The organism is Ectothiorhodospira sp. 9100 (genome assembly GCF_022227565.1).
Taxonomy (GTDB): Bacteria; Pseudomonadota; Gammaproteobacteria; order Ectothiorhodospirales; family Ectothiorhodospiraceae; genus Ectothiorhodospira; species Ectothiorhodospira marina.
The window spans coordinates 113294-169444 of sequence record NZ_JAJNAN010000001.1 but is presented as its reverse complement, the minus strand read 5'-3'; the positions used below and the strand labels follow the sequence as shown (position 1 = coordinate 169444).

Sequence of the window (56151 nt, the reverse complement as noted above, 5' to 3'; positions counted from 1 at the left end):
CCTAACGTTATCTGGGACTCGGGCACCACTGCTGTGACTTCGGCAACCCTCTCCCCTCAGACATGTAGTAGCAAGGAGATTGAGGTCGCCAGGTTTGTAGATGAGACCTATGAGCAATTGGCCATGGAAACCGCCATGGGGGAGGGTGAACACCTCACGGCCGCGTTAGGGCTGATGAGCTGCGATGCCGTGGCCAGTCAAGGCGTGGTCACCCAATTGCGATCCGACCTGCAGCAAGCCAGCGCCAGTGTTGGTTACGCTGGTCAAGCTCACGCGGATCAAGCTTATCAGTACTACGACAGCTTGATCCAGGCTGCCGCCGACTGCGCCGGCTAAGATGGTTTCAGACTGGGGAGGAATGCTCCCCGGTCCCTCAGGTTTCCTCCCTTTGTAAGGACAAAACCATCCATGCGACGCCTCCTGGTGACGCTGTCGGTATTGCTGTGCCTCTTTTCGGGCGGTGCCTTGGCATCTAATGTTGAGCTGGCCGAGCATCCACGGTGGCTATCCCTTTTGCACTTTGACCGTGACGGTTTGTTTAGCGAACCGCGCAGCGCGGTACTAGACGATGATTTTTTCCTGGCCGCGAACGGTAGGCATGACCCCGAGGCTGAAATGACTGCGACTCTGACCGGGCTGCGAGCGCCGCCCGTGGAAGGGAAGCCTCATGCACGTTGTCGTTTCCCAGCTCGCGCTTTGTGGCTGACCCGCATGACAGGGGAGAGATGGCCTCAGGCGGAGTGTCCAGAGTGGGAGGAATGGCAGCAGGAGTATGCCGGTGCGCAGGTGGGGGTGATGTTTGCTTCTGGCTACCTGGGCAACCCCGCTTCATTCTTCGGGCATCTGATGCTGCACTTGGAGCAGGGTAATCCAGATCTAGGTGCGACGCTGACACGGCTGTTGGATACCAGCCTTAATTTTGGCGCAGATGTGCCGGAAGATGAAGGACTGGTGACCTATATGGCCAAGGGCCTGCTGGGTGGCTATGAGGCCAGATACTCGCGCGCGCCTTTCTACCGTAATACTGCGCTCTACTCCGAACGTGAGATGCGTGACCTCTGGCACTACCGACTGGCCTTGCCCACCGCCGAACTCGAGCTATTGGTGGCGCATCTCTTTGAAGTCATAGGTCAGGATTTCGAATATCTTTTCCTTACAGAGAACTGTGCCTCACGCATTGCTCGTACTCTTGAGCTTGTGGTGGACGATGATCTCACGCCGGGTTATGCGCCCTGGGTGGCACCCGAAACCCTGGTGCGGGCGATTGCCGAGGCCGAGATAGCGGGACGCCCGCTGCTGGGAAGCATTCAATACGTGCCATCGCGACGGCTGCAGACCGAATGGCGCTACCAGGCACTCACTGTTGACGAACAGGCCACCGCCCGGGCGGTATGGCCCCAGGTGGATACCCTCGATCTGCGGTCCAAGTCTTATCTACAGCTGCCACCTGCCCGCCAGGCGGCCATACTGGATACCCTGCTAGGTCATGCGGCTTTTCTGAAGCAGACCGGCGATGATCCGGGTATGGCCGAGCTCAATCGGCAATTGCTCCAGGCCAGACTGCAGTTACCAGTTGGGAGTGATCCCCTGGAACATGATGATCCAGTGCCGCTGCACGAGGCCACGCCACCGGCGCTGGTACGCGTGGAGGGGATCTACAACGATGAAATGGGCGGCTTCGCCCGTCTGACGCTGCGTCCCCTCCAGTATGACCTTCTGGACAGCAACGCCACACGCATGCCCTATGCGGCCCTGGAGATCGGCCGCACCGAGTTCGATATCGGCCATGATGGTAGGCACTTGCGCAGGCTGGAGTTCTTTAACATCACTAACCTGCATGCGCGCAGCATCCGGTTGCCAGCTCTGCCCAGCGTGGTATGGCACGCTTCTAGCGGACTCGAGCGCACTCGTCTCGACTGCAACGGCTGCTTGGACGCACACGTGATGCTGTCGGCCGGCAAGTCCTACCGACTTGGCCGCCATCTGCCCTTTGCCATGGCAGGTGGAAAGCTGCGCAGCGAGCGTCATCAGTCCGGTTTTCTCGTGCCAATGGCCCATTTGGGTTTACTCAGCGACTGGACGACCAGCCAGCGCAGTCTGATCCAGGTCTTTCATGCCGAAGGCTTCAAGGGGGAGGGGGGGCGACGCACGCACTGGCTGTTCAACCATCGTATGGCGCTGGGTGAGGCCCTGGATCTGCGCGCGGGAGTGGAAGGGGATGGCGATGCCTGCGAGGTGAGCATAGGGTTTTCCCGTTATTTCTAATTTCGTGAGTATTCCCCTTTGTTGGGCCAGGTTCCGGACAATCCAAGATTCAAGGCTCACCATCATGACCTTATCGTCGAGTTGGCGGATGCCTTGATGGCCTTTTCTTGTCGGACGGTGGCGGATGGTTGGTGATATGCCTCATTTTCTCTTGTAGTTGAGGCTGACTACATGAGCATGGTTTGGACCCGCGCAACGGTCCCCTGCGACATCGCCCTACTTGGGCTCAATGCCGCGATCCGCTGCATCGATTATGTTAGCGAACAGGACGAATGGCCTCGGCTGCAATCCCTGTGCGATCGATTACGCTTAATCGCTCAGCAGTGGGGCCAGGAATTTGTGATCGCTATGCATGAGGGTCAAGAAGTTCACCCTGGCGGAATCATTGAGGCGATCGAAGCAATCCTTCGAGAGCGCCGACCGCTCCCCTGATGTGCAGTGTCTATGATTCTCCACAGGCGATGAACAGGCATCGCTTAGAATATTGAGAATTGTTTCAGTGTCGGCTTAACGTCCCACTGGGGTCGTCATCCACTATCAATGAATGCCTGCTCCGGGCCGACAACAGACACTGCACGACCAACGGCCACTCCACGATCTTTCTGGCCGATGCTGCTGTGTTGGCAGGATTCACTTGGCAAGGCGCGCCCATGCCGCGTCCCCGGACACGCTCGCCACCGTGGGTCTGGTGCATCGCATCGCGCAGATCCGACGTGACCTGAAGCAGGTATTGGAGGTCCTTGACCGGCAGGGAGTGCAATGGAGAGGAAATATCCGACGAAAAATTTATCCCTTGGCTTGATCGACCCAGAACTCCAGACCCTGCACGTTCAATTCCACATCCATCCCCAGCAGTTCCCTGATGCGGGGTTCCGGCAGGTCGCAGCCGTGGGCGCGCAGGCGCTTCACCAGCAGGGTCATCATCCCTTCGACCAGGGCCTCGTGCCGTCCTTCGCCGGCATCGCCATGTTCGCGGGCCATGTCCACGTAGGCATCGATCAGCTCGTGCTGCTCTGCCTGCAGTCGCGCCAGGTCGCCCACTCGCCCGTAATGGGTGAGGTACATGTACTCCAGCCCCTGATCCACCAGGCGATCCACCGAGGCGTGCAGGGCGTCGGGATCAAACTGCACCGGTGTGGTGGTGGGCAGGGCGAAGGCGCCTCGGTTGGTGTCGAACTCACGATAGGACAGCCCGAAGGTGTCCCCGCTGAAGACCCCATGACCCATCTCGTCCACCACACTGAAGTGGTGCTTTGCGTGCCCGGGTGTGTCCAGGAAGGTGAGGGTGCGGCCATTGAGTGAGACCGTATCGCCGTCCGCCGCCTGGATGACCCGCTCCTCCGGGATGGGCAGGATCTCGCCGAACATCCGTGCCATGGCCTCTTCACCATAGACTGCCGCGGCCCCGGCGATGAGCTTGGAGGGGTCGATCATGTGCCGGGCACCCCGCGGGTGGATCACCAGCCTGGCCTGGGGCAGGTGCCTCATGAGTGCCCCGGCGCCGCCGGCGTGATCCAGGTGGACATGGGTGGGGATGACATAGTCCACCTGGTCCTGATCGATGCCCTGATGCTCAAGAACCTCCAGTAGCCCGGGAACGGACAGGGCGGTGCCGGTCTCCACAAAGGCGGCCCGATCACCTTCCTGGATGAGATAGCAGGCGGCCAGACCGGGGCGCTGGATCTGTGCGTCGATCAGGGTGATGCCGTGGCCCAGATCCTGGTATGTGGCTTCTGCGGGCATGAAAAAACCTCCTGGTGTTGTCGTGTGTGAGTGCCTGCGGGCGTGCGCCGACAGAGACAGGCGCGGATTCAGATCATGAAACGGTCCATGAACTCGTGCACCGGCGTGTCGACCAGACGGTTCGCATCTTTGCACAAGGCCAGGATCTCCAGGGCTCGACCCTTGGGGAAACGGCTGCGCAGTGCGCCCTCGAACTTGCGTTCAAGCTCGGGCAGGCCTTCGTCGCGACGCCGCCGGTGACCGATGGGGTATTCAACTTCCACCTTGTCAGTGTGCGTGCCGTCCTTGAAGAAGACCTGCACCGCGTTGGCAATGGAGCGCTTGTCCGGATCATGGTATTCCCTGGAATAGCGTGCGTCTTCCACCACCTGCATCTTTTCCCGCAGGGCATCGATGCGCGCATCGGCGGCGATGTCGTCTTCATAGTGGCGGGCGGTCAGTTCTCCGAAGATCAGGGGGATGGCCACCATGTACTGCAGGCAGTGGTCCCGGTCGGCAGGATTGTACAGGGGGCCTTGCTTGCTGATGATGCGGATGGCGGAGTCCTGGGTGGTGAGTTCCACCCGATCGATCTCGTCCAGGCGGTCCTTCACCTGGTCGTGAAGGGCCAGGGCGGCCTCAACTGCCGTCTGGGCGTGGAACTCGGCGGGAAAGCTGATCTTGAACAGGATCTGTTCCATCACGTAGCTGCCATAGGGCCGCTGAAAACGGAAGGGCTGACCCTTGAAGAGGACATCGTAAAAGCCCCAGCGAGGCGCACTGAGCACGCTGGGCAGGCCCATCTCCCCCTTCATCACCATCATGGCCAGGCGCACGGCGCGCCCACAGGCATCGCCCGCGGCCCAGGACTTGCGCGAGCCGGCGTTGGGGGCATGGCGATAGGTGCGCAGGGCCTGACCATCCACGAAGGCTTGGGAGACGGCATCGACCACCTGATCGTGTCGGGCACCGAGCAGATGGGCACTGACGGCAGCGGAGGCGACCTTGACCAGTACCACATGATCCAGTCCCACCTGGTTGAAGCTGTTCTCCAGGGCCAGCACCCCCTGGATCTCATGGGCCTTGACCATGGCCTGGATGACTCGATCCATGGTGAGGGGAGGGTGCCCGTTGGCCACGGCCTGTCGGCTCAGGTGATCGGCCACGGCAAGGATGGCACCCAGGTTGTCCGAGGGGTGCCCCCACTCCGCGGCCAGCCATGTGTCGTTGAAATCCAGCCAACGCACCATGGCGCCGATGTTGAAGGCCCCCTGGATGGGGTCCAGTTGGAACGAGGTGCCCGGGATGCGGATGCCGTTGGGCACGAGGGTGCCCGGGACAACCGGGCCCAGGTGCTTGGTGCATTCGGGATACTGCAGGGCCAGCAGGGCGCAGGCCAGGGAGTCCATCAGACAGTGGCGTGCGGTATCCAGGGCCTCGGTGGATGTGATGGGGTCGCCGCAGACATAATCGGCGATGGCAGTCAGTTCGGGATCAGGATCGGGGCGAACATTGGTATCGGCGGTGGTTGCGGTCATGGGTCATTCCCCCTGGTTTGGGTGGTATGTGTCCGCCGGTGCCCTCACCCCAACCCCTCTCCCCAGAACAGAGGGGAGAGGGGCCAAAGTCTTTCCCTTCTCCTCTCTGTTCTGGGGAGAGGGGTTAAAGTCTCTCCCTTCTCCCCAGAGGGGAGAAGGGGCGGGGATGAGGGGAGAGATCAGCCCCGCTGGTTCATCGGTACCCAGGCCTGATTTTCCGGACCGATGTAGTTGGCACTGGGACGGATGATCTTGCCGTCCTGGCGCTGTTCGATCACGTGGGCCGCCCAGCCGGCGGTGCGGGCGATCACGAAGATCGGGGTGAACAGCGGTGTGGGAATCCCCATCATGTTGTAGGAGACCGCAGAGAACCAGTCCAGGTTCGGGAACATCTTCTTGGCATCCCACATGACCGTCTCCAGACGCTCGGCCACTTCGTACATGCGCATGTCACCCTGCTGCTCGGACAGGCGGCGGGCCACTTCCTTGATGACCTTGTTGCGCGGATCAGAAATGGTGTAAACGGGATGACCAAAGCCAATCACGATTTCCTTGCGGGCCATGCGCTCAAGGATGTCTGCCTCGGCCTCATCGGCATTGTGATAGCGCTGCTGGATGTCGCAGGCCGCCTCGTTGGCACCCCCATGCTTGGGGCCGCGCAGGGCGCCAATGGCACCGGTCAGGGCCGAGTAGATGTCGGAATTGGTGCCCGCCACCACGCGGGAGGTGAAGGTGGAGGCGTTGAACTCGTGTTCCGCATAAAGGTTCAGGGAGGTGTGCATCGCCCGCACCCACTCCTCGGAAGGTTTGCGACCGTGCATCAGGTGCAGGAAGTGCCCGCCCATGCTGTCGTCGTCGGTTTCCACATCGATGCGGCGACCGTGGTGTGCAAAGTGGTACCAGTACAACAGGGCTGAACTCAGGCAGGCCAGCAGGCGGTCGGCAATCAGACGGGCGCCGGCCACGTTCATGTCTTCCTTTTCCATCTCCAGGGTGCCCAGCATGGAGACGGCAGTGCGCATCACGTCCATGGGATGGGCAGAAGGTGGGATCTGCTCCAGGGTGGTGCGCAGGGCAGCGGGCAGACCGCGCATGGAGCGCAGCAGCGCTTTGTAGCGCTCCAGTTCGGCGCGGTTGGGCAGAGTGCCATGGACGAGCAGGTAGGCAATCTCCTCGAACTCCGCCTCATCGGCAAAGTCCAGGATGTCGTAGCCACGGTAGTGCAGGTCGTTACCCGTGCGGCCCACGGTGCAGATGGCGGTGTTGCCAGCAACGGTGCCCGAGAGGGCAACGGACTTTTTCGGCTTGGGCTTGTTCTCGGTTTCACTCATTTCGCGGTTCTCCGTCTCGTCTTCTTAGCCGCCTTTGCGGTATAGCTGGTCCAGTTTCTCTTCGTAGGCGTGATAGCCCAGATGTTCGTAAAGCTCCGCTCGGGTCTGCATGGTATGCAGGGCGGCCTCCTGCGTGCCATCCTGGCGAATGGTCTCATAGACGTTGAGCGCCGCCTTGTTCATGGCACGGAAGGCCGACAGTGGGTAAAGCACCAGGCCCACGCCCACACCCTTGAGTTGTTCAGTGGTGAACAGGGGGGTGCTGCCGAATTCGGTGATATTGGCCAGCACGGGCACGTCAACCGCATCCACGAATTGTTGATACTCCTCCAGGGTCGTCATGGCCTCGGGGAAGATCATGTCGGCGCCAGCTTCCACGCAGGCTCTGGCCCGGTCAATGGCCGACTCAATGCCTTCCACGGCCAGGGCGTCGGTTCGCGCCATGATAACGAAATCCTGGGCGCGCGCGTCGGCGGCGGCCTTGATGCGATCAACCATCTCCTCCTGCGTGACGATGGCCTTGCCGGGGCGGTGGCCGCAGCGCTTGGATTGCACCTGGTCTTCGATGTGGCAGCCGGCGGCACCCGCGCGGATCAATTCCTTCACGGTGCGGGCAATGTTGAAAGCGCTGGAGCCGAACCCGGTGTCGGCGTCCACCAGCAGCGGCACGTCGGTGACATAGGTGATGCGGCGCACATCTTCCAGAACGTCGTGCAGAGTGCTGATGCCAAGATCTGGCAGGGCCAGGGAGCCGGCGGCCACGCCGCCTCCAGAGAGATACAGGGCCTTGTAGCCCACGTGTTCGGCCATCATGGCGTGATAGGCATTGATGGCGCCCACCACCTGCAAGGGTTGTTCTTCCTGGACGGCGGCACGCAGGCGCGCCCCGGGCGTGGATGGATCGCTCATGTGAACTCCTGAAAAACCAAAGGAATGAAAAACGGAAGGTAGGCGTGAAGACCTGCTTTGGCAGGGGGCTATCCAGTGGCTCCCAGGTTTTGACCCTGTCGGCGGGTCAACGACGCCTGGGCATCGAACAGCATCTCCACGTTCACCCGTGAACTGCGAATATGGCGGCGCATGATCAGTTCGGCCATCTCCGGATCCCGATCGGCAATCGCCTCGACGATATGACGATGCTCCCGAAAGGCAATCCTTGCCCGGGAACTGGCCATGCCGAACTGGTACCGATACATGCGCATCAGGTGGTATAGCTCATTGCATAGAAACTGGATCAAACGGGCATTACCGCTGGCCTGGATGATCCGATAATGAAAATCCAGATCGCCTTCCTTCTGAAAATAGGCGATGCCGTCCTTCACGTCGGCCCGTTGCTCATGCTGCTTGAGCAGCTGACGCAGGCTGTCGATCTCCGTGGCGGGCATACGCTCCGCCGCGAGCCGGGCGGCCATACCTTCCAGCGCCTCCCTGAGCAAGTAGAGTTCCAGCAGATCCTCCTGGCTGAGGGAGACCACACGCGCGCCCACGTTGGCTCGCCGTTCCACCAGGTGGCAGGCCTCGAGGCGCCCCATGGCATCCCGCAGTGGACCGCGGCTGATACCGTATTCAGTGGCCAGTTCCGGCTCGCTGATCTTGCTCCCAGCGGGGATCTGGCCTTCCACAATGGCCTTGCGCAAGCGGGAGAAGACCCGATCGGCAATGGTCACGCCCTGTTCGCCTGGCTGCTCGGTATACGGTGGCATGGGTGGATCCGGATTGTTAACAATATTAGGTTAACAGCATGGAAAGCAGGGGTAAAGGGAAAGGTTTGCTGACAATTTGCCTTCCCCCCTCACCCCAACCCCTCTCCCCTGAGGGGAGAGGGGCGCGGAGGGCAGTGGGCATACCGGTTACCCCTTTTTTCCCTCCGCATACCCGATGCCCGTCAGGTTCTCCCGGATTTCATCCAGGATGGCCGGATCATCAATGGTGGCCGGGGCCTGGAAGGGCTCATTATCGGCGATCTTGCGCATGATGGCGCGCAGGATCTTGCCCGAGCGGGTCTTGGGCAGGCGCTTGACCACCGCCACCAGCTTGAAAGCCGCCACGGGGCCGATCTGGTCGCGCACCTGAGCCACCAACTCCTTGCGCAGACTTTCTTCATCCTGCTCCACACCGCTCTTCATGACCACCAGGCCCATGGGTAGCGACCCCTTGAGGGTGTCCTGCACGCCGATCACGGCGCACTCCGCCACCGCCGGGTGCGAGGCCAGCACCTCTTCCATGGCGCCGGTGGATAGCCGGTGGCCCGCCACGTTGATCGTATCGTCGATACGGCCCATCACGTACAGGAAACCTTCCTCGTCCAGGTAACCCGAATCGCCGGTCAGATAGTATCCGGGCTGGGCACTGAGATAGGCTTCCTGAAAACGCTGATCATTTTGCCACAGGGTGGGCAGGCAGGCTGGTGGCAGTGGCAGCTTGATCATGATGCGACCCATCTGACCGGCAGGCACGGGCTCGCCATGGTCATCCAGGATCTGCACATTGTAGCCGGGCACGGGCTTGCCGGCAGTGCCGGGTCGGATGGGGAACTGTTCAATACCCAGGTAGTTGGCGGCGATGGGCCAGCCAGTTTCCGTTTGCCACCAGTGGTCGATCACCGGACGCTCCAGGATCTCCTGAGCCCAGCCCAGGGTGTCGGGGTCGCACCGCTCGCCGGCCAGGAACAGGGCCCGGAACTTGCTCATATCATAGCGCTTAAGATGCTCGGCCTTGCTGTCTTCCTTCTTGATGGCCCGGAATGCCGTCGGTGCGGTAAACATGACCGACACCTGGTATTCCTCAATCACCCGCCAGAAGGCCCCGGGGTCCGGGGTGCCCACGGGCTTGCCTTCATAAACCACCGTGGTGCACCCATAGAGCAGTGGGGCATAGACGATATAGGAGTGGCCCACCACCCAGCCTACATCGGAGGCCGCCCAGAAGACCTCGCCGGGTTCCATGCCGTAGATATTCTTCATGCTCCAGTTCAGGGCCACGGCGTGGCCGCCATTGTCCCGCACCACGCCCTTGGGTTTGCCGGTGGTACCGGACGTATAAAGGATGTAGAGGGGGTCGGTGGCCTTGACCGGAACACAGGGGTGGGGTTCCACGTCATCGATGGATTCATTCCACTCCACGTCACGCCCCGCCGTCATCTCACCCGGTCCCTGAGGGCGTTGCAGAACCACGCAGTGGTCCGGCTTGTGTTCGGCCATCTCGAAGGCCTTGTCCAGCAGCGGCTTGTAGGGCACGACCCGGTTGGGTTCAATGCCGCAGGACGCCGCCACCAGCACCTTGGGCTTGGCATCGTTGATGCGCGTGGCCAGTTCGTTGGAAGAAAAACCGCCAAAGACCACTGAATGGATGGCCCCCAGGCGCGCGCAGGCCAGCATGGCCACCAGGGCCTCGGGAATCATGGGCATGTAGATGATGACCCGATCCCCCTTCTCCACACCCAGGCGGGCCAGGCCACCGGCAAACAGGGACACCTGTTGCTGCAGTTGGGCATAGGTGATGGTCTGTTTGTTCTGGGTGACGGGACTGTCGTAGATGATGGCAGCCTGCTTGCCCCGGCCGCTTTCCACGTGGCGATCCACCGCGTTGTAGCAGGTGTTCAGTTCACCGCCCGCAAACCAGTGGTAGAACGGTGCACGGCTGTCATCCAGCACCCTGTCATACGGTTTGTACCAGTCGATCCCCTCGGCGGCTTCACCCCAGAAACCCTCCGGATCATTGACCGAGCGGTTATAAACCTCTGCGTAACCCATGACTCGCTCCTGCTGTGTTAGTCCCCGTCAGGGGTGTGACGGCCACATTCTGGTGGGTGGCCTTTCAATATTGAGCCCGTGACGGGCCTGGTTCGTATATCGTCAAGGCAAGACCTTAGAGGATTTGACGGATGTGTCAACAATCTTGAGGCGTGTGCAGGAATGAGAAGGGATATGCGGGGAGGATCCCCAGCCAAAAAGGGGGGTATGTGTCGACCATCTGTGGCGGCGGCCATGAGGCGGGCGTGTCTCGAAGGCTGGGGGGTATCGGCTCAGAATCGCGGCAGATCCGGGAAGGGCAGTTGCCCCCGATGCACATGCATGGCACCGAATTCGGCACAACGGTGCAGGGTGGGCACGGCCTTGCCGGGGTTGAGCAGACCCTGGGGGTCAAAGGCGGCCTTCACGGCATGGAACTGGGTGAGTTCCGCGGGCTGGAACTGCACGCACATCTGATTGATCTTCTCGATGCCCACCCCGTGCTCGCCGGTGATGGTGCCGCCCACCTCCACGCACAGCTCCAGGATCTGGCCACCCAGTTCTTCGGCTTTGTCCAGCTCTCCTGGCCGGTTGGCGTCAAACAGGATCAGCGGGTGCAGGTTGCCGTCGCCGGCATGGAACACGTTGGCCACCCTGAGCCCGTAGGCCCGTGACAACTCGGCAATCCCGCCCAGTACCTTGCCCAGTTGGCGACGAGGAATGGTGCCATCCATGCAGTAGTAGTCTGGCGAGATGCGTCCCACGGCAGGGAACGCCGCCTTGCGCCCGGCCCAGAAACGCATGCGTTCGGCCTCATCGGTGGCGGTGCGCACCTCGGTGGCCCCGGCCCCCAGCAGCAGCTCGCGCACCTCATGCACCTGCTCCGAGACCTCAGCCTCGGTGCCATCCAGCTCACACAGCAGGATGGCCGCTGCGTCCACCGGGTAGCCGGCATGGACGAAATCCTCGGCGGCACGGATGGCATCGTTGTCCATCATCTCCAGCCCCCCGGGGATGATCCCCTGGCCGATGAGGGCGGCCACGGCTTCGCCAGCCACCTGAGGGTTGTCGAAGGCGGCCATGAGTACCTGGGCACGCTCAGGCTTGGGCAGCAGGCGCACGGTGACCTCGACGATGATGCCCAGCATGCCTTCGGACCCGTGGATCAGGGCCAACAGGTCGTACCCCGGGTTGTCCAGGGCCTCGGAGCCCAGGGTCACCAGGTCGCCATGGATGGTGAGCATCTTCACGGCCACCACATTGTGAACGGTGAGGCCATACTTGAGGCAGTGTACCCCGCCCGAGTTCTCAGCCACGTTGCCGCCGATGGAGCAGGCGATCTGCGAGGAGGGATCGGGGGCGTAGTAGAGCCCGTGGGGGGCGGCGGCCTCGGAGATGGCCAGGTTGCGCACCCCGGGCTGTACCCGGGCGAGTCGCTTGACCGGGTCCAGATGGATGATCTCGTTGAAGCGCGCCAGGCTCATCAGTACGCCATTGGGAAAGGGCAGGGCGCCGCCGGAGAGCCCGGTTCCAGCGCCGCGGGCGGTGATGGGGATGCCACGTTCCCGGCAGATGGCCAGCGCCTCGCGCGCCTGACTCAGGTCATGGGGAATGATCACGGCCAGGGGCAGTCGCCGATAGGCGGAGAGGCCATCGCACTCGTAGGGCCGCAGGTCCTCCTCTTCATGAAGCACGGCGTCTGCCGGAAGAGCCTGCTCAAGCGCCTTGATGAGATCCGCCTTCGCTTGTGGGCTGACGGTAGGGTGAGGATCGGGGTAGAGCGGATCCTTGGGAGTCTTGGGTTGAGCGGACATGAAACCCTCCTCACGAAGACATTGCATGGAGTGTCCTACCCCCGGCCCGCGCGGTCAATCGCCAAGGGACCCTGTGCTACCATCCCCTCAGTTTTCATCCACCTTTTTCCTGATCCTGGATACGGACGCATGCTCGATCCCAAGACCCTCAGAAATGACCTGGATACCATCGCCGCCCGCCTGGCGCGCCGGGGCTTTACGCTGGATACCGATGCCTTCAATCGCATGGAGACCGCCCGCAAGGAATTGCAGGTGCGCACTCAGGAATTGCAGAGTGAGCGCAACACCCGCTCCAAGGCCATCGGTCAGGCCAAGGCGCGGGGCGAGGACATCGAGCCCCTGAAGGCGGAGGTGTCGCGTCTGGGGGATGAACTCAAGGACTGCGAGAATCGCCTGGGTGAATTGCAGCAGGAATTGTCGGATTTCCTGATGGGCATCCCCAACCTGCCCCATGAGAGTGTGCCCCAGGGGGATGATGAGGATCATAACGAGGAGGTGCGTCGCTGGGGCGAGCCGCGTCAGCTGGCTTTCGAACCCAAGGATCACGTGGATCTGGGCGCGCCTCATGGGTGGATGGACTTTGACAGTGCGGTGCGTATCAGCGGCAGTCGCTTCGCGGTGATGCGCGGTGCCATGGCACGTCTGCACCGGGCCCTGATCCAGTTCATGCTGGATGTGCATACCCGGGAGCATGGCTATCAGGAGGTCTATGTGCCTTACCTGGTGAATGCCGATAGCCTGCGGGGCACGGGGCAGCTACCCAAATTCGAGGCGGATCTGTTCCGCATGGCTCAGGATCCGGGCTATTACCTGATCCCCACGGCGGAGGTGCCGGTGACCAATCTGGCGCGGGACAGCATCCTGGCGGCCAACGAGGTGCCGGCCCGTTTTGTGTGTCATACGCCGTGTTTCCGTTCGGAGGCGGGCTCTTATGGCAAGGACACCCGGGGTTTGATCCGCCAGCACCAGTTCGAGAAGGTGGAGATGGTGCAGCTGGTGCCGGCAGGCGATTCCTGGCGGGCTCTGGAGGAGCTGACCGGGCATGCGGAGTCCATCCTGCAACGTTTGGAGCTGCCTTACCGGGTGGTGACGCTGTGTACGGGGGACCTGGGTTTTTCGTCGGCCAAGACCTACGACCTGGAGGTGTGGCTGCCGGGGCAGAATGCCTATCGGGAGATCTCGTCCTGTTCCAATTTCGAGGATTTCCAGGCCCGCCGGATGATGGCCCGCTATCGCAATCCGGAGACGGGCAAGCCGGAGTTGTTGCATACACTGAATGGTTCGGGCCTGGCGGTGGGCCGCACCTTGGTGGCGGTGGTGGAGAATGGTCAGGATGCCGAGGGTCGCATTCATATCCCTGAGGCATTGCAGTCTTATATGGGAGGGGTGAGTGTGCTGGATCCAAAGGTGGGTGCCGGGTGATCCTGGGCGGATCGTCTTTGTTGGCACGCGGCGCCTGCGGCTGGCATCGGGTGTCTCCGATCGGCATCGGGGTGGACCTCTGGAGGGGCGGTGAGCCTGTCCGCGGGTGTGCGCCGCAGGGAAGCGGCGCTCAAGTCTACAGGGACGTATTCACGACGTCCCGCGGACAGACTCACCGCCCCTCCAGAGGTCAGACACCTCTGTTGCTTCGATGGGGGCCTTGTTTGTCATTGTGGGTCGTCCTGCAAGGCTCTCCCCGTGGGTTGTTGTGAATGGTGTCTCCGCGCACGGTTGAAGGCTGCTGGCTTGAATACTGATCGGCATTTAAAGGAGTAGGCGATGAAGCGTTTCTTACCGCGACATCGATTGATCCTGGTCGGATGGTCTGGCGTGCTTCTGGCGGCGCTTCTGGGTCTTGGGGCCGCGGCGGTGGCGAAGGATCAGCCCCCCATCGATGACACGCCACGCCTGATCGGTCTGCAGCATCCCCACTGGTTCGAGCTTTCCCTGCTGGATCTGCGGGAGGATCTGGAGAAGGTGCGGGAGCAGGGCAAGCGGGCCCTGGCGGTGTATATCGGCATGGACGACTGCCCTTACTGCGAGGCCCTGTTCAAGGTGAACTTCGCGGAGCCCGACATCCTCGACTACACGCGTCGGCACTTCAATGTGGTGGGGCTGGATGTGCTGGGCAGTCGGGAGATCACCACGCTTGAGGGTGAGTCCATGACGGAGCGGGAGTTTGCCGTGGGCAAGGGGTTGAATTTCACGCCCGCCTTCATCTTCTATGAGCCGGACGGCACGCCGGTATTTCGCCTGCGAGGCTATCACTCACCCTATCGTTTTCGTGCCGCCCTGGAGTATGTGGCTGATGGTCACTATGAGAATGAGACCTTCCGCGAGTATCTGGCGCGTGCGGACCCGCCACCCCGGTTTGATCCGGATGATCTGAATCATCAGGCGTTCTTCGCCCCCGAGCCCTTTGGGCTGGATCGCTCGCATATCCCCGCCGATCGTCCGCTGGTGGTGTTTTTTGAGCAGGGGGAATGTCATGCCTGCGACATCCTGCATACCGAGCCGCTGCGGGATGATCAGGTGCTGGAACTGCTGGATCTATTCCAGGTGGTGCAGCTGGATATGTGGTCGGAGGAGACGCCGGTTCTCACCCCGGATGGGCGATCGCTGACGGCACGGGAATGGGCGGAGGATCTGGGGCTGTTCTATGCCCCCACGCTGATCTTCTTCGACGAGGCGGGTGAGGAGGTCCTGCGAATCGACTCGGTGGTGCGGCTGCACCGGCTGCGTTCGGTGCTGGAGTATGTGCTCACCAGGGGATACGAGGACTCTCCCACCTACCAGCGCTGGCGTATGGATCAGGGGGGCTGATCAGTCCCAATCGTCCCGGTCCGCGGGTGGATCGATGCGAGGAGGGCCGGCGCGCTTCTGTGAGACCAGTTGAGCCACCAGGTGGGCGATGCCGATGATGAAGGCCACGGGGAAGAACAGGGCCAGCAGTGGCATGCCCCCGAGCATGAACAGAAAGCCTAGCGGGGAGATCTGGATCATCCAGGCGCCCAGGGCAATCAGCATCCAGCGACCGGCGAAGGTCCCGCAGTGGTCCCGGCACCAGGCCGCCCGGGCTTGCCGATCTTCCGGCGTGATACCAGGCATGTCCTTGAGGTGCCAGGGAGCGAGTAGATAGGCCAGGACGGTATGGTGGACCGGGGCATTCTTTGGGTCGGTCTGATTCATGCTTCTGCTCGCTAAGGGGGCCCAGTGGCGGGACAGTGTCGGAGCGATCAGGGTATCACGCAGGCGAGCCTCGACCCGACAGAGCCTCTATGGAAGCGCCGCACGGACCGCGTGCTAGTGGTCCGTGCGGTAGATGGCCGAGAGGGGGTTATCGACCCATGCCGGGCTGGTTCAGTCCGCCGGCGGGTGGTGGCTCAAGGCCCCTTCCCTGACCTGGGGGTTGCTGGCCCATCCCTCGACCCTGTCCCATGCCGGGCCGGCTCATACCCTCATCCTGTCCGCGGGTCCACTCCTGGGCGGTAGGCGAGTTATCAAGGATATCCCGTTGCCCGCGGTCCAGTGATCGGTATAGTGCCCGTGCGGCGTTTCGAGCTTCTCGGGCCTCTTCCAGCCGCACTTCTGCCATGGAAACGCGCGTCTTCATGCGATCCAGGAAATCGGTTTCCTGCATGGCCTCGCGACGCTGGGTCCGATCTTCAGGGGTTTGGCGGGGCCCCATGTGCTGGATGAATTCGTCCCACAGGGCCTGTTGTTCATTGTTCAGACGGAGGGATGCCTCCAGTTGCTCGATACCCCGCTGCCCCTGCGCCATGCCGGGTTGTTGCTGCATCCCGGCCTGAGCCAGGGTCGTCGAGGTGTCGGCCTGCAGCGGAGCGGCCATGCCCACCATCAGCAGTGCCGCGCCCACGCCCACATGCAAGGCCGTCAAGCGATTCTGATTCGTTCGTTTCATCATGCAACCTCCGAGAAAAGGTGTCTGTCCCCTTTTCGATAGCCACCGGGGAACACCTCCACACCATGGCCTTCGCCCCGGCCCGGGTCAACCTCAAATGGCCTGGTCCACCCGGGCTGAATCCCCCTTGTCCATGCGCTCGATGGCCTCGTTGCCCTGCTGGGCCAGGGCGTCCAGGCGGTCGATCTGTGCATCCAGCTTCGGCAGGGCCTCCTTGCGGTAACGAGAGACCTCATCGATGGCGCCCACCACATCTTCGAAGGCATCCTCCAGCTTCTCCATGTCCAGCATGGTGGAGGCCGCCCGGTTCTGGATTTCCACGCCCTGGGTGCGCAGCGCGTGGGCCGTGCCAGCGATCATATCCGAGGTGGTGGTATTGATGGCTTCCACCCGGTCCAGCACCAAACGCTGGTTGGCCAGGGCCATGGCCACCGTGACTGCCACATTCAAGGCGGACACGGTCACGTTGATGGCCCGGTCCACGCCACGCATCAGTTCCCGATTGTTGCGGATCACCACTTCCAGGGACAGGATGCCCTGCTGGCTCACCGCCAACTGCTGCTGCAGGTCGACAACGCGCTGGCGCAACGGGAATAGCAATTCCTCGTCCACGAACCGCTTGCGGCCATCACCCTCCGGAAGCTGCCGGGATTTTTCGCTGAGCCGCCGATCAATCAGCCGCCCCAGGGCGATCTGGCGCTTGAGTTGTTCCAGGCTCTGGCGCAGGGACTTTTGATCATCACTGAGGGTGAGATTGTCCCGATGCAGCATATCCTTGCCTGCTTCCAGGTCCTTGATGATGGCGTCCAGGGCCTCCTGGGCGGTTTCAAACTTGTTGAAATATCGTTGCAACGGCGTGCCCACACCGGGCAGCCGGGACAACATGCGCTTAAGGCCGGTGGCGGAGAGATTGTGGCGACGCGGATCCAGGTCTACCATCCGGTCGCGCAGATCCAGCAGCGACTTGGCTACCGGGCCACCCTCATCCCCCTGATGGGCCAGCTTGCGGATCGGGGCCTGGAGCATCTGGCTCCGATGAGCCGCCTGACGCTGGATATCCAGCCCCATTTCGTCCACCGCCTGACGGTGGCGATGATCCGGCGCCTCCTTGGGCTCGCCTCCAAGCACCTGCTCAAGGAAACGATCCGCCAGGGCATTCAGTTCCGGATCATCTGTTACCGTCGTGGGATCGGTTTCCTGCTTGACCTGGGATTCGATCTCCTCAGCGGCAGGCAGCGAGAGATTGAAGGAGGATGCGTCGGCGGTATCGTTTCGGCTGGCGTTCATCTCGGGCCTCGGGTCGGGACTACAGCATGGGGTTCCATGATACGTATGCAGGGAGCCACGTTCACTCACCCTGACGACCGTAATGGTGGGCCTTTTCCACGAACTGGCGCAGGTCTTCCAGGGCCTGGTTGGCCGCTACCGAGGCGCGGGGACGGTCGGTGCTCACAGCGGAAACGGCCACAGCGGCATCATCCAGGGCAGTGATGGCGGCCTCGTTGCGGGCTCCCAGGTCGCGCAGGCGCGTTTCGGTTTCCTCCACCAGTTCCAGGCGTCGTTCCAGGGCACGACGTTCCTCGTCGGTCATGCGGGCTTCCCGGTTCAGGCGGCCCCGGACATTTTCCACATCCACACCCCGCACGCCGCGGGCCACCGATGCCATGGAGTTCAGGTTATCGACTGCCGTCCAGGAGACTTCCCGAACCAGGTTGAGGGAGCGTTCGAAAGTGAGTTCACGTGCATCAAACTTGCCCTCCAGTACCTCGTTGACGTGGGTATAGCGGGTGTAGATTCGATCCACCTGGCTGGCGAGATCCGGCCGCCTTGCCTTGAGCAGATCACCCTTGGTCTGACACAGGGCGCGCACCAGTTCATCAGCGCCCACCGGCGGTTGCTCCGGGTCCAGGATGGCCAGCCCGGCCTCCCGTGCCTTGCGTTCCAGCGCCGCCCGCTCCCGGGCCGCTGCCGCCTCTCGCTCGGCCTCCCGGCGCCGCTCGGCACGCCACCTCAGCCAGCCTCGCAAGCCGCGCTCTGCGGGGATGGCCACGAAGATGGCCAGCAGTCCGGCCACCCAGCCGCCCAGGGTGGGCCCAAAGCCGCCAAACAGGGAGGTGGCCCAGAGGATGAAGGCGATGAAGGGGATGATCAGCCAGTAGCGCAACAGCACCTGCCAGCGTGTGGGTGGATCCACGGGCACGGCCAAGCGCGGCTCGATCATGCCAATGATCAGCCATGGCAGGCAGGAGAGAAAAAGCCCGTAGGCAAAACCCTGGAGGAATCCCATCATGACCCTAGTCTACTACCTTCCATACCCAGAACGGAGCCCCTCTAAAAGGTGACCAGAATAAGGGGACAGACCCCTTTTCCACATATAAGGGGTCTGTCCCCATTTTCCTCATTTTCCTACAGGATGGGTGAATGATGGTGGGGTGGGGTTTTGTTAGACTCGGCGCAGAGTCATACCCGACGCACTCCTGCGCCGGGGTTACGCAATAGGAGGGAAACCATGGGTTTTGCACCGTCCGACATGCAACTGACCAGCCCGGCTTTTTCCCAGGGCGGCGCCATTCCGACCCGGCACACGGGGGAGGGCGAGGATGTCTCGCCGGCATTGACCTGGAACGGCGCACCCCAGGACACCAAGGCCTTCGCCGTGATCTGCCACGATCCGGACGCCCCGCTGATCTCCCCAGGGGGCACCTATGGGTTCGTCCACTGGGTGCTGTATAACATCCCGGCATCGGTGACCCGACTGCCCGAGGGGGTGGAGGAATACACCAGCGGCGCCACCGATTTTGGCCGTACCGGCTATGGAGGCCCCATGCCGCCCGAAGGCCATGGCATGCATCAGTACTATTTCTGGGTGCTGGCCCTGGATCGGGAGATGGAACTGGCTGAAGGGCTCACCCTGTGGCAATTGCTGGAGAAGATCGAGCCGGCCGTGATCGGCATGAATCGGCTGGTGGGGACCTATCAGCGGGGGTGAGTCGTACCGTTGATGTCTTGGGCGTCATGGAGCGCGCCAACAAAAAAAGGGCCACCCTGGCCGAAGCCGGGATGGCCCTTGGGCGGGTTGGAACCGCTGCCTTAGAACGTCATGAAGCGGGCGTCATCAAACATCAGTTCGCCCATCTGCGGCGGGGTGGCCACGCCAACACCGTCGATCAGGTCGTCTTTGGTGTAGTCGCTGTTCGGCAGGAACAGGGCGCAGACCTGGACACTGGCAGCACCACGCATCACCTTCTGCATGATCTGCTGCGGAGTGGCGTCGGCACCCTTCATGGTGGGGCCTTCATAGGAACGGGTGGCCAGTTCGCCGCCCTTGTCGCACAGCAGCACGTGCAGTTCGGCACCGCGCTCAACAAGCTGGCCGGACAGGATCATGGCCATTGCCTGAGTCTGGGGTTCGTCGGTGGTGACGGTCACGACCACGCGGTTGCTTTCAGCCGCGGCGGCCAGGGGAATCATGGCCAACAGCAGGGCCAGGGAAATGATACCGGTCTTGAGATGCTTCATGGTCAGCAATGCTCCTGTTTGCGAATGACGAGTAACACCATATCATTAAATTCTAATGTTTGTCTTCCGTTGCGCGGGATGGAATTCACAGTTCCGGCCATCGGAGCGACTGGAGCCTGATATCCATGGTTAAATTCCTCACCCTGCTGATCTTGCTGGCCTTTGCCTGGTGGCGTTTAAAGCGCTGGTGGCGGGTGCGGCAATTCAAGGCGCAGGGGCAGCCGGTGCCCGAGGAAATGGGGATTCGTCCGATCACCCTCCTCAGTATTGTCCTGCTGGGGATCTACGGGGGATTTTTGCTCTGGCATCTATTTGGGCAGCCCCAATGATGGCGTGTGATCTCTTGATCAGCGCGAGCGCATCCAGCGTCGCGTGACCTCTGCCCCGGCGCGGGCCGTTTGTTTCAGTACCCGTTTCCATTCCCCCGGCGAGGCCTTGAGGAGAATGCGCATGGCACGTCCCCGCTGCGCCCGATCCAGTTGGCTGGTGATCCGCTCCCATATCGTATCAACGTTGTAGGCCTTGTCCCGGACATCCAGCCGCGCCGGGATGGTCGCTTCCATGGCCACGCCCAGATCCTTGGAGATTGCCTCCATGGCCTGACGCATGGCCTGCGCCTTGGGGCGTGCGGGGGCCTCCAGGTCGTAGGGAGGATCCCATTCCCGGGGCGGTGACAAACGATCCACATGGCTCAGGACGACCAGGATGGGGGGCAGGATCCGGCGTGGATCGGCGGCAAAGCGCTGGCGCAGGTGTTCCAGGGCCCGTCCATCCAGAGCCCGATCGGCCCGGTGGGCGTCCACCACCCAGAGGATGTAGTCACTCTCCCAGAGCGTGTCCACCAGGGCCTCGATGCCTTGCCTGTCCTGGAGCCCCGGGGTGTCCACGAGCACCGCCTCCGGCAGCCCGTTACGTTCAAGCAGGTAACCGTTGGCCTCCTGGGTGGTCGGGAGCACGTCCACACCGGCGGCCAGCCGATCAAGCAGACAATTGATCAGGCTGGATTTGCCCGCGTTGGCCTGACCTGCCACCGTGATGCGGATGGGCCCTGCCTGATCCGCCAGGTTGACGCCCGGTCCCATGGCTTCCATGGCGGCGGCCTCGTCCAGTTGTTCGGTGTCGATGCGCAGTCGCCCGGAATACAGTTCGATGGCCGCGCGGCCCACTTCCTCCACCCAGATACGGGCACCCCGCCGGCGCAGATAATCTCCGGCTTCGCCCATCATCATGGACACCATGCGTTCCCGTGCCTCGGCCATGACGGCCCCCAGGGGGTTCACCAGCCGGGCAGCCCGGTACACGCGCGTGGCGCCGCGGAACCAACGCATGCTCGTACTGGCGGCGGGCTGAAAATCCCATAGTCGCATCAGCTGACTGGCGCGGATCAGATGGGAGCCGGGGACCTTGTCCAGCATCACCCGGCGCAGGCGCACGCTCACCCGTTCCGTGACCAGCAGCGCCTCGGGCACAGTGAAACGCCACATGGGGTGGCGTTCTTCCGGGTGATAGTGTCGAGCCACCTGCTCGATGGTCTGTCGGCCGGCCAGCAGCAGCAGGCGGTAGTCGCCGACGATGTGGGGGTCTGACCCGGCGGCGATCTTCTGCACGCTCTCCCACGCCGCCATGTCCCGGGGCGACCAGTCCGTGTCCGGTGCCGAGACTGCACCCTGGTCTGTGGCATCGGTGCTGGCATCCAAATGCTCTGCCCGGCGCTGCAGCCATACGGATAGGGTATAGCCGACCAGCCCCAGCCCCGTGGCGATGCCCAGCCAGATCAATAGCCAGCCCTGTTGCCACAGCCAGAAGGCCCCCAGGGGGATCAGAATCAGGAAGGGCAGGGTGGCAGCAGCCAGGGCTGCGACCAAGGCGCCCCAGCGGGGCCAGAGGGTGCCAGGCCGATTCATGCCAGGCCGATTCATGAAGGAGAGCCTCGCGAGGGCGGCGCAGTCTCCGTACTTTGTCGCCGGAACAGGGCGTGGGCTTCCTTGAGGGCTCCGTGGAAGGCCTCGGAGACGCCCTCGGGTGTATCGACCCCTCTACGAACCTGCTCCAGGTAATAGCAGGCGGCGCGGCCCAGGGCATAGGTGACGGCGGCACTGGCGGCACCCGCCACCGCCGCGCCAGCGGCCTGGCCGTACACCGGGATCAGCTTGCCCAGTTGCCGGGCAGCGAACCCGGCACCCAGGCCCAGCAGGGTGCCTGAACCCAGGGACGCCAGAAAGGCCTTGAGTGTGGGCCGATCCCAGTTGAGGGCATAGAATTCCCCGATACTATGCAGCATCTTGCCCTGCAGGGTGGGCACGGTGACCATGCCCATCACCGGCACCATGTCGGTGACCCCTGCGGCCGTGGCATAGCCCAGGATATGCGGGCGGATGCGGGCCTGGCGGCTGTCGCGGGCGTTGCGGGCCAGTTCCCGGATCAGGCCAGCGCGCCCGGCGCTGCAGGCCGCCTCCAGGGCGTCCAGCAGGGCATCAAGGCCGTAGTCCTGTTCGCTGAAATCGTCCTCGGGGCGGGTGAGGTCCACGGCCACCTGGTGGAATGGCCCATGGCCCGGCAGTTCGCGGAAGGCCCGGGCCTGCGTCTCCATGGCGCGTCGCAGGTCTTCCAGGTCGGGGTCGCTGGCCAGGGCGGCGGGGCTGGGGTGGTCCCTGTCGTCCGGATAACCATCATGCAGGCGTGTCTGCACCAGCACGATGGCCCAATCCGGGTGGCGTTGGCGTACCTGCTTGAGTACACGCAGGAGGGTGTCCTGCTGCGGGTCCATGGCCCGCGCCACGGCGATCACTGCGTGGGCACCGCGTTCCACCACGGCCAGATCATCGGTGGGATCATAGCCCGCCTCTTCGAGGCCGCGGGTATCCAGGAAACGCACCACCGGCACGTCCGTCGGGAATTCATGGATGCGCGAGGCCCGGGTGCAGGGTTCAAAAGCGCTGCCAATCTCCACCTGAGGGTCGCCGGTGACGCTGCGCACGATGGAACTCTTGCCCGACTGCACCTTGCCCAGCAGCCAGAGCACGGGCGCCTGGGCACGCGCCTGGGCGCGGATGTCGGCGGCCAGGCCCGGATCCGGCCCGGGTTTGAGCACCGCGTCCATGAAGCGTCGCCATGGGGGGGTGGGTTTCAAGACTTGGGAACCTCCGCGTGCAAGGGGTAGACTGACATTCCACATCCTGACCGGCACGTACCAGGGGAGATTGCATCATGGACGCCCATCCAGGTAACCGTATCCTCCAGCGCCGCATGACCCGGCGCGACTTCCTTTGGCTGATGTCCGCTGCCTCCGCCGGCGCGGTGGTGGTGCCCCAGTTGCAGGGCTGCGCCACTGACCCGGTCACCGGCCAGCAACGCCTCATGCTCATGTCCGAGCAGGAAGAGATCAATATTGACAAACAGCACGCGCCGCACCAGTTCTCCAATGATTATGGGCTATTGCGTGATGCCCGGGTCAACCGCTACGTGAGCGAGGTGGGCACGTCGGTGGCCGAAGTCTCTCACCGTCCCCACATGCCCTACAGCCATAATGTGGTCAATGCCAACTATATCAATGCCTATACGTTCCCCGGCGGCACCATGGCATGCACCCGCGGCATCATGGTGGAGATGGACGACGAGGCACAACTGGCGGCGCTGCTGGGTCATGAAACCGGCCATGTGAATGCCCGGCACACGGCACGACGTCAGACCAAGGGCATACTGGCCGCTCTGGCGCTGGGAGGCATCGGCATCGCCGCAGCCCAGTCCGAGCAACTTTCCGGGTACAGCAACCTGATCTACGCCGTGAGCGCGGTGGGTGCCACGGCTCTGCTGGCCCATTACAGCCGCGAGAATGAGCGCGAGGCCGATGACCTGGGCCTTCAGTACATGGCCGAAGCGGGCCAGAATCCTGAGGGGATGGTGGAGCTCATGGACATGCTACGGGGCATGTCCGACCGCCAGCCCAATGCCCTGGAGACCATGTTCTCCACCCATCCCATGAGCCAGGAACGCTTTGACACCGCCCAGCGCGAGGCTCAGTCCCGTTATGGCGACTCCCTGGGGCGCAACGTGCGTCGGGAACGGTATATGGATAACACTCACGACCTGCGGCGCATCAAACCGGCCATCAAGGAGATGCAGGCGGGTGAGGAGCGCATGGCCCAGGAGCAACCCCGTCAGGCCGAGGAGCACTTCGCCAAGGCCTTGCGGCAGGTGCCGGACGATTATCCCGGGCTGGTGCTCATGTCCAAGGCCAAATCCGCCCAGGGACAGCACCGGGAGGCGCAGCGTTATCTGGAGCAGGCCCGGGCATCTTATCCCGGGGAGGGGCAGGCGGTTCACCTCAGTGGCATCAATCAGCTGGCGATGAACCGACCGGATGCGGCCCTGGACCATTTCCAGCGCTATGAGCGCATGCTGCCGGGCAACCCGAATACGGTATTTCTGCAGGGTGTGGCCCTTGAGGGCATGCAGAATCGCCAGGCGGCCGCCCAGCAATACCGTCGTTATGTGCAACAGGTGGGCACCCAGACCCAGCAGGGCCAGTACGCCGTTCAGCGCCTGCAGGCCTGGCAGTAGGGGCATGCCATGAGTGCCATACGTGGGTGCCCTTGCGGTGATCAGGAAACTGGCCTTGGCCTTGCGGCGCTTAGTAGAATCCCCATCCCTTGAAACAGCCAAATCACCGAGCCCGGGAGATTCACCCCTTGCCTTCCTACCTTGACCAATTCCATGCCCGTGACAATGGGGCTGTCCGAGTCACTCCGGATCAGGCCAGCCGTTTTGCCAAGGAGGTGGCCGGCGACTTCAATCCCATCCACAACCCCGATGCCAAGCGATTCTGCGTCCCTGGCGACCTGCTGTTCTGTCTGGTGCTCAATGAGTATGGGGTGAGTCAGCGCATGAGTTTCCGTTTTACCAATATGGTGGGCGCCGATGTGGCTCTGCGATTCTCGCCTTCCGCCGAGTCCAGCCTGGCGATCCAGGATGAGGCAGGCAAGACTTACCTGGAAGTGGAGCGCGAGGGGGAGCCCGCCATGGACCCTCGGCTGATTGAATCCCTCACACGGGACTATGCCGCGTTTTCAGGTCAGAATTTCCCCCATATTCTGGTACCGCTGATGAAGCAGCACAACGTGATGGTCAATCCTCAGCGCCCGCTGGTGTTCTACAACAGCATGTCCTTTGTCTTTGATCAGTGGCCAGCCGTGGCGCCCAGCCTGCGTTTTTCCAACGCGGAACTGATGGTGGACGGCAAGCGCGGTGACGTCGCCCTGGACTTTGACTTGCTGGCGGACGATAAGGTGGTGGGGAGTGGCCGCAAGAAGCTGGTCATCTCCGGCCTTCGGCCCTTCGAGCAGGCGGTGATGGACGACCTGGTACGTCAGTATGACGGCTGGAAGTCGGACTATCAGGCCACCGCGTAAGGACCGTGTCCGGACCCGTGGCGGCCGCAACCTTGCGCCGCCACATCCTGTTTTCCTGTCAATCCGAGAGCCAGCTGCGCACTTGGTCCGCCTTGGGCATGGAGCCGCTATGAACCACTTTCCCGTCGATGACGACTGCCGGGGTGGACATGACATTGTGCTCGACCAGGGCCTCCGGGCGGGTGTCCTTGGCAACTTGGGCCTGCGCGCCCATCTCATTGATGGTGCGCTGGATCAGGTCGGCGGTGTCGGTGCAGCGTGCACAGCCGATGCCGAGTACCTTGATGTCTTTCATCAGTATTCCTCTTCTGGGTGAACGGTTAGAGGTTCAGCGTGAATAGTGGCCCGGCCAGATTCAGTATCCAGCCCGCAAGGGTGAAGGCTACCAGCAGAATCAGGAAGACCATAAGGAGCAGACGCCACTGCATGACCTGCTTGAGCAGGACGAACTCGGGAAAACTGGCGGCCACGGTACTCATGCAGAAGGCCATGGTGGTGCCAATCGGCAGGCCTTGAAGAATCAGGCTCTCCATGACGGGCACCACGCCGGTGATGTTCGTGTACAGCGGGATACCCAGCAGCACCGCAGCCGGCACCTGCCACCACTGCCCCCCACCCAGGTGGGACTCAACCCAGCCATCTGGGACGAAGCCGTAGAGCAGGGCGCCCAGACCCACACCGATGAAGACCCACTTCCATACCCGCCCCAGGATGTCCAGGGTCTCGGTTCGGGCAAAGAGGTGCCGATCCTTCAAGGTCATGGACTCGCGTTGCGTGACGTCACCTTCGGGGACCTGCCCCTTGGCATAGGCCTCGGCAAGGAAGGGCTGCAGATAACGCTGGGCCTGGATGGCATCCAGGAAGGCACCCGCCAGCATCCCCACGGCAAAGCCCACCAGGATGTAGATGAGGGTGAACTGCCAGCCCAGAAGCCCCCATAGGACCACAACGGCGACCTCATTGATCATGGGAGAGGTGATGAGAAAGGCCATCGTCACCCCGATGGGGATCCGGGCTGAGGTGAAGCCGATGAATACCGGCACGCTGGAACAGGAGCAGAAAGGGGTGATGGCGCCGAAGGTGGAACCGAAAAAATACCCCACCACCCGGTTGCGCCCGGCCAGGAAGGCACGCACTCGCTCCACGTTCAAGGAGGCGCGGATCAGGGCGATCACGTAGATCATTACCACCAGGAGCGTGAAGATGGTGGTGCTGCTTTTGACAAAGAAGTGGACTGCGACCCCGAACGAGGTCTGCGGATCCAACCCTAACAGGGTGTAGGCCACCACATTGGCGATTTGGGTGAAGATTTCCAGCATGAGGAGGGTATCCGGGCTGCCGTAAATATCTGTTTAGCTTAATATATGATTAAACGTATATCAAGAATCGTAAAACGACGCTCCAAACCCCCGGTGTCTTGACTAGAAGGCCTGTCGGCTGCGCCATAGGGCCCAGATGCCCAACAGGGCCACGATGAGATGGCCAACCAGGGCCGCGTTGGCAAAGGACAGCCCCAAGAACTGCGGTCCCATCTCGTCACACATGCCCGTGGCCATGAACAGCGTGGGGGCCTGCTCCCCAAGCCATTCCACCAGCCGCTCGATCGGGCCTTGCTCCGCGCCCATGCAGGAAAACCCCAGTTCCGCGGGCTGGCGCTCAAGCCAGCTCTGGTAGCTGGCAAAGCCTAGCCCCGTACCCGCTGTTGCCACCACCAGCGCGCCCAGGATCGTTCCTGGCAGGGCGGCACCGAACAGCGCGCCACCCAGCGCCAGCACCGCCAGAACCATGAACAACAGGCGCTGGAAGATGCACAAATGACAGGGGTGCAGATTGAAGATCTCGGTCAGGCCGATACTCAGGCCAGCCGCCAGGGCGCAGAACAGGGCTATGGCAAGCCAGATGGGGCGAACCGCCAGTGCAAACATGTCAGGTCTCTCGTGGTTGGCGTGTACATATATGTTTGATCGTATATATGCTTATACGTATAATTGCCAAGCAATGTCATTCCCATTGATGCGCTCATCATGACCGAAGTCGCTGTTTTCGATCCACCCCACTGCTGCGCCAGCGGCCTCTGTGGGTCCAGTGTGGAGTCCTGGAGCGAGACCTGCGATTGAAAACAGGGCAGAGGAGTAGGGCTGCTCCTCATCCCCAAACCAAATATTCAAACCAGCAATCCGAACCCAGGGACCCATCCATGCTCCTCACTGCACTGACGATCTTTGTCGCCACCATCACCCTTGTCATCTGGCAACCCAAGGGTCTGGGTATCGGCTGGAGTGCCATGGCGGGCGCGGGGCTGGCCCTGGCCACTGGCGTGGTGCAGCTCTCCGATGTGCCCATCGTGGTGGACATCGTCTGGAATGCCACACTGACCTTTGTCTTCATCATCATCATCTCCCTATTGCTGGACGAGGCCGGGTTCTTTGAATGGGCGGCCCTGCACGTGGCCCGGTGGGGTGCGGGCAGCGGGCCCAGGCTTTACGCCTTCATTATCCTGCTGGGCGCTGCCGTGGCCGCCATGTTCGCCAACGACGGGGCGGCCCTGATGCTCACCCCCATCGTCCTGGAGATGCTGCTGGCGCTGGGATTCTCCGCCGGGGCGGCCTTTGCCTTCGTGATCGCGGCCGGCTTCATCGCCGACACGGCCAGTCTGCCGCTGGTGATCTCCAACCTGGTGAACATCGTCTCCGCCGACTTCTTCGGCATCAGCTTCCGGGAGTACGCCTCGGTGATGGTGGTGGTCAACCTGGTGTCCGTGGCGGCCTCGCTGGGCGTGTTGTACCTGTTTTTCCGCAAGCAGATCCCGCGCACCTATGAACTGGGCGGACTGCGCAAGCCCGAGCAGGCCATCAAGGATCTGGCGGTGTTCAAGGCAGGCTGGGGCGTGCTGGCCTTGCTGCTGTTCTCCTTCCTGGTCATCGAGCCCATGGGCGTGCCCATCTCCGCCATCGTCGGTGTCGGCGCTGCGGTGTTGCTGGGCGTGGCCGCCCGTGGGCGTGTCATCTCCACCCGTCGGGTAGTGGTCAGTGCCCCCTGGCAGATCGTGATCTTCTCCATCGGCATGTACCTGGTGGTCTACGGCCTGCGCAATGCCGGACTCACCGCCGATATTGCCGGGGCCCTGAACTGGATCGGTCAGTACGGGGTGATGGCCTCGGCCGTGGGAGCCGGGTTCATCGCCGCCTTCCTCTCATCGATCATGAACAACATGCCAGCGGTGATGGTGGTGGCCTTGTCCATCGACGAGGCCCAGGTGACCGGTGTCATCAAGGAGGCCATGATCTACGCCAATGTGGTCGGCTCGGACCTGGGCCCCAAGATCACGCCCATTGGTTCTTTGGCCACGCTGCTGTGGTTGCATGTGCTGACCCGCCGGGGCATTCACATCACCTGGGGGCAGTACTTCAAGATCGGCATCCTGATCACGCCGCCGGTGCTGCTGGTGACCCTGCTGGCCCTGGCCGGCTGGCTGAGCATCATTCGCTGATGCCCCCGGCGGGAGCGACTGCGAGCCGCTCCCGCGTGAGGGCTGTTTCTGTCCCGTTCCATTGGTCAAGAGAGTAACGCTCCATGAACCTGCTGTTTCTGTGTACCGGCAATTCCTGCCGTTCCATCCTGGCCGAGGCCACCTTCAATGCCCTGGCCCCCGAGGGCGTGCGGGCCATGAGTGCCGGCAGCCAGCCCACCGGGGCCGTCCATCCTCGCTCCCTGGCCCTGCTGGAGCGGGAGGGCATCCCCACTCAGGGTCTTCACAGCAAGTCCTGGGAAGACCTGCCGGAAATGCCGGATGTGGTGGTCACGGTCTGTGCCAGTGCGGCCGGGGAGACCTGCCCGGTATACCTGGGGTCGGCCCTGCGCACCCACTGGGGGGTGAATGACCCGGCCAAGGTCACCGGTACGGAGGAGGAGATCGACGCCGCCTTTGAACAGGCCTACCGCATCCTGCGGCATCGGATCGAGGCCTTCCTGGCCCTGGACCAGAACGACCCGATGTGGGGAGATCGAGACGCCCTCAAGACAGCGCTGGATCGCATCGGGGAAAAAACCCCCTGAGGCCGGCGGCAACGCTCAGTCGAACGCCTGACTCAATACATCACGGTAATTGCGGACCCGCTGTACGAAGTGCACCGGTTCATACCCCCGTGCATAGCCGTACCTCAGTTGCGGGTAATACCGCTCATCCGAGAGCAGTGGCAACACCTCCCGCATGTCTGCCCAGCTGTCCGGGTTCTTCCCCAGATTCCTTGCCAGTTGGCGCGCGTCAAGGAGATGACCGCGTCCCACGTTGTAGCTGGCCAGGGCCAGGAAGAGGCGGTCAGGTTCCGGGATCTGTTCCGGTAGACGCCGGTGGCGGTCCTCCAGATAACGGGCACCGGCCAGAATGCTCTGCTCCGGGTCCAGCCGGTTAGTGACGCCCAAAGAGCGTGCGGTGTTCTGCGTGAGCATCATCATGCCGCGCACGCCGGTGGGGCTGCGGGCATTGGGGTTCCAGTGGGACTCCTGATAGGACAAGGCGGCCAGCAGGTCGGCCGGCATGCCGGTTTCCTCCTCAGCGGTCAGGAAGAGGTCCTTGTACTGGGGCAGGCGTTCCTCGATGCGCCGGTTCAGCGTTCTTAAGTCCACGTAATCGAACTCAGTGATGTAGGCGTAATGCCGCCGCTCCATGCGATCAACAGCCTCATCGCCCTCCCGGCTGTTCATCCAGCTGAACGCCTGTTCCGTCAGTTTCGTAGCTCCTTGAGCCAGATACCAGCCCAGGTTCTGGCCCTCGGTGAGATCCATGGCCACGCTCAGTGATGGCATGAACCGGCGGTTGACCTTGACGATGTTGGCATCGGCCACGGTGCATTGCAGCGCTTTTTCCGCCACTTCTCCCAGTAGCCGCTCGGTGCCCTTGTTCACTTCCCGGAAGTTCAGCCCCTCGTGCTCGCTCGCCAGCGCCCGAAGACGCTCGGTATAGCTGGAGTTCGCCGTCACCGCGATTTCAATGCCCACCAAATCCGGTATCCGGGTGGGCTTGTTGGCCAGGTCGCGATGACAAACCACTTGTTGGGTGACTTCGGTGTGAGCCGGTCCCCGTTCAAAACGCTGGTTACGCGATTCCAGATGCGTCAGCCCGGAAGCGGCCAGGTGGGCCTGGCCGGACTCCAGCGCTTCGATCACCTGGGCAGTGGAATCGACCACCATCCAATCGACTTCCCAATCATGGGTCTCGGCAAAATCCGTCACCAGGTCGTATTCAGGTCCGCTGGGGCGCTCGTGTCGGTCCAGGTAATAGGTGGTGGGGCCGTTCCGGGTCACCACGCTCAACACCCCGGATTCGTCCGGATGGATCCGGGAGATTCCCGTTCCCCGGTCGCAACCGGTGATCAGCCAGAGGGACAGGCACAGGAGTAGCAGAACAGTGGGCAGTCGTCTGATGTAACGGGAATCCATCAACTCACCTCGCTCGAACGGCAGGGATGTCTCGCCAGGCGCCGTGCGGGCCTCAGCTTTTTCGGGGTTAAGACTATACTTAATCTGGAAATTTTGCGTAGACCCAGGCCGCATGAGCACCAAACCCGGTATCATCGCGTTCCCTTCCGTCCCCCTCAGGAACCCCCATGAGCCATCGCATCGCAGTCATTCCCGGAGACGGTATCGGTACCGAGGTGATGCCCGAGGGGTTGCGGGCGCTGGAGGTGGTGGGGCAACGCTTTGGGATTGGCATGGAGTTCGAGCATTTCGCCTACGCCAGTTGCGACTACTACCTGGCCCACGGGGCCATGCTCCCGGACGACTGGTTCGAACAACTCAAGGGTTTTGATGCCATCTTCTTCGGCGCGGTGGGCGACCCCGCCCGGGTGCCGGATCACATCTCCCTGTGGGGCTCCTTGCTACAGTTCCGGCGTGCCTTCGACCAGTACATCAACCTGCGTCCTTGTCGCCTCATGCCCGGGGTGCGCAGCCCGCTGGCTGATCGCAAGCCCGGGGACATCGATTTCTATGTGGTGCGGGAAAACACGGAGGGGGAGTATTCCAGCGTGGGCGGGCGCATGTTCGAGGGCTCCGAGCGTGAGGTGGTGATCCAGAACACGGTGATGACCCGCATCGGGATCGACCGTGTGCTCCGTTATGCCTTCGAACTGGCCAAGAGCCGCCCGCGCCGCAAGCTCACCTCGGCCACCAAGTCCAACGGCATCTCCATCACCATGCCCTACTGGGACGAGCGGGTGGCAGCCATGGCTGAGGGATATCCCGATGTGGCGGTGGACCAATACCACATCGACATCCTCACGGCGCATTTCGTGCAGCACCCTGACTGGTTCGATGTGGTCGTGGCCAGCAATCTGTTTGGGGACATCCTCTCGGACCTGGGCCCGGCCTGCACTGGCACCATCGGCATCGCCCCCTCTGCGAACATCAACCCGGAGGGGCGCTTCCCCAGCCTGTTTGAACCGGTGCATGGCAGCGCACCGGATATCGCCGGCCGCGGCATCGCCAATCCCATCGGCCAGATCTGGTCCGCTGCGATGATGCTGGAACACCTGGGGCACAAGGCGGCAGGTGTTGCCATCCTGGTTGCCATCGAGCAGGTGCTGGCCCAGGGGGACAAGGCGGTGCTCACCCCGGACCTGGGAGGTCAGGGAGATACCCAGCGTCTCGGCCGCGCCGTTGCCGAGGCGCTGGGTACGTGGACTTAGGTGCCCATGTCCGGGCCAGAGCCCGGCTTCCTGGCGATTTCCGAGAGTCGGTCGTGAATGCTGAACAGAACCAGCATCAGTTCGCAACTGATGCGCCAGAACACCACGCCCAGCACCAGCATCAATACCCCGGCGAAGAAGTTTTGCCCAAACATGGTCCCCAACGCGCTGACGACAATGGCAGCCACGCCAATCCAGAAAATGATGTGGATGAAGGGTGGCGTGATCATCTTGCGAAACAATAGATAGTCATTCATCAGTCTTCGCTCCCCTGAGTTCTTCCTGAAGTGGATCGGCGCGGCAGACGCCGATCGATGAAAACGGCCGGATGTGGCTGGGTAGCCTGGCGCCCGCTCCGACCCAAAGTGATGCGCCCCTGAAAGTATAGTGGGTTGACAGGAAGTCGCTGCCAACACAGGGATGACGGTCTATCCTAGGCAGGAGTGCCCATTCATTACGCGACGGCGGCCATGACCGTGAATTCCCCCGCACATCCCCCCGCATATCCTCATGTGGCCCTGTATGCCACCTGTCTGATGGACCTTTATCGACCCAATGTGGGGTTTTCCGCCGTCCATCTGCTGGAGGCAGCGGGCTGCCGGGTGAGCGTGCCGCGCGGGCAGACCTGCTGCGGACAGCCGGCCTACAACAGCGGCGATCGAGCCACGGCCCGGGCCCTGGCGTTGCGGGTGTTGCGGGAGTTCGAGGACTTCGACCATGTGGTGCTGCCCTCGGGCACCTGCGGTGCCATGATGCGGGCCTACCCGGCCCTGTTCGCCTATGACCCCGATCTGCAGGCCCGGGCGCGGGCCCTGGCCGACCGAACCTTCGAGCTGACGGCCTTTCTGGTGGATGTGATGGGGATGACGTCGGTGGATGCGCGCCTGAATGGCGTGGCCACCTACCATGATTCCTGTTCCGGGCTTCGTGAACTGGGGGTGCGGGATCAGCCGCGCCGCCTGCTGTCCACGGTGCAGGGGCTGGAACTCAATGAGATGACCGACGCCCAGGTCTGCTGTGGGTTCGGGGGCTTGTTCAGCGTGAAATACCCGGACATCTCCGGACGCATGGTGGCCGATAAGGGCCAGCGGGTGAGCGAGAGTGGTGCTCGATTCCTGCTGGGTGGTGACCTGGGGTGCCTGTTGAATATTGCTGGGCGTTTGCGCCATGAGGGTAGCGATGTGCGGGTCTTTCACGTGGCGGAGGTGCTGGCCGGGCGCGCCGAGGGGCGAGCCATCGGGGAGGGCAAGGAATGAATCCGTCCACGGGAGATTTCAAGGCCCGGGTCCGGGTGGCACTGAAGGATCGGCATCTGGCGCAGGCACTGGGCCGGGCCCGCGACGGCTTCGTGCTCAAGCGCCGCAAGGCGGTGGACGCCCGGCCCGACTTCGAGGCCCTGCGCGACCGAGGGGTGGCCATCCGCGATCACACCCTGGATCACCTGGAAGATTACCTGGATCAGTTCATTCGGGCCTTCGAGGCCCAGGGTGGCCAGGTGCACCGGGCCGCCGACGCCGAGCAGGCCCGGCGCATCGTTCTGGATATCTGCGCTCAGGCAGACGCCCGGCGCGTGACCAAGGGCAAGTCCATGGTGGCCGAGGAAGTGGGGCTCAACGAGGCCCTGGATGACGCCGGTTATGATCGGGTGGAGACCGATCTGGGAGAGTACATCATCCAGCTGGCCCAAGAGACCCCCAGCCACATCATCGCCCCGGCGGTCCACAAGACCCGCGAGCAGATCACGGAACTTTTCCACACGCATCATCAAGAACTGGGTTTCAAGGAGCGGACCACCAGCATCCCGGGACTGGTGAACGAGGCCCGCAGCGTGCTGCGTGAACGCTTCCTCACTGCCGACGTGGGCATCACTGGTGCCAATTTTCTGGTGGCCGAGAACGGTGCCAGTGTGATTGTCACCAACGAGGGCAACGGGGATCTGACCGCCACGCTGCCCCGGGTGCATGTGACGGTGACCGGCATCGAGAAGGTGGTGCCGACCCTGGAGGACATGACGACCCTGCTGCGTCTGCTGGGCCGCAGTGCCACAGGGCAGGCGATGACCAGTTACACCACCCTGTCCACCGGCCCCCGCCGGGGCGATGACCTGGATGGCCCACTGGCGCACCACGTGGTGCTGGTGGATAACGGCCGCTCCGGTATGTTGACCGATCCCCGTTACCGGACCATGTTGCGTTGCATCCGGTGCGGCGCCTGCCTGAATCACTGTCCGGTGTATGGGGCCATCGGGGGGCATGCCTATGGCTGGGTGTACCCGGGGCCCATGGGGTCGGTGTTAACACCTTTGAACCGCGGCCTGGCCAATGCCCCTGATCTGCCCCAGGCCTGCACGCTGAATGGCCATTGCGCCGAGGTGTGTCCGGTAAAGATCCCGTTGCCGGAAATGCTCCGGGGGCTCCGGGAGTATCAGTTCGAGCAGCGGGTGGTGGGTCGAGGGCCCCGCTGGGGGGGATGGCTGTGGGGGCAGATAGCAAGCAGGCCGGGATTGTATCGGTCAGTGGCCCGATGGTCGGCGCGGACTCTGGCCTGGCTCGGCAGGGGGAAGGGCGTGCTTCGACGTTTGCCCATGGCGTCCGGGTGGTTTTCGGGCGGGCGATATCTGCCAGTGCCGGAGGGGCGCAGTTTTATGGAGATGTGGGGGAAGGGAGGCGGGTTGCCTGATTCTCCCCTCACCCCAACCCCTCTCCCCGGAGGGGAGAGGGGCTCTGGACCACAGGCTACGGGTTTCAGCAATAATCTCCCTTCTCCCCGTGGGGGAGAAGGGTCGGGGATGAGGGGTGTGGCGGGCCGGGTGCCTGAGTTCCCTCTCACCCCAACCCCTCTCCCCGGAGGGGAGAGGGGCTCCATGGATACAATGGAGGCTTTTCAGGCAGGGTTGGAGCAGGTGGGTGGAACCGTGGAGTGGATCGAACAGCCGGATGACATTCCCCGATACCTGTCCGGGTTCATGCGGCAGCAGGGCCTGCGGGGACCATTGGTCGTGGCCCCGGCGCTGGCCTACCTGGACTGGGCCGGGGCCGGGCTTGAGCCCCGCTTCGGCCCGGCCCAGGGCGATGAGACAGTCGGCCTGAGCCGAGCGGTCTGTGGCGTAGGTGAGACGGGAACCCTGGTCCTCACCTCCGGTGCGGATGACCCCACCACCCTCAACTTTCTGCCCGAATACCATCTCGTGGTGCTGTCGTCGGCGGATGTGGTGGACTGCCTGGAAGATGCCTGGACGCGCCTCAGGGCGCAGGGCCAACCCTGGCCCCGAACCGTCAACCTCATCACCGGCCCCTCGCGAACCGCTGACGTGGAGCAGACCATACAGCTTGGAGCTCACGGACCCCGCAGCCTGCGGGTACTGCTGATACGTTAGGGCCTTCCTGGTGGTTTCGGGCATCGCTTGATCCCGAACCCATTAACAAGGACCATTGAATACCCCTCATCTCAAGAGACGCCCTGGTGAGCCTGGAAAAGGTCTTTTTTGGTTTCTTCATTCTGCTGGCCCTGACACTGAACTTCGGGTTTGTGCTGGGTGAGTTCGACAACCCCGATCATCACAATACGCTTGAATTGCTGGCGGTCATTATCGTGAATCTGGTCGCCACAGTGCTCAAGTTCGGCGATCGCACGCAAACCGGAGCGCTGCTGCTTGCCAGCTCGCTGGTGGCGGATCTGCAGTTATTCGCGGCCGCGGTGGTGTGGACCTACGCCATTCACATACACACAGGCGGCATGGATGCCATGTTCATGGCCAGCATCGTCTCGCTGGCCGCCGGCGCACTGCTAGCCAACATTGTCTCGGTGGTTCTGGTGATCATCGATACCGTGAATCTGCGGCGTTAAGGGTCAATGGTCCCGCGCTCCCATGGATAAGGTCATCTTTCTCTTCCTGAGGCGCATGAGAACCCCCCTCATGGTGCTCATTGGTGCCTATACATTGGCGGGGAGCGGCCTGTTGCTGATCCCCGGGGTGGACGAGCATGGAGAAGTCTGGCGCATGGATATCTTTCATGTGCTGTATTTTCTTAGCTACACCGCCACCACCACCGGCTTCGGCGAGATCCCCCACGATTTCAGCGATGCTCAGCGCCTGTGGGTGATGTTTTCCATCTACCTCACCATCATCGCCTGGCTGTACGCCATCGGGAAGATCCTCGCTCTGGTCCAGGAGCCCGCTTTCAAGCAGGCCATGGGCTATCAGGGCTTTGAGCGTCATGTCAGGCGCATGCAGGAGCCTTTTTATATCATTTGTGGCTACGGGGACACCGGGTCCATGCTGGTGAAAGCCTTGGCTCAGCGGGGCCACAGAGTCATCGTGATTGACAAAAACCCGGAGCGCATCAATGACCTGGAACTCATGGACCTGATCAGTCACGTGCCGGCGTTGGTGGGAGATGCCAGCATCTCGACTCACCTGCGTACTGCCGGGTTGCGTCATGCCCTGTGCCGGGGCGTGGTGGCCGTCACGGATGACGACGATGCCAACCTGAAGATCGCCATTACCGTCAAGTTGCTCAACCCGACGCTGCCCGTGGTCTGTCGAGCCCATACCCGTTCCACCCAGGACAACATGGCTTCGTTTGGCACGGACTACATCGTCAATCCTTTTGATGCCTTCGGCGAACGCCTGACCCTGGCGCTTCAATCTCCAGGGTTGTACCTGCTGCGGGAATGGCTCACCAGCGTGCCCGACGCGCCACTGCCCCGTCCCGTGGAACCCCCCAGGGGCACCTGGATTCTGGTGGGGTTCGGTCGTTTGGGGCAGGCGGTGAAACAGGGCATGAAATCACTGGGCATGGGCACCGTGGTGATCGAGGAGATCCCTGAGCGGGCTGATCCGGATGGCCCCTGTCTGCATGGACGTGGCACGGAGGCCGATACCTTGCAGCAGGCCGGCATTGCCAATGTGGTCGGACTGCTGGCCGGTACCGACGGGGACGCCAATAACCTTTCCTGTCTCATGACGGCACGGGCCCTGAACCCTGATCTTTTCATCGTGGCCCGCCAGAATCATTGCGATAATCGGGATATTTTCAAGGCGGCCAAACCCGATGTCACCATGCGGCCCAGTGAGATGATCGCCGAGGCCATCCTGGCGCATCTCAGTACCCCCCTGTTAGCCCGTTTTCTGCAATTGTCCCTTGAAATGGATGATGACTGGGCCAACGAACTGCTGAGCCGGATTACCGCTGTCACCGATGAGGTGGTCCCCGAAGTGTGGCTGGTGAATGTGAACGACAAGGCGGTACCAGCCCTCGTCAGGCTGCTGCAGGAGCAGCCGGTCACCTTGGGCGCATTGCTGGATGCCACCCATGCCTGGCGGGACTCCTTCAATTGCGTACCCCTGATGCGGGTGCGCGAGGGGGAGGCCCTGCTGACTCCAGGGCCCGATACCGATATCCAGACGGGCGACCGGCTGCTGCTCTGCGGTCAGTCCAGGGTTGCGGATCGGTTTCATCACTTATTGCGGGACGTGCAGGCCCTGCGATACCTGGTGACGGGCTACAATCGGCCTGATGGCTGGGTGTGGCGGACGGGCAGCCGGCGCGCGCCACCTGGCGCCACAGGTCATACGAATTAAGAGGACAACAGCATGGCAGTGAATTCATCCGGCGGTGGCCGACTGGATCAAGTGGTTGCCAACAGCCACCGTGAACGCGAGGATCGGGAAAAGGGCTACCGGGCCAAGGCCCTGAAAATGTATCCCTGGGTCTGCGGACGCTGTGGACGCACCTTTGATCACAAGAACGTGCGCGAGCTGACAGTGCACCACCGGGACCACAATCATGACAACAACCCGCCCGATGGTTCCAACTGGGAGTTGTTGTGCGTGTATTGTCACGATAACGAGCATCAGCGGCTCACCGAAGCCATGAGTGGCCACGGGGGCGGCGCTGGCGACGGCTCCGGCCCGGGGGCAACGCACAATCCTTTTGCCGCCCTGGGCGATCTGCTCAAGGGGCAGGACGGAGACAATCGCGGGGATTGACCCGGCCAAGGGCTGCGGCGTAGGTTCAGACTTGGCCAGTTGAGGAGGAACAGACCATGGGTGAGGGTTCGGACATCAAGGTTCTGGAAGGTCTATTCATCATCGGGGTGGTCGCCGCCTTTGGTATCTGGCAGTTCATCTCCCTGCGCCGCGACCGGGAAGAACGAGAGCGCCGTAAGGCCGAGAAGGCCCGGGAGCATGAGGACCAGTAACATCACGGGGGCACAGGTGCCCCTCTGACTGCGATGCACACGGAGACCCTATGAGAATACTCATCACCGGTGGGACCGGTTTTGTCGGTGCGCGGCTGATCGCGCGCATGCAGCCCCAGGGCCACGAGTTCGTGGTGCTGACCCGCGATGCCGCCAGTGCCCGGCGCAAGCTGGGCATGGAGACCTTCCGTATTATCGAGTGGGATACCCGCTCCCCCATTCCTCCGGATGCCTTTGAGGGTGTAGAGGCTGCCGTCAACCTGGTGGGGGAGAGCATTGCCAGCAAGCGTTGGACCCCTCAGCAGAAGAAAAGGATCATCAACTCCCGCGTGGAACCCACCCGTGCCCTGGTGGAGGGCATCAATGCGCATGCCCCTCAGTGCCGTGCCCTGGTGTCGGCTTCGGCCATTGGATATTACCCGGTGAATCGTCCGGAACCTCTGGATGAAGACAGCGAGCCCGCCGCTGGCTTCATGTCAGAGATCTGTCGGCAGTGGGAGGCAGAAGCCGAACGGGTGAATGAGTCCACGCGGCTGGTGATCGTGCGTATCGGTGTTGTTCTGGGGCGGGGCGGTGGCGTGGTTGGGCGCTTGATGCCAATCTTCAAGGCTGGCCTGGGCGGGCCCGTCTCCGATGGCTCCCAGATGATGAGCTGGATCCACGTGGATGATCTGGCAGGTATCCTCTCCCGGGCGCTCAAGGAGGACTCGATGCGGGGCGTGTATAACGCTGTGGCGCCGCACCCGGTGACCAACCGGGCATTCTCCAAGGCCTTTGCCAAGGCACTGGGCCGTCCGGCCCTCTTGCCGGCCCCGGCCTTCATGCTGCGGGCCGCCATGGGAGAGATGGCGGACGTGGTGCTGGACTCCCAAACCATTTCCGGGCGAAAGGTGCAGGAGGAGGGCGGTTACAGCTTCCTGTACCCACGCATTGAACACGCCATGAGCGAGATCGCCGAACGATGATGTCTGCTGCCACGATGCCAGCACCTGAGCAGAAGCACGGGACGATGAGCGCCGGAGGAACCCATCGGATATGGTAATTCGTCACCCCGATCCTCTGGCCATGCTGTTGCAGGCCATGCCCATGGTGGCACTGGTGGTCTATGGCACCATCTACCTGCGCCAGTTTCTGGATGGCTACCCACCTCCCTTGGCGAACCTTGCCATCCTCATCGCCCTGGCCGGCATGTCGGCTTATGCCTTGTGGCGTTTGTCGCCGTTCACTCTCTATCGGTTCCGGCATTCACCGGCTCATGTGGCCATTGAGAAACAGCGTCTTATCGGCCGCAACCCGTTGCTGGAACATGATCTGACCCGGGTGCAGCGCATCAGCATCGAGCGTTATCCCTTCAACCGAGGGTATCGCTACGTGGTCTGCATGCACCTGGGGGATGGTCGTCGCATCGTTGAAGGCATGCCGGATGCGCCGCGACCCGAGCCCATCTACGACTTTGCAGTGCGTGTGGCCCGCTTCTATGGCGTGGCCGAGGGGCCTGGGGGCCCGCCCGAGGAGTAATAAGGGGACAGGAGTAAAAGGGGACAGACCCCTTTTTGCTTTTTTGAAAAAGCAGTGAAAAAGGGGTCTGTCCCCTTTTACTCCTGTCCCCTTTGACTAGGCGCCCCGGAAGGCGGTGGTGATGGCAGTGGCGATGTCCACATGGGTGACGCCGGGGATGTCCAGTGACACGTCGGTCATGGCCTGCTGGGTGGCGCCCTGGAGTGAGCCCTGGGTGAGGGGCTGGCCCTTGAGGGCGTCGGTCAGGCGCTGCATGCCATCCTCCGGGAATACCGTGAAATCGCCGCTCAGGGACAGGTCCACGATGTGGCCGTCCTTGGCCAGCAGGCGGCTGCGGATCAGTCCGCCGGGGGCCTTGAAGGCGCCTTCAGCCAGGTGGGTGTCAGCGGAGATCTTCACGCCCCGCTCGATGAATCGTCGTCCCTTCTGATAGGTCCAATCAGGGTCCTGGAGTTCCTTTTCCTGCTCGGCAATGGATGCCTCTTCTGCTGCGCTGGCCTGGTCCATGACCGGTTCCACCCGCAGATGCACCGCCAGCTCTTCCATGAAGGTCTTGATCACCGTCTCCCGGGAGGGGGGCGTGCCCAGTTCCCGGGTGAGGGTGGTGATGTAGTCCGACATGCCAGTGCGCAGCTTGTCGCGGAATTTCTCCGAGGGGACCTTGAGGCACCGGGACATGGTGTCCACGTCAAAATCGAACATGAAACTGCCCACCATGAGGGTGGCATCCCCGATGGAGGCGGCGCCGGTACCACCGATCTTGCGGCCATCTACATGGATGTCGTTCACCGGGCGGAACACTGCCTGCACCCCCAGGCGGTGGTAGGTCTGGATCACCGGCTCGATGAAATGTTCATAGATCTCGCTGACCCGCCGTGGGGCCTTCTCGGCGGGATAGACGAAGTGGAAGAAGAGCTGGTTCTGGTCCAGATACACGGCCCCGCCGCCCACATGGCGACGGATGATCGGCAATTCATGCGCCCGGCAATAGTCCTCATCCATCTCCAGCGCCACATCCTGATGCAGGCCCACGCACACATAGGGCGACGAGGGATTCACCAGGGTGAGCACCGGGGTGTCGCCGGGTTGCATGTGGTGGGCCATGCCGTGATAGACCGCCTGGGATCGCAGGGCGGGCTGGGAGCCGAAATCGAGCACTCGAAGCTGCATGGGGTCGTGTCCTTCCGGGTTGTGAGCGGTGGGTGAGGGTATCCGGCCCATCAGGCCTGCTCGATCCGGATGCGCCACTCCTTGGGACCGGTTTCATGCACCGAGGTGCCCTGGCTGTCCACGGCCACCGTGACCGGCATGTCCTTGACCTCGAACTCGTAGATGGCCTCCATGCCCAGATCCTCAAAGGCGACCACCCGGGAGGACTTGATGGCCTTGGATACCAGGTAGGCGGCGCCGCCCACGGCCATCAGGTACACGGCCTGGTTATCGCGGATGGCCTCCACGGCGGCAGGGCCGCGCTCGGCCTTGCCCACCATACCCAAAAGCCCGGTCTGCTCCAGCATCTGGCGGGTGAACTTGTCCATGCGCGTGGCGGTGGTGGGGCCGGCCGGGCCCATGACCTCATCGCGGACCGGGTCCACGGGGCCCACGTAGTAGATGAACCGGTTGGTGAAATCCACCGGCAGCGGCTCGCCGGCATCCAGCATCTGGGTGAGGCGTTTGTGGGCGGCGTCCCGTCCGGTGAGCAGACGGCCATTGAGCAGCAGGACATCACCCGGCTGCCAGCTGGCCACCTCCTCGGGGGTGATGCTGTCCAGATCCACGCGCTTGCCCTGGCTGGGGTCGTAATCCAGTTCCGGCCAGTCTTCCAGGGAAGGCGGGGTGAGTTGTGCCGGGCCGCTGCCGTCCAGGTGGAAGTGCACATGACGGGTGGCCGCGCAGTTGGGGATCATGGCCACGGGCAGGGAGGCGGCGTGGGTGGGGTAGTCCAGGATCTTCACGTCCACCACAGTGGTCAGTCCACCCAGACCCTGGGCGCCGATCCCCAGGGCATTCACCTTCTCGTACAGTTCCAGGCGCAGTTCCTCTGCCCGGTTGGCCGGGCCGCGGGCCTGGAGTTCCTGGATGTCCACGGGGGCCATCAGCGATTCCTTGGCCATGAGCATGGCCTTCTCCGGCGTGCCCCCGATGCCCAGGCCCAAAATCCCCGGCGGGCACCAGCCGGCGCCCATGGTGGGCACGGTCTTGAGCACCCAGTCCACAATGGAGTCGGAGGGGTTGAGCATGGCCATCTTGGCCTTGTTCTCCGAGCCGCCGCCCTTGGCGGCGCAGATCACCTCCAGGTGATCGCCGGGTACCGTCTCCATGTGCACCACAGCCGGGGTGTTGTCCTTGGAGTTGCGGCGTTCACCGGCGGGATCCAGCAGCACGGAGGCGCGCAGGGTGTTGTCGGGGTCGGTATAGGCGCGGCGCACGCCCTCATCCACCATCTCCTGAACACTCATCGTCGCCTCCCAGCGCACGTTCATCCCGATCTTGAGGAACACCAGGGCAATGCCGGTGTCCTGACAGATGGGGCGATGGCCCTGGGCGCACAGGCGTGAGTTCACCAGGATCTGCGCCATGGCGTCCCTCGCCGCGGGGGACTGTTCCCGTTCGTAGGCCTGGGTGAGGGCCTGGATGTAATCCTTGGGATGGTAATAGCTGATGAACTGGAAGGCGTCGGCGATGCTCTGGATCAGGTCTTCCTGGCGGATGACGGACATGCAATGGCTCCGGCGATATGGCAATGGTTTGGAACCCGCCATCTTACTGAGTTCGCGGTCGGAGTAGAATCGTGACTGCAACAACCACTCACTTTCATGTCATTTTGGCTGCCCATGGTCTTCACGAAATACCGCTTCTTCATTCTCCTGCTGCCGCTGGTGTTGCTCCTGGCTCTGGGGTCATCAAGGGCTGTTGCCGGTCTGCCCCATGCCCTTGTCCAGGTGCTGGAGCGTCATGATGTGCCCCAGGACGCCGTCAGTCTCTGGGTGCAGTCCCCGGGGGTGTCTCCCTCGATCGCCCACCGGGTGGACGTGCCCCGTAATCCGGCTTCCACCATGAAGCTGGTGACCACCCTGGCGGCGCTGGATATCCTGGGTCCGTCGCACCGCTGGGAGACTCGGTTATACACCTTTGCCCCGGTGGAAAGCGGTGTGCTCAAGGGGGATCTTTACGTGCGGGGGGGCGGCGATCCCTTTCTCGTAAGCGAGGAGGTCTGGAAACTGGCGGGTGCGCTCAGGCGCAGCGGGATCGAGCGCATCGAAGGGGATCTGATCTTCGACCTCAGCCATTACGATGTGGTACCGGAGGATCCGGGAGATTTTGATGGCCGGCCTTTCCGGGCCTACAACCAGCCACCTCATGCCCTGCTGATGAATTTCAATGCCGTGCGTTTCGAATTCCGTCCCGGAGAGGATGGTCGTTCAGTGCAGGTGACCACCGATCCCCCCCTGTCGCACCTGCAACTGGATAACCGTCTGCGCCTTGCGGCGGGGCCCTGCGAGGGGTATCAGCGGGGCGTGGCCTATCACGTGGAGGATTCGGGGCGGGTGCGGCTGGAAGGGCGCTTTCCTCAAGGGTGCGAGGAGTACAGTCTGCTGCGCACGGCGCTGGGCCCTGAGGCGTATGCCCACAGCCTCTTCACCGAGCTGTGGGGGCAATGGGGTGGGACGCTTGAGGGATACTGGCGGACCGGTACCTTGCCGGACGAGGCGGCTGAGCCCCGGGTTGTGCACCGGTCTCCTCCCCTGGGTGACCTGATTCGTCTGATCAACAAGTACAGCAACAATGTCATGGCCAGACAGCTCAAGCTGGCCCTGGGAGTGGCGGTGTACGAGGGCCCGGCCACCGTGGACAAGGGGCATGCAGCCATCCGCGCCATGCTGGCCCGTAACGGAGTGGATACCCAGGGTCTTGAACTGGATAACGCTGCCGGGCTGTCGCGCAGTAACCGCATGACCGCCCGTCAACTGGCCCAGGTGCTGCAGGTGGGGCGCAACAGTCCCTACATGCCTGAATATCTCTCGTCTTTGGCGATTTCCGGCGAGGATGGCACGTTGCGTCGCCGCTTCGTGGATGCTCCGGGCGCCGGCGACATGCGCCTGAAGACCGGGTATCTCAATGGGGTCTCGGCGGTGGCAGGCTATATGCGCACTGCCCGGGGCGAGGAGCGCATGGTGGTGCTCATGATCAATCACCCCGGGTTGCAGCACTGGCGTGGCACTCGGATACAGGACGGAATTCTCGATTGGCTATATGCCAATGGATGAGGAGGGCAGGCATCCTGCAGTCAAACGGCTCAACTCCTGTCAGAATACAGGGGAGGAAATGCCGGCTTTTAAGGATGGATGGGCCGGAAGAGTGGATGCCTTATCGGCCACCGTGGCTTGAACGACGCTTCGAGGAGCGAACGCATGATTGGCAACATACAGAATTACTATGAGCACCTGGTCTACGACCGGATTCGTCATGAACTGCTGGAGCTGGGTGACGCCCTGGACACCACCCATATGGATGATCTGGCCTGTGTGGCCCTTAATCGCCTGCCGCCCCGGTATCTGCGCTTTTCCGTGGACCTGACCACGCGGCTGACTGACGAGGACTGGGAACTGATCAACACGCAGGTGAACGAAGCCGTGGACTATGCCATGCGCACCACCGGACGGCGTCACGAGATCCGGCTGGGCGAGGACGAGTGACGCCCGCTTGCCCATGATGCCGTTGACTGCGCCGCCCAGGCCCTTGTTCTCCTACCGACCCTACTGGGCCGCGCGCTTTGGCGTGGCCCCCTTCCTGCCCATGTCCCGTGCCGAGATGGACGAACTGGGGTGGGACAGCTGCGACGTGATCCTGGTGACCGGCGATGCCTATGTGGATCACCCCAGCTTCGGGGTGGCCATCATCGGCCGACTGCTGGAGGCCCAGGGCTTTCGGGTGGGGGTGATCGCCCAGCCCGACTGGCGCTCCGCCGACCCCTTCACGGCCCTGGGGCCCCCCAACCTGTTCTTTGGGATCACCGCGGGCAACATGGACTCCATGGTGAACCGCTACACCGCCGACCGGCGCGTGCGTCGCAATGATGCCTACAGCCCCGATGACGAGGGCGGGCGGCGTCCGGACCGGGCGGTGATCGTCTACAGTCAGCGGGTGCGCGAGGCCTATCGAGAGGTGCCCATCCTCATCGGTGGCATCGAGGCCAGCCTGCGGCGAGTGGCCCACTACGACTATTGGTCCGACAAGGTGCGCCGCTCGGTCCTGCTGGACTCCAAGGCGGATCTCCTGCTCTACGGCAATGCCGAGCGCGCCCTGGTGGATGCCGCCCACCGGATCGCTGGTGGCGAGCACCCCCGCAGTCTGCGGGACCTGCGGGGCACCGCGTTTCTCAGCGATGGCCTGCTGGATGGCTGGCAGGAACTGGACTCCACCCTCCTGGATCGGCCGGGCCCCGTGGACCGCCACCGGGACCCCTACTGCGAGGACATCCCCGAGCAGTGTGGTCCGGGTCAGGCCGTGGCCTGGCGGGCGGGCACCGGTGCGCAGGTGGTGCGGGTGCAGCGTCGGGTGGTGGCCGCTCATCCCCGTGAGAGCACCGTCATCCGCCTGCCCCAGTGGGACGCCGTCATGGAGGATCCGGCCCTGTACGCCCACGCCGCCCGCCTGCTGCACCTGGAAACCAACCCGGGCAACGCCCGCGCCCTGGTCCAGGGCCATGGCGACCGGGATCTGTGGATCAATCCGCCCCCCATCCCGCTGACCACGGCGGAACTGGATACCCTGTTCGATCTGCCCTTTGCCCGGGCTCCGCATCCCGCTTATCGGGGGACGCGCATCCCTGCCTGGGAGATGATCCGCTTCTCGGTGAACATCATGCGTGGCTGTTTCGGTGGCTGCACCTTCTGTTCCATCACCGAGCACGAGGGGCGCATCATCCAGTCCCGCTCCGAGGACTCCGTGGTCCGGGAAGTGGATGAGATTCGCGACAAGGTGGAGGGGTTCACGGGCATCATCTCCGACCTGGGTGGCCCCACTGCCAACATGTATCAACTGGGCTGCAAGGACAAGACCATCGAGGCCCGCTGCCGCCGGCTGTCCTGCGTGTATCCCCGCATCTGTTCCCACCTGAACACGGACCATGGCCCCTTGATCAGCCTGTACCGGCGGATCCGCCAGCGCCCGGGGGTGAAAAAGGTCCTGGTGGCCTCAGGGGTGCGTTATGACTTGGCAGTGCTTTCCAGGGAATATGTGAAGGAACTGGTGACCCATCACGTGGGCGGTTATCTCAAGATCGCCCCTGAGCACACCGAGAGCGGCCCGCTATCCAAGATGATGAAGCCCGGGATGGATGTCTACGAGCGCTTCAAGGCCCTGTTCGACCACTACACCCGGGAAGCAGGCAAGGAACAGTACCTGGTGCCATATTTCATAGCTGCCCACCCGGGCACCACGGACCAGGACATGCTGCATCTGGCCGTATGGCTCAAGCGCAATGGCTTTCGTCCGGACCAGGTGCAGGGCTTTCTCCCCGGCCCCATGGCCCTGGCCACCACCATGTATCACACGGGCAGAAACCCCCTCAAGCCCATTCGGCGCGAGGGGGGCGAGGTGGTCAGCAATGCCCGCGGTCTGCGCCAGCGACGGCTGCACAAGGCCTTTTTGCGATACCACGACCCGGAAAACTGGCCGCTGTTGCGCAAGGCCCTGCAGGACATGGGTCGAGCGGACCTCATCGGCAATGGCAAGCGTCACCTGGTGCCCCGCTATCAGCCGGAGGGAACGGGGCAGTCGGGGGAGGGGAGGCGTCGTGGCAGTGGTGTGACGCCCGCTCGGAAGGGCCAGCCCAAGGCCTCAGGGCGCCCTGCAGCAGGCAGGGCGCGCAGGCAGGCTGGGCGAACAAGGCGCCGGTAGGTGATGAAACTCCCTTCTCCCCCCCGGGGGGGGGAGAAGGGCTGGGGATGAGGGGGAGGGCGGCTTCAGCGCCCCGCCTTCGGCCCCAGCAGCAGCCAGAGGATGAAGCCAAGCAGCGGCAGCAGGACGATCAACACGATCCAGAGCACCTTGGTGCCCGTCCCTGCTCGGCTCTGAACCGTACTGACAATGGCCCAGATGACCGCGATGAGCAGTACAACGCCTAGCAGACCACCTACTTCAATGCCCATGATGTCACTCCTTGTTGTGTTGAAGACTGTTCGGTTTGGTACCCTCACAACATACAGGCAGAGTGCTGAGCGTGACCACCCCCTTGGCGCGCGGTAGCGGTCTCGCCCCCGTGACCATCAAGCCAACCCAGGAGTCCTGATTCATGCCCTACGTCAACATCAAGATCACCCGCGAAGGGGCCACGCCCGAACAGAAGGCCGAACTCATCCGCGGGGCGACTCAGTTGCTGGTGGATGTGCTGGACAAGAACCCCAACACCACCGTGGTGGTGATCGACGAGGTGGAGACGGACAACTGGGGCGTGGGGGGGGAGACCATCACCGTGCGCCGCCAACGGGAATAAGGGGGAAGAACGCAGATGACACGACGCAAGAAGACCGACACGGGCCTGGTGGTGATTGGTCTGCTGCTCTTGGGCGTGGGCGGCTTCGCCCTGTTTGGCGGCGAGGTCTGGATCAGTCGTCTCACGGTGGGTGAGGGGCAGGGGATCGGCGGTACGGCGGCCCTGGTGATCGGCGGGATCTTCATCGGCCTGGGGCTTTACTTCCTCAAGGAGTCCCGCAAATAGGGCCCCGATGCCCGTCTCAGGCGGGCTCTACGGCCTCGCCGTTCAGCAGTCGGTACAGGGCCACATATTCCCCGGTGAGTTTGTGATTGGGTGCCATGTGGATCAGGGGCTCTGACGCCTGATGGGACTCGCGCACCTTCACTGAGGCAGAGAGGTAGCTGCCCAGCACGGGCAGGTCTTCGTTGATGAGTTCTTCCACCACGGTCCGCGGGAGGTTGGCGTTGGACTGGAACTGATTGACGATGATGCCTTCCACCATCAGTCGCTCGTTGTGGTCTTCCTGGATCTCGCGCACGTTGTCCAGCAACTCATACAGGGCGCGCCGGGAAAAGTCATCGCAATCAAAGGGGATCAGGCATCGGTCCGCTGCAATCAGGGCGGATCGGGTAAAGAAGTTCAGGGCCGGAGGCGTGTCGATGAAGACCGCGTCGTAGCGGTCGGCAATCCCCTGCAGGGCATCGCGCAGCTTGTAGATCTTGTAACGGGATTCCAGCTTGCCCTGGAGATTCTCCAGTTCCCGGTTGGCGGGCACGATGTGCAGGGCCTCAAAGGGGGTCTGCAAGGGGATCAGGTCCACCTGCTTGCGTGACTTGAAGCTGAAGCCGCTGCCCAGCGTGCCGGCGAAGAAGTCCACCACCGTGTGTTCGCATTCGGTGAAAGCGGACCCCAGCAGGTACTGGCTGGAGTTGCCCTGGGGATCCAGGTCCACCACGAGGGTGCGCAAACCATAAGCTGCACTGATGGCCGCCAGGTTGCTGGTGATGGTGGATTTGCCCACCCCGCCTTTTTGATTGAATATGACGCGTCTCATGACCTACTCCAAGCCGGGAACCCGGGCCGCAGGTGTGCGGTAGCCTGCTAGTGTATTCAATGCAGGCGGGGCAGGTCGAGCCGGCAGGCCTGTTTTTCGTCAGTTCTCCAGCCAGGCCAGCGCCTGTTCGCGACCCGCTTCAAGCACCTCCGCATCCAGTTCATGCTGCAGCAGCTGAAGCATCTGTGTACCCACGGGATCGCCGGCTGCCGCGGACAGGCTGGCCCATTTCGCGGCCTTGACCCTACTGGCCTCCACACCGCGCCCCTGGAGATAGAGCTCGGACAGCCAGGCCTGCAGGGTGGGATGACCGGCCTGGGCTCCCTGGTGAGTAAAGTGGAAGGCCTGGTCCGGGTCGGCCTCCACATCGCCGATGCCCTCCAGATACAATCGGGCCAAAAAATACACGGCGTTGGGCTCGCCCTGTTCGTGGGCCTCGTGCAACAGGGTTTCGGCTTCCAGGGTGCGGTGCGGCTCCAGCCCGCCGGTGGCGTCGGCGATCCAGACTGAGGCCAGTGCGACCCGGGCCGGGGCGTAATCCGCCTTGATCCCACGTCGGAACCAGGCCTCGGAGGCGACCCTGTCCACGGGAATCAACTCACCATTGAGGTGCATCCAGCCCAGGTGCAGCGTATAGCGATGGGCGCCGGTCTCCACTGCTTGGGCATACCAGGCAATGGCCAGGGATGGATCGGGTTCCACGCCATGGCCGTGTTCATACAGCCAGCCCAGGTAGGCGGCCGCCTGCGGAGAACCTTGATTGGCTGCTTGCTCGAACCACAGGTGTGCCTGTGGGTAGTTGGGCGGCGTCTCCTGGAGATGAGCCTGCGCCTCGGCCTCCATTTGTGCCACGCTCATGCCATCGCCCGCCTGTTCCGACCAGGGCTTGGGGGATTCCTGTGCCCAAAGCCCCACGGGCAGGTAGAGTAGGGCGGTCAGCACCAGGCCCGCCAGCGTCTTCAAACCCGCAGCGCACAGCATGCGGTCTGCCGAACCGGGTCGGTGGATGGCTGCCTTTGTCGTCATGAATTGTTCAACCACTGTCCAGAACCATCCGTCAATGTAACTGCCCTTTGTGGCAACTGTGTGAATGTGGAGTCCCTCGAATGCCCTTTTTCCTGCTGTCCCTGGCTATTATTGCCGAAGTGGTGGGTACCACCGCCTTGAAATTCTCCGATGGCATGACACGGGTGGTGCCGTCCATCGTGGTGGTCGTGGCTTACATGGTGGCCTTCTATTTGCTGTCATTGGTGCTGCGTTACATCCCCGTGGGCGTGGCCTATGCCATCTGGGCTGGGGGCGGTATTGTGCTCATCACGCTGGTGGGATGGCTGTATCTGCGACAGGGTTTGGACGGGGCAGGCATGCTGGGTATCGGTTTGATCGTCGCGGGGGTGTTGGTACTGCAGTTGTTCTCCAAGTCGGCCAGTCTGCACTGACCCGCCGGTTGGCGCTGACATGGGATCTTCACCCGTCTGTCATCTTGTCACCATGATGTAACAAAGGTTCGCTCTAATGGCGCTCAACAAGCTGACCTTGGACCACAGTCTATGAACGAAAAGACCATCCTGGTCGTGGAAGACGAGCCGGCCATTCGTGAAATGGTCGGCTTCGCACTGACCCGTGCCGGGTTCCAGATGGACGAAGCCGGTGACGCTCACGAGGCGCATGCCCGCCTGGCGGAGCGTGTGCCGGACCTGATCGTGGTGGACTGGATGCTCCCCGGAGCCAGTGGCATCGATCTGGCCCGGCGCCTCAAGCGGGAAGACTACACCCGCGAGGTCCCCATCATCATGCTCACCGCCCGGGGCGAGGAAGACGACAAGGTCGGTGCCCTGGATGCGGGGATTGATGACTACATCACCAAACCCTTTTCGCCTCGGGAGCTGGTGGCTCGTATCAAGGCGGTGCTGCGCCGCAGTCTGCCCGAGGAGCAGGCCAAGCCCCTGAGCGTGGATGGTCTCACGCTGGACCCCGCCAGCCATCGGGTGATGGCCAATGACAAACCCCTGGAAATTGGCCCCACCGAGTTTCGTCTGCTGCATTTTTTCATGACCCATCCGGAGCGTGTTTATTCACGCTCGCAACTCCTGGATCGGGTGTGGGGTCGCAACACCTATGTGGAGGAGCGCACGGTGGATGTTCACATTCTCCGGTTGCGCAAGGCACTGAGCCCACACGGCTGTGATCGCTACGTGCAGACCGTGCGCGGCGCCGGCTACCGATTCTCCCAGCAGGGATGATGTCATGATCCGGGATCCCCACCCCTGGACATTGGAGGCCTGGCGGCTGGGTTCCGTGATGGTGGTCGGGGCCCTGGTGGGCTGGTGGTTCGGTTATTTCTTTGCCACCCTGTTCATGGCATTGCTGGGGTTCATGGGCTGGCATGTCTTCCAGTTGTGGCGGTTCCACCGCTGGGTCCGGGTGGGCAAGCGCAGCGATCCGCCGGAGGCCTCGGGTATCTGGCGTGATCTGATTCATGATCTGTACCGCCTGCATCAGCGCAGCCGCAAGCGCAAGAAGAAGATCGCCAAGCTGCTCAATCGATTCCACGAGTCCAGCGCGGCGATGCCCGATGCCACCATTATTCTGGGCAAGCGCTTCGAGATCGAATGGTTCAATGATGCCGCCGTTGACCTGCTGAGATTGCAACAGCCCCAGGATGTGGGGCGACGCATCACCCATTTGCTGCGCCATCCCCGTTTTCTGGCGTATCTGGAGGGGGGGGTGTACAACCAGCCTTTGGAAATGCCTCGCCTGCCTGACAATCAGGTGCAGCTTTCAGCGCGCATGGTGGCCTACGGAGATGGTCAGTTCCTGTTGACGGTGCGGGATGTCACCCGTCTGCATCGTCTGGAGTCAATGCGTCGTGATTTCGTTGCCAATGTCTCCCATGAACTGCGCACGCCATTGACGGTGATCACCGGCTATGTGGAAACGCTGGTGGATGACGATAGCCTGGATCCGGTTGTCCACCGCACCCTGGAGTCCATGGAATTTCAGGCCGAGCGCATGCGTCGCATCATTGACGACCTCCTTACACTCTCGCACCTGGAGACCCGTGACGATGGCGTGGCCGAGCAGACGGCAGTGCCCGTGCCCGCCCTGATCGGGGCCATTGAGGAGGATGCCCACATGCTGGTGACGGAGCGGGATTTGACGATTCGGGTGGAGGCGGATGCCGGCTTGTGGCTGCGCGGCGCCCGCAATGAGTTGCACAGCGCCTTCTCCAATCTGGTGACCAACGCCATCCGCTATACCCTCGATGGCGGCACCATCACCCTGCGCTGGTACGCCGATGACCAGGGTGCCCACTTCCAGGTGGAGGACACCGGGATCGGGATTCCCCCGGACCATATTCCCCGCCTCACCGAACGCTTCTACCGGGTGGAATCGGATCGCAGTCGCGCCCGCGGCGGCACCGGCCTGGGGCTGGCCATCGTCAAGCATGTGCTGCAACGTCACGACGCCTGCCTGCGCATTGAGAGCGTGCCCGACCAGGGCAGCACCTTCACCTGCGATTTCGGCCAGGCGCGGGTGCTTCGCAAGGTGGCTCCAGTCGCCAGCGACAACTGATCCATCGCATACCGATTGGTTTCAAAAACGGGCCCCCCCCCGATGGGCCCCTGGCGATGGGTCCTGTACCACTGATGGCGGTGTGAAGAGTCTCCCGCCCCTCTCGCCAAACATGACATTTCCGTTACAATGCCCCCTCATTCGGACCGAGCCGCCATGCCTCCCAAGAGCTATTTCTTCAATCTGTTTGGTCAATCCCCCGTGCGCCCACTGCAGCAGCATGCGGACAAGGTGCTGGCCTGCGTGGCAGAACTGCCAGCCTTCATGGAGGCTGCCATGGCGGAGGACTGGGAGCGGGCACGGGAGCAGCGCGACCGGATCGCCAGTCTTGAGCACGAGGCGGATCTGCTCAAGAAGGATCTACGCATGCACCTGCCCAAGGGGCTGATGCTCGCCATGTCGCGCAGGGACGTGCTCGAAACCCTCACGGTGCAGGACCGCATCGCCAATACCACCAAGGACATTGCCGGCCTGATCCTGGGCCGCAGTATGACGTTTCCAAGTGACATGCATCCGGGGCTGCGGGATTTTCTGGCCCGCGGTGTGGACGCCGTGGAACAGGCCGATCGGGCCGTGCACGAACTGGAAGACCTGGTGGAGGCGGGCTTCCGCGGCCACGAGGTGGAGGTCATGGAGGCCCTCCTCAAGGAACTGGACACCATCGAACACGACACCGATCGGATACAGATCCGCGTGCGTGCCGGGCTGTTCGCCATGGAAAAGTCCCTGCACCCGGTGGACGTCATGTTCATGTACCGGATCATCGACGAGATCGGTGAACTGGCCAATCTGGCACAGCGGGTGGGAAGCCGCCTGCAACTGATGCTGGCCCACTAAACCGAAGTCCATTCGACTGGCCTTGAACTGAGTATTCTATGGAATATGCAGCGCTTTTCATCGCCCTTGCTTGCGTGTTTGGGTTCTTCATGGCCTGGGGGGTGGGGGCCAATGACGTAGCCAATGCCATGGGGACCTCGGTAGGCTCCCGGGCACTGACCATCAAGCAGGCGGTGTTTGTTGCCGCCATATTCGAGTTTGCTGGGGCCTGGCTGGCAGGCGGGGAGGTGACCCAGACCATCCGCAGCGGCATGCTGGAAACCGGGCTGCTTGAGGGCTCGCCGGAAGTGTTGGTGTACGGGATGCTGGCCTCGCTACTCGCGGCGGGCACCTGGCTCCTGGTGGCCTCATTCTTCGGTTGGCCCGTGTCCACCACCCATTCCATTGTGGGTGCCATTGTGGGCTTTGCCATCGTGGCTCTGGGCATGGAGGCGGTGCAGTGGGACCGGGTGGGAACCATCGCCATGAGTTGGGTGGTCTCGCCAGCCCTGGCGGGGGTGATCTCCTTTGCGCTGTTCCGCAGTGTTCAGCTCCTCATCCTGGATACTCAGGATCCTTTGGTCAATGCCAGGCGATTCGTGCCCTTCTATATGTTCCTGGCGGCTTTCTTCACGGCCCTGATCACCTTGCTCAAGGGGCTGAAGCACATGGGGCTGGAATTCTCCATGCTGGAGAGTTATGTGCTCGCCGCCGCCATTGGCCTCCTGGTCACGGCCCTGGGGGTGGTGGCCATCCGCCGCCTGCACTTCGAGAAGGTCTCGGATAGGGAATTTCATTTCACCAACGTGGAAAAGGTGTTCGGGGTGCTCATGGTGGTGACCGCCTGTGCCATGGCCTTCGCCCACGGATCCAATGACGTAGCCAATGCAGTCGGACCGCTGGCTGCAGTGGTCAGCGTCTCCCAGTCTGGCGAGGTGAACGCTCATACCCCGATGCCCATGTGGATCCTTCTGCTGGGTGGGGCCGGCATTGTACTGGGCCTGGTCACCTATGGTCACAAGGTGATTGCCACGGTGGGGCGCAATATCACCCAGCTGACCCCCAGCCGAGGCTTTGCTGCCACCCTGGCGGCCGCCATGACGGTGGTGCTGGCCTCTGGTACCGGGTTACCCATCTCCACCACCCATACCCTCGTGGGCGCCATCCTGGGCGTGGGCCTGGCCCGGGGGATCGCCGCCATCAACCTGGACGTGGTGCGGACCGTGTTCATGTCCTGGATCATTACCCTGCCGGCCGGGGCCTTGCTCTCCATCATCTTCTTCCTGATCATTCGCGCCAGCTTCAGTTGAATGCGGTGCGCCGTCTGTCATGGGCATGAAACACGATTGCGACAAGATGGCGGTTTTGAGTGGTCCGGGTGGGCCAGCACCTGGGGGAGATGGAGCAGGCGATGGACAACGATCTCAAACTCATCCTGTTACGCCATGCTCAGGCCGGTGACGCCGCCGAATTCGCCTGCAGTGGTCAGCCCGACAACCTGCGCCCACTCACCGATCAGGGTGTGACCCGCATGCGCGAGGCGGTCCAGGGGCTGGCCACGTTGCTTAGTGGACCCATGAACCTGGTGTCCAGTCCCTATGTCCGTGCCCGCCAGACCGCGGAGATTCTCGCCGAGATTCTGCCTACGGGTCCGATCCGCACCTGTGATCAACTGGTGCCCGAGGCGCATCCCAGCGCGCTGGTGGGTGGCCTGTTTCAGGAGCAGCCCGAAGGCCTGCTGATACTCGTGGGGCATGAGCCACACCTGTCCCGTCTTGCCGGATGGCTGATGTCCGGACGGCCTGACTCCCTTGTAAGGATGAAAAAAGGCGGGGCCTGTGCGCTGCAACTCAGTGGCCCCCCCCGGGCGGGTTGTGCCATGCTGCACTGGCTGCTCACCCAGCGTCAGTTGCGTCGGCTCTGACCCCCTCATCACCCGGGTTTCTTTCATGTTTCGACGTCGCCAACCTTTTGACACCATCGCTGCTGTGGACCTGGGGTCCAACAGTTTTCACATGATTGTGGCGCGGATACGCGACGGCCAGGTCCATGTGCTCGATCGCCTGCGTGAGACCGTGCGCCTGGCCAGCGGCCTGGACAACCGGGGCAATATCAGTCCCGAGGCCATTGAGCGGGGGCTGGCCTGCCTGGAGCGTTTCGGTCAACGGGTGCGTGAATTGCCCTTGGGCAGTGTGCGTGCGGTGGGCACCAACACCCTGCGCAAGGCCAGGGATGCAGGCGACTTTCAGGAACGTGCTCGCGCGGCCCTGGGGCATCCCATCGAGATCATTGGTGGGCGCGAGGAGGCGCGTCTGATTTACCTGGGTGTGGCCCACTCCCTGGCGGATGATGGAGGCCGGCGCCTGGTGGTGGATATCGGCGGAGGCAGTACCGAACTCATCATCGGTGAGCGCTTCGAACCCATTCACATGGAGAGCCTGCACATGGGGTGTGTGAGCATGGGTCGCTGGTACTTCCCCAACGGCGAGATCAAGGACACCGCCTGGCGCGCAGCCGAGATTGCCGCCCGGCTGGAGTTGCAGCCTATTGAGGGCCAGTACAAGGGCGTGGGCTGGCAGGAATCCCTGGGGGCCTCTGGCACGTTGCTGGCCGTGGCCAAAATCCTGCGTGAACAGGGCTGGTGTGACAACGGCATTTCCCTGGCGGGCTTGCGGCAATTGCGTGATGCCTTGTTGAAGGCAGGGCATGTGGATCGTGTTGATCTCAAGGGCTTGAGCGAGGATCGGCGCCCGGTGTTGCCGGGCGGTGTCGTGGTGCTGGTATCCATTTTCGAGGCCCTGGAAATCGAGCGCATGCGGGTATCGGATGGCGCGCTGCGTGAAGGGCTGGTCTATGATCTGCTAGGCCGTAACGGTCACGAGGATGTGCGTGGCCGCACCATCGACAGTTTGATGAAGCGTTTTCAGGTGGATGAGGCGCATGCCCTTCGGGTAGAGCACACCAGCCTGCAGTTGGTGGAGCACGTGGGAGAGGGCTGGCAGCTGTCTCAGGATAACGCCGAGAGCCTCGCCTGGGCGGCCCGCCTGCATGAGGTGGGCCTGAGCATCTCCCATAGCCAGTACCACAAGCATGGAGCCTATCTGGTGGAAAACGCTGACCTGGACGGTTTCACTCTGCAGGGGCAGCAGCGCATGGCCCTGCTGGTGCGTGCCCACCGCCGCAAGTTTCCCGCCAAGTTGTTCGACGCGCTGCCAGATCGTGAAGGCCGCGTGCTGCAGCGGTTGGCGGTGCTACTGCGTGTGGCCGCGCTCCTGCACCGGGCCCGCACGGAGATTCAGGTGCCCATCGAGGAGATCCGGGTCAAGGAGCGCAGTCTCAAGTTACGTCTGGCCGAGGGCTGGCTGGACGAACACCCCCTCACCCGGGCGGATCTGGAGCGGGAGGCCGAGTATCTGCGCAATGCGCGGTTCAAGCTCAAGTATGAGTAGACTGGCCCGCCGCCTTAACACGAAAGAAGCCAGATTCACCCCCCCCCTTGATGCATGAGAGTCAGGGTCCGGTGAGCAGCTCCAGCAATTCCTGCTGGGCCGAGCGGGGTTTCTGGCTGCTGGTGGGCTTCAGGCG

The 56151-nt window shown here is 62.7% G+C and carries 57 protein-coding genes and 1 pseudogene (1 of these 58 running past the window's edge); 33 read left to right on the top strand and 25 right to left on the bottom strand.

Translation table 11 applies throughout. The features are described 5' to 3' along the window. From LPW29_RS00825 to LPW29_RS00820, 3 genes and pseudogenes are all read left to right on the top strand, one after another. Positions 1-336 (top strand): DUF3015 family protein (locus tag LPW29_RS00825; RefSeq protein WP_238626421.1); only part of this gene is annotated, 336 nt, incomplete at its 5' end. A 72-nt stretch (positions 337-408) separates the two neighbouring features. Further along, positions 409-696: pseudogene (locus LPW29_RS15705) on the top strand (DUF7843 domain-containing protein); the annotation flags it as partial. Positions 697-711: 15 nt separating this feature from the next. Further along, positions 712-2265 (top strand): Lnb N-terminal periplasmic domain-containing protein, encoded by a 1554-nt coding sequence (locus tag LPW29_RS00820; RefSeq protein WP_238626420.1) that lies wholly within the window; start codon positions 712-714, stop codon positions 2263-2265. 786 nt (positions 2266-3051) lie between these two features. Here the strand turns inward: LPW29_RS00820 and LPW29_RS00815 are convergent. The 7 genes from LPW29_RS00815 to LPW29_RS00785 form a co-directional block, all read right to left on the bottom strand. Beyond that, entirely contained in the window at positions 3052-4008 is a 957-nt protein-coding gene (locus tag LPW29_RS00815) for an MBL fold metallo-hydrolase (protein ID WP_238626419.1), read from the bottom strand. 68 nt (positions 4009-4076) lie between these two features. Next, positions 4077-5525, bottom strand: a complete 1449-nt coding sequence (locus tag LPW29_RS00810) for a bifunctional 2-methylcitrate dehydratase/aconitate hydratase (RefSeq protein WP_238626418.1) — start codon at positions 5523-5525, stop codon at positions 4077-4079. 179 nt (positions 5526-5704) lie between these two features. Continuing rightward, a complete protein-coding gene (prpC, locus tag LPW29_RS00805) occupies positions 5705-6856 on the bottom strand; it encodes a bifunctional 2-methylcitrate synthase/citrate synthase (protein ID WP_238626417.1) in 1152 nt (383 codons plus the stop codon). Between the two features lie 24 nt (positions 6857-6880). Continuing rightward, entirely contained in the window at positions 6881-7765 is an 885-nt protein-coding gene (gene prpB, locus LPW29_RS00800; protein ID WP_238626416.1) for a methylisocitrate lyase, read from the bottom strand. Positions 7766-7833: 68 nt separating this feature from the next. Further along, a complete protein-coding gene (locus LPW29_RS00795) occupies positions 7834-8559 on the bottom strand; it encodes a GntR family transcriptional regulator (RefSeq protein ID WP_090253726.1) in 726 nt (241 codons plus the stop codon). A 147-nt stretch (positions 8560-8706) separates the two neighbouring features. After that, positions 8707-10608, bottom strand: a complete 1902-nt coding sequence (locus LPW29_RS00790; RefSeq protein WP_238626415.1) for a propionyl-CoA synthetase — start codon at positions 10606-10608, stop codon at positions 8707-8709. Between the two features lie 272 nt (positions 10609-10880). Next, positions 10881-12401 carry an FAD-linked oxidase C-terminal domain-containing protein gene (locus LPW29_RS00785; RefSeq protein ID WP_238626414.1) on the bottom strand — a complete coding sequence of 507 codons (1521 nt, stop codon included), beginning with the start codon at positions 12399-12401 and terminating at the stop codon, positions 10881-10883. A gap of 129 nt (positions 12402-12530) precedes the next feature. Here LPW29_RS00785 and serS point away from each other — a divergent pair, with 129 nt between their 5' ends. Both serS and LPW29_RS00775 read left to right on the top strand, forming a co-directional pair. Beyond that, positions 12531-13823 carry a serine--tRNA ligase gene (gene serS / locus LPW29_RS00780; RefSeq protein ID WP_238626413.1) on the top strand — a complete coding sequence of 431 codons (1293 nt, stop codon included), beginning with the start codon at positions 12531-12533 and terminating at the stop codon, positions 13821-13823. Between the two features lie 339 nt (positions 13824-14162). Continuing rightward, a complete protein-coding gene (locus LPW29_RS00775) occupies positions 14163-15206 on the top strand; it encodes a thioredoxin family protein (protein ID WP_238626412.1) in 1044 nt (347 codons plus the stop codon). Here LPW29_RS00775 and LPW29_RS00770 read toward each other — a convergent pair whose 3' ends face one another. From LPW29_RS00770 to LPW29_RS00755, 4 genes are all read right to left on the bottom strand, one after another. Then, entirely contained in the window at positions 15207-15572 is a 366-nt protein-coding gene (locus tag LPW29_RS00770) for a hypothetical protein (RefSeq protein ID WP_090253714.1), read from the bottom strand. It lies immediately after the preceding gene. A 148-nt stretch (positions 15573-15720) separates the two neighbouring features. Then, on the bottom strand, positions 15721-16305 hold the full coding sequence (locus tag LPW29_RS00765) for a Spy/CpxP family protein refolding chaperone (RefSeq protein WP_238626411.1): 585 nt from the start codon (positions 16303-16305) through the stop codon (positions 15721-15723). Positions 16306-16398: 93 nt separating this feature from the next. Further along, positions 16399-17592: a toxic anion resistance protein gene (locus tag LPW29_RS00760; protein ID WP_238626410.1), complete on the bottom strand. Its 1194-nt coding sequence runs from the start codon at positions 17590-17592 to the stop codon at positions 16399-16401. A gap of 61 nt (positions 17593-17653) precedes the next feature. Further along, complete coding sequence (locus LPW29_RS00755) at positions 17654-18595, bottom strand: cobyrinic acid a,c-diamide synthase (RefSeq protein ID WP_238626409.1); 942 nt, start codon at positions 18593-18595, stop codon at positions 17654-17656. Positions 18596-18814: 219 nt separating this feature from the next. Between LPW29_RS00755 and LPW29_RS00750 the strand changes: the two genes are divergently transcribed. Beyond that, the gene (locus LPW29_RS00750; protein ID WP_090253706.1) at positions 18815-19294 is read left to right on the top strand and encodes a YbhB/YbcL family Raf kinase inhibitor-like protein; all 480 of its coding nucleotides are present in this window, start codon (positions 18815-18817) and stop codon (positions 19292-19294) included. A 101-nt stretch (positions 19295-19395) separates the two neighbouring features. Here LPW29_RS00750 and LPW29_RS00745 read toward each other — a convergent pair whose 3' ends face one another. Continuing rightward, complete coding sequence (locus LPW29_RS00745) at positions 19396-19824, bottom strand: hypothetical protein (protein WP_090253704.1); 429 nt, start codon at positions 19822-19824, stop codon at positions 19396-19398. A 125-nt stretch (positions 19825-19949) separates the two neighbouring features. Here LPW29_RS00745 and LPW29_RS00740 point away from each other — a divergent pair, with 125 nt between their 5' ends. After that, positions 19950-20153 carry a hypothetical protein gene (locus LPW29_RS00740; protein ID WP_238626408.1) on the top strand — a complete coding sequence of 68 codons (204 nt, stop codon included), beginning with the start codon at positions 19950-19952 and terminating at the stop codon, positions 20151-20153. Positions 20154-20171: 18 nt separating this feature from the next. On the opposite strand, the gene LPW29_RS00735 is transcribed toward LPW29_RS00740, so the two are convergent. Further along, entirely contained in the window at positions 20172-21728 is a 1557-nt protein-coding gene (locus LPW29_RS00735; RefSeq protein WP_238626407.1) for a GTPase family protein, read from the bottom strand. A gap of 11 nt (positions 21729-21739) precedes the next feature. Beyond that, positions 21740-22924 (bottom strand): YcjF family protein, encoded by a 1185-nt coding sequence (locus LPW29_RS00730; protein ID WP_238626428.1) that lies wholly within the window; start codon positions 22922-22924, stop codon positions 21740-21742. 107 nt (positions 22925-23031) lie between these two features. On the opposite strand from LPW29_RS00730, the gene LPW29_RS00725 reads away from it, so the two are divergent. Both LPW29_RS00725 and LPW29_RS00720 read left to right on the top strand, forming a co-directional pair. Then, positions 23032-24384 carry a M48 family metalloprotease gene (locus tag LPW29_RS00725; RefSeq protein ID WP_090253696.1) on the top strand — a complete coding sequence of 451 codons (1353 nt, stop codon included), beginning with the start codon at positions 23032-23034 and terminating at the stop codon, positions 24382-24384. Between the two features lie 128 nt (positions 24385-24512). Beyond that, positions 24513-25232, top strand: a complete 720-nt coding sequence (locus LPW29_RS00720) for a DUF3581 domain-containing protein (RefSeq protein ID WP_238626406.1) — start codon at positions 24513-24515, stop codon at positions 25230-25232. 58 nt (positions 25233-25290) lie between these two features. On the opposite strand, the gene LPW29_RS00715 is transcribed toward LPW29_RS00720, so the two are convergent. The 3 genes from LPW29_RS00715 to LPW29_RS00705 all read right to left on the bottom strand — a co-directional run bounded on the left by LPW29_RS00715 (position 25291) and on the right by LPW29_RS00705 (position 27157). Next, positions 25291-25527: a thioredoxin family protein gene (locus tag LPW29_RS00715; protein ID WP_238626405.1), complete on the bottom strand. Its 237-nt coding sequence runs from the start codon at positions 25525-25527 to the stop codon at positions 25291-25293. 25 nt (positions 25528-25552) lie between these two features. Then, positions 25553-26551, bottom strand: coding sequence for a permease (locus LPW29_RS00710; RefSeq protein WP_238626404.1), 999 nt, complete (start codon positions 26549-26551; stop codon positions 25553-25555). A gap of 102 nt (positions 26552-26653) precedes the next feature. Then, positions 26654-27157 (bottom strand): disulfide bond formation protein B, encoded by a 504-nt coding sequence (locus LPW29_RS00705; protein WP_238626403.1) that lies wholly within the window; start codon positions 27155-27157, stop codon positions 26654-26656. Positions 27158-27256: 99 nt separating this feature from the next. On the opposite strand from LPW29_RS00705, the gene LPW29_RS15700 reads away from it, so the two are divergent. The 3 genes from LPW29_RS15700 to LPW29_RS00695 all read left to right on the top strand — a co-directional run bounded on the left by LPW29_RS15700 (position 27257) and on the right by LPW29_RS00695 (position 29288). After that, positions 27257-27349 (top strand): arsenic metallochaperone ArsD family protein, encoded by a 93-nt coding sequence (locus LPW29_RS15700; RefSeq protein WP_443112345.1) that lies wholly within the window; start codon positions 27257-27259, stop codon positions 27347-27349. Positions 27350-27429: 80 nt separating this feature from the next. Continuing rightward, a complete protein-coding gene (locus LPW29_RS00700) occupies positions 27430-28722 on the top strand; it encodes an arsenic transporter (protein ID WP_238626402.1) in 1293 nt (430 codons plus the stop codon). A gap of 83 nt (positions 28723-28805) precedes the next feature. Next, a complete protein-coding gene (locus tag LPW29_RS00695) occupies positions 28806-29288 on the top strand; it encodes an arsenate reductase ArsC (RefSeq protein ID WP_238626401.1) in 483 nt (160 codons plus the stop codon). 15 nt (positions 29289-29303) lie between these two features. Here the strand turns inward: LPW29_RS00695 and mltF are convergent, their stop codons facing one another. Then, positions 29304-30671, bottom strand: coding sequence for a membrane-bound lytic murein transglycosylase MltF (mltF, locus tag LPW29_RS00690; RefSeq protein WP_238626400.1), 1368 nt, complete (start codon positions 30669-30671; stop codon positions 29304-29306). 167 nt (positions 30672-30838) lie between these two features. Between mltF and LPW29_RS00685 the strand changes: the two genes are divergently transcribed. Then, on the top strand, positions 30839-31918 hold the full coding sequence (locus LPW29_RS00685; RefSeq protein ID WP_238626399.1) for a tartrate dehydrogenase: 1080 nt from the start codon (positions 30839-30841) through the stop codon (positions 31916-31918). Here LPW29_RS00685 and LPW29_RS00680 read toward each other — a convergent pair. Beyond that, positions 31915-32175 (bottom strand): DUF4282 domain-containing protein, encoded by a 261-nt coding sequence (locus LPW29_RS00680; protein WP_090253679.1) that lies wholly within the window; start codon positions 32173-32175, stop codon positions 31915-31917. The two genes, LPW29_RS00685 and LPW29_RS00680, sit on opposite strands and share 4 nt — an antisense overlap. Positions 32176-32388: 213 nt before the next feature. Between LPW29_RS00680 and LPW29_RS00675 the strand changes: the two genes are divergently transcribed. The 8 genes from LPW29_RS00675 (at position 32389) to LPW29_RS00635 (ending at position 39640) form a co-directional block, all read left to right on the top strand. Beyond that, on the top strand, positions 32389-33174 hold the full coding sequence (locus LPW29_RS00675) for a (Fe-S)-binding protein (RefSeq protein WP_238626398.1): 786 nt from the start codon (positions 32389-32391) through the stop codon (positions 33172-33174). Then, positions 33171-35294, top strand: coding sequence for an LUD domain-containing protein (locus LPW29_RS00670; RefSeq protein WP_338018667.1), 2124 nt, complete (start codon positions 33171-33173; stop codon positions 35292-35294). The genes LPW29_RS00675 and LPW29_RS00670 overlap by 4 nt, the downstream gene beginning before the upstream one ends. An 86-nt stretch (positions 35295-35380) precedes the next feature. Further along, positions 35381-35764 (top strand): DUF6394 family protein, encoded by a 384-nt coding sequence (locus LPW29_RS00660; protein ID WP_090253673.1) that lies wholly within the window; start codon positions 35381-35383, stop codon positions 35762-35764. 22 nt (positions 35765-35786) lie between these two features. After that, a complete protein-coding gene (locus LPW29_RS00655) occupies positions 35787-37502 on the top strand; it encodes a potassium channel family protein (RefSeq protein WP_238626397.1) in 1716 nt (571 codons plus the stop codon). Between the two features lie 18 nt (positions 37503-37520). Next, complete coding sequence (locus LPW29_RS00650; RefSeq protein WP_370642780.1) at positions 37521-37910, top strand: YajD family HNH nuclease; 390 nt, start codon at positions 37521-37523, stop codon at positions 37908-37910. Between the two features lie 56 nt (positions 37911-37966). Continuing rightward, a complete protein-coding gene (locus LPW29_RS00645) occupies positions 37967-38122 on the top strand; it encodes a hypothetical protein (protein ID WP_238626395.1) in 156 nt (51 codons plus the stop codon). A gap of 50 nt (positions 38123-38172) precedes the next feature. Continuing rightward, on the top strand, positions 38173-39087 hold the full coding sequence (locus tag LPW29_RS00640; RefSeq protein WP_238626394.1) for a TIGR01777 family oxidoreductase: 915 nt from the start codon (positions 38173-38175) through the stop codon (positions 39085-39087). Positions 39088-39157: 70 nt separating this feature from the next. Continuing rightward, positions 39158-39640: a hypothetical protein gene (locus LPW29_RS00635; protein ID WP_238626393.1), complete on the top strand. Its 483-nt coding sequence runs from the start codon at positions 39158-39160 to the stop codon at positions 39638-39640. A 96-nt stretch (positions 39641-39736) separates the two neighbouring features. On the opposite strand, the gene LPW29_RS00630 is transcribed toward LPW29_RS00635, so the two are convergent. Together LPW29_RS00630 and LPW29_RS00625 are read right to left on the bottom strand one after the other, a co-directional pair. Continuing rightward, on the bottom strand, positions 39737-40810 hold the full coding sequence (locus LPW29_RS00630) for a lipoate--protein ligase (protein ID WP_238626392.1): 1074 nt from the start codon (positions 40808-40810) through the stop codon (positions 39737-39739). Positions 40811-40860: 50 nt separating this feature from the next. Next, positions 40861-42360 (bottom strand): fumarate hydratase, encoded by a 1500-nt coding sequence (locus LPW29_RS00625; RefSeq protein ID WP_238626391.1) that lies wholly within the window; start codon positions 42358-42360, stop codon positions 40861-40863. 96 nt (positions 42361-42456) lie between these two features. Between LPW29_RS00625 and dacB the strand changes: the two genes are divergently transcribed. The 3 genes from dacB (at position 42457) to LPW29_RS00610 (ending at position 46543) form a co-directional block, all read left to right on the top strand. Next, on the top strand, positions 42457-43908 hold the full coding sequence (dacB, locus tag LPW29_RS00620) for a D-alanyl-D-alanine carboxypeptidase/D-alanyl-D-alanine endopeptidase (RefSeq protein WP_238626390.1): 1452 nt from the start codon (positions 42457-42459) through the stop codon (positions 43906-43908). A gap of 144 nt (positions 43909-44052) precedes the next feature. Further along, positions 44053-44337 (top strand): late competence development ComFB family protein, encoded by a 285-nt coding sequence (locus tag LPW29_RS00615; RefSeq protein WP_090253658.1) that lies wholly within the window; start codon positions 44053-44055, stop codon positions 44335-44337. A gap of 13 nt (positions 44338-44350) precedes the next feature. Beyond that, entirely contained in the window at positions 44351-46543 is a 2193-nt protein-coding gene (locus LPW29_RS00610) for a YgiQ family radical SAM protein (protein ID WP_238626389.1), read from the top strand. A gap of 65 nt (positions 46544-46608) precedes the next feature. Here LPW29_RS00610 and LPW29_RS00605 read toward each other — a convergent pair whose 3' ends face one another. After that, positions 46609-46794, bottom strand: coding sequence for a PLDc N-terminal domain-containing protein (locus tag LPW29_RS00605; protein ID WP_238626388.1), 186 nt, complete (start codon positions 46792-46794; stop codon positions 46609-46611). Positions 46795-46937: 143 nt separating this feature from the next. Between LPW29_RS00605 and LPW29_RS00600 the strand changes: the two genes are divergently transcribed. Then, complete coding sequence (locus tag LPW29_RS00600) at positions 46938-47138, top strand: tautomerase family protein (RefSeq protein WP_025282353.1); 201 nt, start codon at positions 46938-46940, stop codon at positions 47136-47138. A 15-nt stretch (positions 47139-47153) separates the two neighbouring features. Continuing rightward, positions 47154-47363: a hypothetical protein gene (locus LPW29_RS00595; protein WP_090253652.1), complete on the top strand. Its 210-nt coding sequence runs from the start codon at positions 47154-47156 to the stop codon at positions 47361-47363. A 16-nt stretch (positions 47364-47379) separates the two neighbouring features. On the opposite strand, the gene LPW29_RS00590 is transcribed toward LPW29_RS00595, so the two are convergent. Both LPW29_RS00590 and LPW29_RS00585 read right to left on the bottom strand, forming a co-directional pair. Continuing rightward, a complete protein-coding gene (locus LPW29_RS00590; RefSeq protein ID WP_238626387.1) occupies positions 47380-48174 on the bottom strand; it encodes a ParA family protein in 795 nt (264 codons plus the stop codon). A 99-nt stretch (positions 48175-48273) separates the two neighbouring features. After that, positions 48274-49200, bottom strand: a complete 927-nt coding sequence (locus LPW29_RS00585; RefSeq protein WP_238626386.1) for a tetratricopeptide repeat protein — start codon at positions 49198-49200, stop codon at positions 48274-48276. An 80-nt stretch (positions 49201-49280) separates the two neighbouring features. Between LPW29_RS00585 and LPW29_RS00580 the strand changes: the two genes are divergently transcribed. The 7 genes from LPW29_RS00580 (at position 49281) to ppx (ending at position 56015) form a co-directional block, all read left to right on the top strand. Further along, the gene (locus LPW29_RS00580) at positions 49281-49613 is read left to right on the top strand and encodes an SMR family transporter (protein WP_090253759.1); all 333 of its coding nucleotides are present in this window, start codon (positions 49281-49283) and stop codon (positions 49611-49613) included. A gap of 111 nt (positions 49614-49724) precedes the next feature. Continuing rightward, positions 49725-50417 (top strand): phosphate regulon transcriptional regulator PhoB, encoded by a 693-nt coding sequence (phoB, locus tag LPW29_RS00575; protein WP_238626385.1) that lies wholly within the window; start codon positions 49725-49727, stop codon positions 50415-50417. Positions 50418-50421: 4 nt separating this feature from the next. Continuing rightward, complete coding sequence (gene phoR / locus LPW29_RS00570) at positions 50422-51750, top strand: phosphate regulon sensor histidine kinase PhoR (protein ID WP_238626384.1); 1329 nt, start codon at positions 50422-50424, stop codon at positions 51748-51750. 156 nt (positions 51751-51906) lie between these two features. Further along, the gene (locus LPW29_RS00565) at positions 51907-52587 is read left to right on the top strand and encodes a TIGR00153 family protein (RefSeq protein WP_090253757.1); all 681 of its coding nucleotides are present in this window, start codon (positions 51907-51909) and stop codon (positions 52585-52587) included. Positions 52588-52625: 38 nt separating this feature from the next. Beyond that, positions 52626-53876: an inorganic phosphate transporter gene (locus tag LPW29_RS00560; RefSeq protein WP_238626383.1), complete on the top strand. Its 1251-nt coding sequence runs from the start codon at positions 52626-52628 to the stop codon at positions 53874-53876. A 68-nt stretch (positions 53877-53944) separates the two neighbouring features. Next, complete coding sequence (locus tag LPW29_RS00555) at positions 53945-54490, top strand: SixA phosphatase family protein (protein ID WP_238626382.1); 546 nt, start codon at positions 53945-53947, stop codon at positions 54488-54490. A gap of 25 nt (positions 54491-54515) precedes the next feature. Then, a complete protein-coding gene (ppx, locus tag LPW29_RS00550) occupies positions 54516-56015 on the top strand; it encodes an exopolyphosphatase (protein ID WP_238626381.1) in 1500 nt (499 codons plus the stop codon). A gap of 61 nt (positions 56016-56076) precedes the next feature. On the opposite strand, the gene ppk1 is transcribed toward ppx, so the two are convergent. Then, positions 56077-56151 carry the 3' portion of a polyphosphate kinase 1 gene (gene ppk1 / locus LPW29_RS00545; RefSeq protein WP_338018666.1) on the bottom strand. 2016 nt of this gene lie beyond the right edge of the window, so 75 of the gene's 2091 nt are visible here — the last part of the coding sequence; its start codon lies off the right edge, out of view — the gene reads right to left on this strand; the stop codon is at positions 56077-56079.

Bases quoted from the DNA above. Each gene is read 5' to 3' on its own strand.
- LPW29_RS00765 (WP_238626411.1), bottom strand. From the start codon at position 16,305: ATGAAACGAACGAATCAGAATCGCTTGACGGCCTTGCATGTGGGCGTG.
- LPW29_RS00755 (WP_238626409.1), bottom strand. From the start codon at position 18,595: ATGATGGGATTCCTCCAGGGTTTTGCCTACGGGCTTTTTCTCTCCTGC.
- LPW29_RS00740 (WP_238626408.1), top strand. From the start codon at position 19,950: ATGGTTAAATTCCTCACCCTGCTGATCTTGCTGGCCTTTGCCTGGTGG.
- LPW29_RS00685 (WP_238626399.1), top strand. From the start codon at position 30,839: ATGAGCCATCGCATCGCAGTCATTCCCGGAGACGGTATCGGTACCGAG.
- LPW29_RS00675 (WP_238626398.1), top strand. From the start codon at position 32,389: ATGACCGTGAATTCCCCCGCACATCCCCCCGCATATCCTCATGTGGCC.
- LPW29_RS00810 (WP_238626418.1), bottom strand. From the start codon at position 5,525: ATGACCGCAACCACCGCCGATACCAATGTTCGCCCCGATCCTGATCCC.
- LPW29_RS00730 (WP_238626428.1), bottom strand. From the start codon at position 22,924: ATGGACGCGGTGCTCAAACCCGGGCCGGATCCGGGCCTGGCCGCCGAC.
- LPW29_RS00670 (WP_338018667.1), top strand. From the start codon at position 33,171: ATGAATCCGTCCACGGGAGATTTCAAGGCCCGGGTCCGGGTGGCACTG.
- LPW29_RS00815 (WP_238626419.1), bottom strand. From the start codon at position 4,008: ATGCCCGCAGAAGCCACATACCAGGATCTGGGCCACGGCATCACCCTG.
- phoR (WP_238626384.1), top strand. From the start codon at position 50,422: ATGATCCGGGATCCCCACCCCTGGACATTGGAGGCCTGGCGGCTGGGT.
- LPW29_RS00745 (WP_090253704.1), bottom strand. From the start codon at position 19,824: ATGAAGCATCTCAAGACCGGTATCATTTCCCTGGCCCTGCTGTTGGCC.
- LPW29_RS00625 (WP_238626391.1), bottom strand. From the start codon at position 42,360: ATGTCCGTCATCCGCCAGGAAGACCTGATCCAGAGCATCGCCGACGCC.
- serS (WP_238626413.1), top strand. From the start codon at position 12,531: ATGCTCGATCCCAAGACCCTCAGAAATGACCTGGATACCATCGCCGCC.
- prpC (WP_238626417.1), bottom strand. From the start codon at position 6,856: ATGAGTGAAACCGAGAACAAGCCCAAGCCGAAAAAGTCCGTTGCCCTC.
- LPW29_RS00560 (WP_238626383.1), top strand. From the start codon at position 52,626: ATGGAATATGCAGCGCTTTTCATCGCCCTTGCTTGCGTGTTTGGGTTC.
- LPW29_RS00695 (WP_238626401.1), top strand. From the start codon at position 28,806: ATGAACCTGCTGTTTCTGTGTACCGGCAATTCCTGCCGTTCCATCCTG.
- LPW29_RS00565 (WP_090253757.1), top strand. From the start codon at position 51,907: ATGCCTCCCAAGAGCTATTTCTTCAATCTGTTTGGTCAATCCCCCGTG.
- dacB (WP_238626390.1), top strand. From the start codon at position 42,457: ATGTCATTTTGGCTGCCCATGGTCTTCACGAAATACCGCTTCTTCATT.
- LPW29_RS00750 (WP_090253706.1), top strand. From the start codon at position 18,815: ATGGGTTTTGCACCGTCCGACATGCAACTGACCAGCCCGGCTTTTTCC.
- LPW29_RS00760 (WP_238626410.1), bottom strand. From the start codon at position 17,592: ATGAACGCCAGCCGAAACGATACCGCCGACGCATCCTCCTTCAATCTC.
- LPW29_RS00710 (WP_238626404.1), bottom strand. From the start codon at position 26,551: ATGCTGGAAATCTTCACCCAAATCGCCAATGTGGTGGCCTACACCCTG.
- LPW29_RS00640 (WP_238626394.1), top strand. From the start codon at position 38,173: ATGAGAATACTCATCACCGGTGGGACCGGTTTTGTCGGTGCGCGGCTG.
- LPW29_RS15700 (WP_443112345.1), top strand. From the start codon at position 27,257: ATGACCGAAGTCGCTGTTTTCGATCCACCCCACTGCTGCGCCAGCGGC.
- LPW29_RS00590 (WP_238626387.1), bottom strand. From the start codon at position 48,174: ATGAGACGCGTCATATTCAATCAAAAAGGCGGGGTGGGCAAATCCACC.
- LPW29_RS00615 (WP_090253658.1), top strand. From the start codon at position 44,053: ATGATTGGCAACATACAGAATTACTATGAGCACCTGGTCTACGACCGG.
- LPW29_RS00635 (WP_238626393.1), top strand. From the start codon at position 39,158: ATGGTAATTCGTCACCCCGATCCTCTGGCCATGCTGTTGCAGGCCATG.
- LPW29_RS00770 (WP_090253714.1), bottom strand. From the start codon at position 15,572: ATGAATCAGACCGACCCAAAGAATGCCCCGGTCCACCATACCGTCCTG.
- LPW29_RS00580 (WP_090253759.1), top strand. From the start codon at position 49,281: ATGCCCTTTTTCCTGCTGTCCCTGGCTATTATTGCCGAAGTGGTGGGT.
- LPW29_RS00600 (WP_025282353.1), top strand. From the start codon at position 46,938: ATGCCCTACGTCAACATCAAGATCACCCGCGAAGGGGCCACGCCCGAA.
- LPW29_RS00735 (WP_238626407.1), bottom strand. From the start codon at position 21,728: ATGAATCGGCCTGGCACCCTCTGGCCCCGCTGGGGCGCCTTGGTCGCA.
- LPW29_RS00680 (WP_090253679.1), bottom strand. From the start codon at position 32,175: ATGAATGACTATCTATTGTTTCGCAAGATGATCACGCCACCCTTCATC.
- LPW29_RS00795 (WP_090253726.1), bottom strand. From the start codon at position 8,559: ATGCCACCGTATACCGAGCAGCCAGGCGAACAGGGCGTGACCATTGCC.
- LPW29_RS00630 (WP_238626392.1), bottom strand. From the start codon at position 40,810: ATGCAGCTTCGAGTGCTCGATTTCGGCTCCCAGCCCGCCCTGCGATCC.
- LPW29_RS00705 (WP_238626403.1), bottom strand. From the start codon at position 27,157: ATGTTTGCACTGGCGGTTCGCCCCATCTGGCTTGCCATAGCCCTGTTC.
- mltF (WP_238626400.1), bottom strand. From the start codon at position 30,671: ATGGATTCCCGTTACATCAGACGACTGCCCACTGTTCTGCTACTCCTG.
- LPW29_RS00700 (WP_238626402.1), top strand. From the start codon at position 27,430: ATGCTCCTCACTGCACTGACGATCTTTGTCGCCACCATCACCCTTGTC.
- phoB (WP_238626385.1), top strand. From the start codon at position 49,725: ATGAACGAAAAGACCATCCTGGTCGTGGAAGACGAGCCGGCCATTCGT.
- LPW29_RS00820 (WP_238626420.1), top strand. From the start codon at position 712: ATGACAGGGGAGAGATGGCCTCAGGCGGAGTGTCCAGAGTGGGAGGAA.
- LPW29_RS00595 (WP_090253652.1), top strand. From the start codon at position 47,154: ATGACACGACGCAAGAAGACCGACACGGGCCTGGTGGTGATTGGTCTG.
- LPW29_RS00605 (WP_238626388.1), bottom strand. From the start codon at position 46,794: ATGGGCATTGAAGTAGGTGGTCTGCTAGGCGTTGTACTGCTCATCGCG.
- LPW29_RS00715 (WP_238626405.1), bottom strand. From the start codon at position 25,527: ATGAAAGACATCAAGGTACTCGGCATCGGCTGTGCACGCTGCACCGAC.
- LPW29_RS00775 (WP_238626412.1), top strand. From the start codon at position 14,163: ATGAAGCGTTTCTTACCGCGACATCGATTGATCCTGGTCGGATGGTCT.
- LPW29_RS00645 (WP_238626395.1), top strand. From the start codon at position 37,967: ATGGGTGAGGGTTCGGACATCAAGGTTCTGGAAGGTCTATTCATCATC.
- LPW29_RS00790 (WP_238626415.1), bottom strand. From the start codon at position 10,608: ATGGGTTACGCAGAGGTTTATAACCGCTCGGTCAATGATCCGGAGGGT.
- ppx (WP_238626381.1), top strand. From the start codon at position 54,516: ATGTTTCGACGTCGCCAACCTTTTGACACCATCGCTGCTGTGGACCTG.
- LPW29_RS00585 (WP_238626386.1), bottom strand. From the start codon at position 49,200: ATGACGACAAAGGCAGCCATCCACCGACCCGGTTCGGCAGACCGCATG.
- LPW29_RS00610 (WP_238626389.1), top strand. From the start codon at position 44,351: ATGATGCCGTTGACTGCGCCGCCCAGGCCCTTGTTCTCCTACCGACCC.
- prpB (WP_238626416.1), bottom strand. From the start codon at position 7,765: ATGAGCGATCCATCCACGCCCGGGGCGCGCCTGCGTGCCGCCGTCCAG.
- LPW29_RS00725 (WP_090253696.1), top strand. From the start codon at position 23,032: ATGGACGCCCATCCAGGTAACCGTATCCTCCAGCGCCGCATGACCCGG.
- LPW29_RS00785 (WP_238626414.1), bottom strand. From the start codon at position 12,401: ATGTCCGCTCAACCCAAGACTCCCAAGGATCCGCTCTACCCCGATCCT.
- LPW29_RS00655 (WP_238626397.1), top strand. From the start codon at position 35,787: ATGGATAAGGTCATCTTTCTCTTCCTGAGGCGCATGAGAACCCCCCTC.